Here is a 52,814-nt window from a genome sequence, read left to right as displayed (position 1 = left end):
ATGAAGTTGCAAAGCAACCTCTCCTTCAAGAATAGCAAATATAAAAATAATTATAATCAAATAATAGGATTTTAAGACAGTACCTCAAAGCTCATGGCTCATGGCTTAAAAGCTACTTCAAAATCTCTTCAATCTTGGTTAATTCTTCTTGGCTGAAATTTTTATTTTTCAAGCAATCTAAAGAATCTAATAATTGTGAAACTCTACTTGCACCAATTAACACCGAAGTAACTCTTGCATCTTTTAATAACCAAGCCAAAGCCATTTGTGCCAAAGATTGTCCACGTTCCAAAGCAATTGCGTTGAGTTTTTCTAATTTAACAATTACTTCTGGCGTCACTTGACTGGTCTGTAAAAAGCCATGTGCTTTAGAAGCTCTCGAATCACTTGGAATTCCTTTTAAATATTTGTCGGTTAAAAGTCCTTGAGCCAAAGGGGAAAAAGGAATACAACCCACGCCTTCACGACCGAGTACATCTAATAAGCCACCTTCAACCCAGCGTTCAAACATCGAATATTTAGGTTGGTGAATTAAACAAGGAGTACCTAATCTATTCAGAATGGCGATGGCTTTTTCAGCTTCTTCTGCTTGATAATTAGAAATACCAACATACAAAGCTTTTCCTTGTCTCACGATTAAGTCTAAAGCCGCCATAGTTTCTTCCAGTGGCGTATTTGGGTCTGGACGGTGATGATAAAAAATATCCACATAGTCTAAACCCATGCGTTTTAAACTTTGGTCGAGACTAGACACCAAGTATTTTTTTGAACCCCAATCGCCGTAAGGCCCAGGCCACATTAAGTAACCCGCTTTGGTAGAAATTACAAGTTCATCACGATAAGGAATGAAGTCTTTTTTCATGATTACGCCAAAATTCTCTTCGGCAGAACCTGGAGGCGGGCCATAATTATTGGCTAAATCGAAATGCGTTACGCCATTATCGAAAGCTGTTTGAAGAATAGCACGGTAGTTTTCAAAGACATCAACACCACCGAAATTATGCCATAAACCTAAAGAAATAGCAGGTAATTGTAAGCCACTATTGCCACAACGGCGAAATTCCATCGGTCGGCTACCCGTTTGGTCGTATCGAGCAGGATTTGCAAGGTAAGTCATTATAAATAAAATTCAGGGGAGTTTTGAAATCGTTTATATATTGTTGAAATAATGCTTGGTTGTTTTGTAAATCGCTTTCAAATGAAAACATAAATGAGCTGTATTCATATTATACAAATGTAATATAAATAGCCATGTACTTTGATAGGCTTTGTCATTGTTTATTTAGATTTCTAAAGGTTAAGAAATAGCGAATCATTGCTGTTACTTTCTTCTTTTTGTCTTTAAATATTAAAGTACTAAAATCAGACACTGAAATTTATTGCCTATTTTTCATTTAGCGAAATTTCGCTAAATGAAAAATAGGCAATTTAGATAAAAATATTTTCTCTGGAATCTTAAAAGTTTTGCAAAATAAAACCTAATAATTTTAACTATTTAAAGAATTATCTTTTGAAGCGAAAGGTTTATTCAGAAAATAATAATTGGTATAAGTATTTATTACTAAAATATTATTTGGTGTTTCTTTGGAATTAAGAAATTAACTCCTGTATATTTGTCAAGTAAACAAAGAAGCAATAGCGAAATTTCGCTAGAAAAAAATTCTAAGAAAAGATGTTCAGACAAATTATCAATATCGTCCTAGTGGTTATTCTACTCCCCAAACAGGTGTGAGACGGTTTGATATTTTTACTATACCAAGACCTTTCTCACACCGGAGAAAGGTCTTTTGTTTAAAAGGATTTTCATTCTTAGAAAAGTGTAAAAAAAGCGGATAAAGTACAAATCTCATTTTTGATAAAATAATTTAACCAAGTAATCATGTTACAATTTAGTGAAAACACTAAATGCTGATTCAAAACATTTCAATTCAAGATGTCACAAGAACTAAACAAATTCTCAAGAACCCTTACACAAGAAGTAACAAACCCAGCAGCAAAAGCAATGCTTTACGGCATTGGCTTAACTACTGAAGATATGCAAAAAGCTCAGATTGGTATTGCCAGTACGGGTTATGAAGGAAATACTTGTAACATGCACCTCAATGGTTTATCGGTTCATGTGAAAAAAGGAATCCAAGAAAATGGCATGGTAGGTTTGATTTTTCATACAATTGGGGTTTCTGATGGGATGACGAATGGAAACAATGGGATGTCTTATTCATTGCCTTCTCGTGATTTAATTGCTGATTCAATCGAAAACGTAGTAGGAGCACAATGGTACGATGGCGTAATTGCCGTAGTAGGTTGCGATAAAAATATGCCTGGTGCAATGATGGCAATCGCTCGCTTGAACCGCCCAGCAATGTTAGTGTATGGTGGAACAATTCGTTCTGGAGAATACAAAGGACAAAAATTAGACATTGTTTCGGCTTTTGAAGCTTTAGGAAAGAAATTCGCAGGCAATATTTCTGATGAAGATTATGAAGGCGTAATTAAAAATGCGATTCCGGGTGCTGGTGCTTGTGGCGGTATGTACACGGCTAATACAATGGCATCTTCAATGGAAGCAATGGGCTTAACTTTACCAAACTCTTCATCATATCCAGCTACTCACGAAGGCAAAAAAGCTGAGTGTTTAGCCATTGGTGCAGCGATGAAAAACTTGTTGGAGAAAAACATTTGCCCTCGTGATATTATGACTCGTAAAGCATTTGAAAATGCAATGACTGTTGTAATTGCATTGGGTGGTTCTACGAATGCAGTACTTCATTACTTGGCCATTGCTCGTGCCGCAGAAGTTGATTTTACTTTGAAAGATATTCAAGATATTTCAGACCGTACTCCACTCATCGCCGACTTGAAGCCTTCTGGAAAATATTATATGGAAGATATGTTGGCAATTGGTGGTGTTCCTGCTGTAATGAAATATTTATTACAAGAAGGTTTATTGCATGGTGATTGTATGACGATTACGGGCAAAACAATTGCTGAAAATTTAGCTGAAATTCCTGAAATTAATTTTGAAACTCAGAAGATTATCAAGCCTTTAACAGAGCCTATCAAAGCGACTGGTCACTTACAAATCTTATATGGCAATTTAGCCACTGGTGGTGCATTAGCAAAAATCACAGGAAAAGAAGGTGAAAAATTTGAAGGTGTAGCCAAAGTATGTGAAAATGAAGAAGAAGTAATTGAATACTTAAAGAAAGGTGAAATCGTAGAAGGACAAGTAGTTGTAATTCGTAACGAAGGACCAAAAGGAGGTCCAGGAATGCCAGAAATGTTGAAACCTACTTCAGCTGTAATGGGTGCAGGTTTAGGAAATAAAGTAGCGATGATTACCGATGGACGTTTCTCAGGCGGTACACATGGTTTCGTCGTTGGACACGTTACGCCAGAAGCTCAAGTAGGTGGCAATATCGGTTTAGTAAAAGACGGAGATTTGATTACGATTGATGCTGTAAATAACATTCTTCATGTACATGTTTCTGACGAAGAATTAGCAGAAAGACGTAAGCTTTGGAAACCAATCGAGTCACCATTTAAGCAAGGAGTATTGCGTAAATATGTGAAAAATGTTTCATCAGCAAGCGAAGGTTGTGTGACGGATTTGTAGGAATCTTGTTAAGCTTTAAATGAACAAAACCACAAAAGATATTTATTCATCAAAAATAAATAATGTTAACCATGGAAAACTCACAAACCATGACCGTAGAGGAAAAGAAAGCTGAACCTGCTAAGTTTTTGACAGGAGCACAAGCAATCATGCAATGCTTGGTTGAAAATAATGTAAAAACCATTTTTGGTTATCCGGGTGGTGCAATCATGCCAACGTATGATGCCCTCTACGATTATCAAGATAGAATCAAACATATTCTTGTCCGTCATGAACAAGGTGCTGGTCACGCAGCTCAAGGTTTTGCTCGTATGACGGGTCGTGCTGGGGTTGCCATGGTAACTTCTGGCCCAGGAGCAACTAACTTAATGACACCTATTGCTGATGCCTTATTAGACTCAACACCGATGGTTTGTTTAGTTGGACAAGTAAAAGCGAATTTGTTAGGAACTGATGCTTTCCAAGAATGTGATATCATCGGAATGTCGATGCCAGTAACGAAATGGAACTACCAAATTACTGACCCTAACGAAATTCCTGAGGCAATGGCGAAAGCTTTTTATATTGCTGAGTCTGGTCGTCCGGGTCCTGTTTTGTTAGACATTACTCGTACTGCACAAGCAGATTTGATGACGATTCCCTTTGAATACAAACCTTGTACTGAAATTGTAAGTTATCGTCCTCGACTTACTCCGAAACAAGAGCAAGTAGAAGCGGCAGCTAAATTGATTAATTCGGCACAAAAGCCATATATTTTTGCAGGTCACGGGATTATAATTGCAAATGCCCAGCAAGAATTTGATGATTTTGTTCGTAAAACGGATATTCCTGTAGCTACAACATTATTGGGTATGTCGGCTTTACCATCAGACCATCCGAATTATATTGGTTGGTTGGGTATGCACGGTAACTATGGAGCAAACGTGTTAACGGATGAAGCAGATTTAATCATTGCAATAGGTATGCGTTTTGATGACCGTGTTACGGGCGATTTATCAAAATTCATCAAGCAGGCAAAAGTTGTTCATATTGATATTGACCCAGCGGAAATTAATAAAAATGTCTTTGCTGATGCACCAGTAATTGGTGATGCCAAGCAAGTTTTAAAAGCGTTATTACCTTTAGTAAAAGAGCGTAAACACGAAACATGGAAAGCTGAGTTTAAGAAGTACGACGAAGCAGAATTTGAAAAGATTACAAAGCGTGACGTATTCCATGATGGTGATAAAATCAGAATGGGAGAGGCTGTTACGATGCTTTCTAATAAAACTAAAGGTGAAGCGGTAACTGTTACGGATGTTGGTCAACACCAAATGGTAACAAACCGTTATTATCAATATAATACTTGGAATTCATTGGTTACTTCAGGTGGAGCAGGCACAATGGGATTTGCTTTACCAGCAGCATTTGGTGCAAAAGTTGGTGCACCAGACCGTGAAGTAATTGCCATAATCGGTGATGGTGGTTTCCAAATGACACTTCAAGAATTAGGAACAATCGCACAAAGTGGTTTGCCTGTAAAGATTATTATCCTGAATAATAATTTCTTAGGAATGGTTCGCCAATGGCAACAATTGTTTTTTGAAAAACGCTACTCTTTCGTTGAATTACAAAATCCTGACTTTATTACCATTGCAAAAGGTTTTGGTATTGCTGGACACACCGTGAGCGATAGAGCAAATTTATCAGATTCTTTAGATATTTTGTTGGCATCAGATAAGCCTTATTTGTTGGAAATTGTTTGTGAAAAAGAAGAAAATGTTTTCCCAATGGTTCCAGCAGGAGCAAGTGTTTCGGCAATTAGACTAGAGTAAATTTATTGAGTGAATGAAAGATTTGTGATTGAGTGATTTTTAATCGGTCAATTACTTCTTTTCAGATTACTCTTATCATGTTTATTCGATTGGCTAAAATCTAAATTCAGAAGTTAAAAATGACAACATACACATTATCCGTTTTTACAACCAATACCATTGGTTTGTTGAATCGAATTACCATTATTTTTACAAGGAGAAGATTAAATATTGAATCCTTGAATGTTTGTGAAACCGAACGTAAAGGTGTTTCAAGATTTACGATTGTAATTCGCCACGAAAGCCGTGAGGCTGTTGAAAAATTGGTTCGTCAGATTCGTAAAGTAGTTGACGTATTAGCAGTTTTTGGTTATTTAGACCATGAAATTGTTTTCAACGAAATCGCCCTTTTCAAATTGGCAACGCCATTGGGTGGTTCGCCTTTGAACATCAAAGAAATCAACCTCGATTGGAATGCGAAAGTAGTTCACTGGGGACTTGACTACGTGGTGATTGAAAAGAACGGTACAGAAACAGAAATCGCAGAATTTTATCAGTACATGAAAAACTGGGAAATTTTAGAATACCTCAAATCAGGAAGAGTAGCCGTTGGTAAAACTGAAAAAGGGTTGGTAGAGTATCTCCCTGAACATGAATGGGAAATTGTTTAAAGTATTGAGTGTTTTATGATTATTTATTTTAATCTTACAGCAAAGAGCCTACCTTCAATTAAAAAGGTAGGCTCTTTGTTGTAAGATTGTTAGCAGTATTATTTCAATACTTGATACACGATAAATGCTGAAATATAAGCCAAACCAGTCATATAAAATAATTGAATGGCTGGGTATTTCCAAGATTTTGTTTCTCGATAAGTAACTGCCAGAGTACTCATACACTGCATCGCAAAAGCATAGAAAATCAATAAAGAAAACCCTAATGCAGTATCATACATTGGCTTACCAGTTGCAGGATTAATTTCTGCACGCATTCTGTTCATCACCGTCGAATTTTCATCATCCACTTCTCCGCCTAAACTATAAATAGTTGACATCGTTCCAACGAATACTTCACGGGCAGCAAAAGAAGTAATTAGAGCAATCCCGATTTTCCAATCATATCCTAAAGGTTTGATTGCAGGTTCAATTACTTTTCCAAATACACCTGCATAAGAGTTTTCTAATTTCTGGGAAGCTATCTTATTGTCTAATTCAATCCCAGAAAGTGTTGGGTTTTCTGCTTTTACTTTAATTTCTGCTTGTTCAATTGCATCTCCAGGGCCATAACTTGCTAAAACCCATAATACAATTGAAATGGCTACGATGATTTTACCTGCTTCAAACACGAATGCTTTAGTGGAATTTAAAATCGTAATGGCAACGTGTGAAAATCTTGGTCCTTTATAAGAAGGTAATTCCATGATGAAATAACTTCTTTCTTGTACTTTTAATAACAACTTCATAATCCAAGCCGAGAACAAAGCCACAAAGAAACCCAATAAATATAAAGCAAAAAGAGCTACTCCTTGTAAATTGAAGATACCAAATAATGAGCTTGTTTCTGGTACAACCAAAGCGATTAATACCGTGTAAATCGGTAAGCGTGCAGAACAAGACATCAAAGGCGTTACCATAATGGTAATCAGTCGGTCTTTCCAAGAACTGATGCTTCTGGTACTCATAATGGCTGGTACTGCACAAGCAATACTAGAAATTAAAGGCACGACAGATTTTCCACTCAAACCAAATCGACGCATCAATTTATCCATGATAAACATTACTCTTGACATATATCCTGTTTCTTCTAACAAGGAAATAAACAAGAATAAAAAGGCAATCTGAGGAATGAAAATTAATACACCGCCAATACCAGAAATCAAACCATCGGTGAGTAAATCTGTTAATTTTGAATCGGGAAGTTGTGTTTTGAGGAATTCATTCAATGAAGCTATTCCACCGTCAATCAAATCCATTGGATAAGTTGCCCAAGTGAAAATTGCTTGAAAAACGATAAACAAAATACCTAAGAAAATAAAATAACCCCAGAAACGATGTAAGAAAATTTTATCAAGTCGGTCTGTCCAAGTATTTACTGGTTCTTCTTCAACAGGCATTTCATGCAAACAATTATCCACAATTTCATTCAATTGTGCATATCTTGCCATGGTTTCTTTCGATTGTGCTTCTTGTGTTATCCAACCGTACTTTTCTTGAAGTGCATCAAAACCTACTCTTTGTTGGGTATTGAACTGTCGTAAATTGTCATGTTCCGAAAGCCAAAGTAAAGCATGATAATCGTCGGTATCGCCATATTTTTCTTTGATTTCCTCTACCAATTCTTTAGAATAAGACATCGGAAGTGAATCGTTAGAATTATAGCCAGATGCTAAAGTTTTATTGACTGCCAAACGCAAACCGTTTAATCCAATACCTTTTTTTGCATTAACCTCTGCAATTTCAACATTCAGTTCACGAGCTAGTTTCACAGAATTGATAACAACACCTTGATTTTCTGCAACATCAATCATGTTTAATGCCAATACCGTTGGAATCCCTAAGTCACGTACTTGGCTGAATAGTAGTAAGTTACGTTTTAGGTTGGAAGCGTCAGCAACAACAATGGCTAAATCTGGATAGTCGGGATGTTTTGGGTTGGCTAGAATGTTGATTACAACTTGTTCATCCATTGATTTTGGATAAATACTGTAGATGCCGGGTAAATCCAGAATTTCGGCTTCATCCCCAGTTTCTAATTTCCACTTACCAATGAGTTTGTCCATCGTTACTCCAGGGAAATTTCCTGTTTTCTGACGAAGCCCAGTTAGTGAGTTAAATAACGATGATTTCCCAGCGTTTGGATTACCGATGAGAGCTATTTTTGGAGATTTTTTCAATTTTTTAAATTAATTAACGGCAATTTCTTGAGAGCATCCTTTTTATAAAGAAGCTTTAAAATTAAGTAATTGAATAACATCAAATGTCATTTTTACTTTTTGACAAGTTGTTTTTATCAAGAAAATACAAATATCATCAAATTGTTTAATTACTTTTTAGGCAACTACAATCGTTGAGGCTTCATTTAACCTCATAGAAAGTACATAGCCCGAAACTTTTACTGCGATAGGGTCTCCGAAAGGGGCAATGTGTGTCATGGTGACTTGAGTACCCGGTAAGCAACCCATTTCAAGTAATTTCAACGATAAACCTTGGTCTGTGAAATTTACAATAACTCCTCTTTCTCCTATTTTTAAATCTGCAATGGTTTTCATGGGCTTTGTTTTCATCAGTAAAAAACTGAATAAATACTCAAATGATATAATCGGAATCGAACAGTTAGTCTTACCTCTTTAAAATTGATTTATTTAGACTTATTCTAAAACAAATGCAAATTAACAAAGAGTTCCTTCATTAGAAACAATTAATGACTAAAATCATTTTGGAATATCAAAATATTATTTTGTTTCGTGACCAAGCGTTTTGTTTGTGTCGTAACTTTGCAAAAAAATACAGAAAGTAGGCATTTGCCTATTCCCGAGAATGTTTAAAGAGATTAAGGCTTTAATAGAAAAAGAAATTACGCTTGAACTAAGACAGAAATATGCCTTAAACGGCATGTTACTCTATATTGTTAGTACAGTGTATGTTTGTTATTTATCTTTTCGAATGAAAGCCAATCAGATTGATAAAATTACGTGGAATACGCTCTTTTGGATTATTTTATTATTCACTGCAATGAATGCCATTGCTAAAAGTTTTACACAAGAGCGTTACGGAAGGCTTTTGTATTATTATACTTTGGCGAGTCCTGTCGGAATTATTCTTTCAAAAATTGTTTATAATACACTTTTGATGTTAGTGTTGGCTTTGGCAGGTTTTGGAGTATATGCAGTAGTGATGGGAAATCCAGTAGGAGATATGCCTTTGTATTTAGCAAGTATTGTGTTGGGGGCAGTTGGTTTTGCAAGTACGCTTACAATGATTGCTGGAATTGCTTCAAAAGCTGAAAATAGTGCTACTTTGATGGCAATCCTTAGTTTTCCAGTTATTCTACCAATGCTTTTAATGTTATTGAAAATATCAAAAAATGCTTTGGATGGGCTGGATAGGGCGAGTAGTTTAGATGAAGTATTCATGCTTTTGGCAATAGATGCCATCGTACTTGTTTTGAGTGTGATTCTTTTCCCTTTTTTGTGGAGAAGTTAGTTTTTGGGAGACTTTAGGATTTTGGACTTTAGGACTTTAGGACTTTAGGATTTTTAGACTTTAGGACTTTAGGACGAAAGAGGCAAGATAAAAGATTTTGGATTTTAGGATGGAAGATGTAAGATTTTAGAATTTAAGTGTTTAGAGAAATGAAGTGAGATTAAAGATTATAGTTTAGCAGTAGGAGAAGTTTTTTTACTTTGAAGATTTATACAATTGAAATTAAAAAATGGTGATTGAAGAGTTGTAGAATTATTCTTAAAATTCAATTCAATCAGAAATAAATAGTAGTAAGCTGGGTGCTAAAATAGGAGGGAATTAATATTCACTCATTCACAATTCACTCAATCACAAATAAATAATGAAACAAAACTGGTATAAAATTTTGGCCGTAGTGCTATTGGCTTATGTAGTAATTTGGGGTTTTCTGGGTAGAATACCTAGCCAACCGATACTTCACGAAACTGCTCGTAATTTGTATTTCCATGTACCGATGTGGTTTTCGATGTTTGCCATGCTAAGTGTTTCGGTATGGAATTCAATCCAATATCTTCGTAATCCACTTATTAGTTTTGATGACAAAGCTTCTGAATATGCCAATACGGGCATTGTTTTTGGAATTGTTGGGATTGCAACAGGAAGTATTTGGGCAAGATATACTTGGGGAACTTGGTGGACAAACGATGTGAAACTGAATGGTGCAGCAATTGGTTTATTAATTTATTTTGCCTACGTTATTCTTAGAGGTTCTTTTACAGATGAACAGCAAAGGGCAAGAATTTCAGCGATTTATAACATCTTTGCAGTTGCTTTGTTGATACCATTATTGATTATTTTACCAAGAATGACCGATTCGCTTCATCCAGGAAATGGTGGAAATCCAGGTTTTAAACCAATGGATACTGAACATACGATGAGAATCGTTTTTTATCCTGCCTGTATCGGTTGGATTTGTTTAGCTTTCTGGATTACCAGCCTTCGTTTAAGAATAAGAACATTGATAGCATTGAATCAAGATTAAAAATATGAAAAAGACACTTTCGTTAATCATTTGCTTACTTATTTCGGTAAGCCTTTTTGCCCAAGATAATGCCGCTGGTGAACCAGAAATGGCTGATAAATTATTTGCTGATGGTAGAATTTATGTAGTCGTAGCAGTTGTTGCAACCATTTTCGCTGGAATCATCGTTTACTTAATAAACCTTGATAGTAAGATTTCTAAATTAGAAAAACAATTAAAAAAATAAGGTGATTGGTGATTAGTAATTGGTGATTAGTGTTTTTGTAAAGCCTAAAATTTTAGAGGAAGAACAAAGTACATATTCTCCATTTTTCTAAAAAACAAATAGCTAATCACCAATCACTAATCACTAAAAAATATGAAAAAGACGCATATCATCGGACTAATTATAATTGCTATTGCTGTAGCAATTCTTGTTTCAACAGGTACTGAAGCAAGTACTTATGTTGATTTTTCTGTTGCTGAAAACATGGCAAAAACTGGCGATAAAGACCAAGTTCATGTAGTTGGTAAATTGAAAAAAGATGCAACTGGAAATATTCAAGATTTGGTTTATAATCCAACACTTGATGCCAATCACTTAGAATTTATGCTTATTGATAACAATGGGCGTGAACAAAAAGTAGTTTACAATGCTCCGAAACCACAAGATATGGGCAGAGCAGAACAAATGGTTATCATTGGTAACATGGATGGAAATGTTTTTAAGTGTGAAAAAATCTTGCTTAAATGCCCTTCAAAATATCAAGATGGTAAAGTAGAATTTAAAGAAGCAAAACCAGAAAAGCAGTCATAATCTTTATAATTTGTATAGGAAGCCATCGAATATTATGATAGCTTTTTATTAACGATTTTGGAAAGAATATTTCGGCTTTAAAAATCCGAAACCCGAAATCCGAAGTCCCCAATCCCTTTATGTTACATACAACCATCGGAAATATTGGTCACTTGTTTATTATTTTGTCGTTTGTGGCATCATTAATTTCAACATTTGGCTACTTCAAATCGGTACAAACCACTGATTTATTAGAACAAGCTTCTTGGAAACGTTTTTCTCGTTTTGCATTTTATATACACGGAGCCGCTGTTATCGGGATTATTTCAGTACTGTACACTATTATTTACAAGCATTATTTTGAATACCACTATGCTTGGTCACACTCTTCAAAAGCATTACCTGTTTATTATATTATTTCCTGTTTTTGGGAAGGGCAAGAAGGTAGTTTCTTGCTTTGGATATTCTGGCATGCCGTTTTAGGAATTGTATTAATCAATACCAATAAACATTGGGAAGCACCAGTAATGGCAATTTTTGGTGCTGTACAAGTGTTTTTGTGTTCAATGATTTTGGGAGTAGTATTGCCCGTAATTGATTTGAAAATTGGCTCATCACCATTTTTATTAATGCGTGAAGCCATGCCAGATTTGCCAGTTTGGGCAATGAAACCAGATTTCGTTCCTGAAGATGGTAATGGCTTAAATCCATTACTTCAAAACTATTGGATGGTTATACACCCACCAACCTTATTTCTAGGTTTTGCAACTACTTTAATTCCATTTGCTTATGCTATTGCAGGGCTTTGGAGAAAAGAATTTAGTTCATGGATTCGTCCAGCTTTGCCTTGGGCACTGGTTTCTGCTTTAGTATTGGGCGTTGGTATTATCATGGGGGGGTACTGGGCTTATGAAACGCTAAACTTTGGTGGATATTGGAACTGGGATCCAGTTGAAAATGCTTCATTTGTGCCTTGGTTAGTATTAGTAGCGGCAATTCACTGCATGATTATTTATAAAAATAATGAAGCAGCTTTGCGTACTTCATACATTTTAGTGATTGCTACTTTTGTATTGGTTCTTTACTCTACTTTCTTGAATAGAAGTGGAATTTTAGGGGAAGCATCTGTACACTCATTTACTGATTTAGGGCTTTCTGGTCAGTTATTGATTTACATGTTATTTTTCTTGTTTGTTGCCATTGTCTTATTGGTAATTCGTTGGAAAGATATTCCATCGGACGAAAAAGAAGTATCAACTTATAGTCGTGAATTCTGGATTTTTATGGGAGCAACCACCCTCTGCTTGTCGTCTTTCCAGATTATTGCTGCTACTTCATTGCCAGTTTATAATAAAATTGTTGAAGGACTAGGCTTTGTTTCAAAATTAGCACCACCAGCCGATGCCCCAACTTATTATTCTAAATTTCAATTATGGTTTGGTGTAGGAATCGCCATTTTCTCTGGAATTGGACAATCATTTTGGTGGAGAAAAATCAAAAAAGAAACCCTTAGCAAACATTTATTAACACCACTTTTGTTAAGCTTAATTTTAACATTTGTAGCGATTTTCTTTACAACAAAAGCACAAGTAGGTGATTTTTTCGGTACGCCAACTTATATTATTTTGTTGTTTGCTGGAATCTTCTCAATCATTACGAACGGTGCTATTTTGCTAGATATTTTTAAAGGAAATTATAAATTATCAGGCGGAGCCGTTACGCATATTGGTGTAGCAATGATGCTTCTTGGTATTTTGTTTTCTTCGGGTTATTCAAAAGTCGTTTCAATCAATAATAGTGGTTTTGCGATTTCTGAAAAAGATGAAGCTTTCACGAAAGACAACGATAAAGAGAATAAAGAAAACGTAATTCTTTGGTTGAATACACCTTCTGAAATGAGTGATTACACCCTTACTTACAAAGGAGTAAGAGTAGAAGGAAGAGAATTGCCAGAATATCTTCATCCAAAACAAGTAGAATTGATTGAAAATGATTTCCACGCAGTAGCTTTGGAAGACATCGTTCAGCAAGGAAAAAAATATTATTCAGCAGGTGATACTTTACCAGTTTTTCCAGAAAACAAATTCTATGAAATTGATTTCAGAGATAAAGAAGGAAAAATAACGACGCTTTTCCCAAGATTTCAGATTAATAAAAAAATGGGAAATGCACCATCTCCAGCGTTAAAACATACCATTGGTGGTGACCTTTATACTTATGTTGCTTTAGCACCAAATTTGGAAGAAAAGGAGTGGAGTAAAACCGAAAACTTTACGGTAGCGTTGAAAGACACTTTCTTCTTGAACGACTATGTAGCAGTTTTAGACCAAGTAAAGCGTGTTGATACTTACGAAGGAAAGCCACTAGGACCAAACGATGCTGCAGTACAAGCAACGATAAAAGTAATGGGCAAAGATTTCAGACCTTACGAAGTAAATCCAATTTTTGTGATTAAAGAAGGTTTGGTAGCCATGCCAGCGATTGAAAATGACGAAATTGGCGTAAGAGCTAAATTTACTAATATTGACCCTAAAACTGGTCAGTTTGGTTTTGCAATCAATACGACTCAAAGAGATTTTATCATCTTAAAAGCCATTCAGAAACCATTAATCAATTTACTTTGGTTAGGAACTTTGGTATTAATTGTTGGTTTTGTAATGGCAATCATCAGAAGATACAGAGAATTCAAATTGATGAGAGATAAAGGTTTTTAAGGAAAGATTATAAGCGTTTTGGTATTAAACAAAACGCTTATAATTATTTTAAAGCTTAAAATGTAAGATTATCATGAGTAAAAAAGAAATACTTCTTCTATTTGCAGCCATTGGTTTTATCATCATGTGGATTTTAGATTTACGTGCAGGTTTACCAGCTGGGCTAGAACCTACCTTTTGGAATAAGATATTTTATCATTATTCATTCCTAATGTTTGCCATGGTTTGTTTGTTTTACTTTCAATATTCTAAACAAATTCGTTTGAAAAAAGAAGAGAAAGAAGCAGAAAACAAACCTGTCGAAACAGCAAAAGACGATAAACAAGCTCAAAGAAAGGCTTTATTGAAAGGGAAAAAGTAAGTGATTTTAAAGATTTCTTTCTATATTTGAGAAAGAAACAACAATTTTGTTAGGCAAATCTCTAAGCTCCTAACCCAAAATATGGACTCCCAACAAGCACTAAGTATAATAATCGCCATTATCGCCTCGGCATTTTTTTCAGGTGTAGAAATGGCTTTTGTATCTGCCAATAAACTTTATTTTGAACTCCAAGCCAAACAAGGAGTAATTACAGGGCAGATAATTTCTAATTATCTAAAAAATCCTTCAAAATTTATCGGAACGATGCTCATCGGAAATACACTTTCCTTGGTAGCTTACGGTATTTTTATGGAAGGATATTTGCATCATGAAATAGAAGCGTATTTGCCAATTTCGGGTATTGCTGCTGGTCTAATCGCTTCTTTTATTGGTACAGTTATCATTTTAGCAACTTCTGAATTTACGCCTAAAAGTATTTTTTTATTGAATCCCGATGGCTTTTTAGAAGTATTGGCAATCCCTATTCTGATTGTTTATACTTTGATGTACCCATTAGTTTGGGCAATTGTTGGTTTGTCTAAATGGTTTATTAACAATATTTTACGATTAGAATATTCAGAAGAAAGACCTGCTTTTGGTTTGACAGATTTGAACAATTATCTTCAAAATCTTAACCGCAAAACATCTACAGAAGAAGAAGCAGAGGTTGATACTAAAATCTTCAATAATGCACTTGAATTCAAGCAAGTCCGTGTCCGTGATTGTATGATTCCAAGAACAGATATTGTGGGTGTGGATATTGAAGGTGGTATCGAGGAATTGAAAAAAGTATTTGTAGAAAGTGGTCATTCAAGAGTACTGATTTACAAAGAAACAATGGAGGACGTTTTAGGATATTGTCATTCTTTGGCTTTATTCAAAAAACCCAAAGAGATTCAGGGCATTTTAACGCCTATTCCAATTGTGCCTGAAGCAATGCCTGCGAAAGATTTATTATTCCGTTTTTCTAAAGAACATAAATCGCTTGCTTTAGTGGTTGATGAGTTTGGAAGTACCGCAGGTTTAGTAAGTATGGAAGATGTAATGGAGCAGATTTTTGGTGAAATTGAGGATGAATACGACGACAATGAAAATCTTACCGAAAAACGACTTGAAGATAAAACGTATTTACTTTCTGCAAGATTAGAAATTGATTATTTGAATGATAAATATGACTGGAACCTTCCAGAAGGTGATTATGATACTTTAGGTGGTATGATTATCAGTATTAATGAAGATATTCCAGAAATTAATGAAACGATTATTTTTCATCCATTTAATTTCCAAATTATTGAAATGACGGATGCTAGAATTGATATTGTAAAATTGATGATAATTGGTGACATCGAAAAAAAATCAGAGTCTTACACGATGAAACACTAGGCTGATTTTACAGAATTATATTGATTAAAGTCTGACTTTTCATTTCTGTTTCATACCATTCTTTTACTGGGTTAGAATCAGCAGTAATGCCACAACCTGCAAAAAAAGTAGCATGATTGCCTTGAATTTTTACCGTTCTTAGGTTTACAAATAAATAACTTTCATCTTGAACGTTTACTGGGCCTAGAAAACCGCTGTAAAACTCTCTATTGTGTAATTCTGTTTCGGCAATCAAACGCAAAGCTGCATTTTTAGGCATTCCACAAACTGCTGAAGTTGGATGCAGTAATTCAAGCATTACTGTTCCTAATTGAGGAAAATTAAGTGCTTTTGTATCAACTTTAAAGTCGGTTCGCAAGTGCATCAAATTACCTGCTTGCACTGTTTTTGGTCCACTTTCGCAGTATTCCCTCAAACGAATTTTCTTGAAACATTCAATAACGTATCTACTCACAAAAGCCTGTTCTTCAATTTCTTTATGCGACCAGCGAATACTGATTGGCGAAAGCATTTCACCATTATCGCCAATGGCAGACTGAGTACCAGCTAAAGACATCGTTTTGAAAATGCCTTGTGCATCTACACTAACCAAGGTTTCTGGTGTTGCTCCAAGCCAAATCGCTTCAAATTCTGGTAAATATACCAAAGAAACAAAAGCATTTGGATAAGCCTTGCATAGTTTCTGGAAAGCATCAATTACTTCAAAACTTTCGGGTAAAGTAACATTTTTTGTTCTTGATAAAACTACTTTTTGCATTTCACCATTTTCAATGGCAATAATGGCTTTTGAAACCATTTCTGCAAAAATCATTTCATTATATAATCCACCATCCCATTTTTCTAAAGTACTTTCTGAAATGTGAACTTGTTGGTTTTTGATATTATTTTTTGTCGGAGAATTTACTTTATCTTCTTCCGAGTAATCTAAATATTTTCGTTCAAACACTTCTGCTTCAAGAGTTTTACCTTTGATAGCATCTTCAACTTCATGATTATTCGTATCAAAACGATAGTATAAATCACCTCTAAGGAATAGTGATTCTCCCTGAAAAGGACTCATTACAAAGCCAGCAGGTAATTCATCTAAATCTATTTTTGTGCGTTGAGTACTTCCAGAAAGATCAATGATTAATTGTTTTTCAGTAGATTGTGGCAACTGCCAAAGTGCCAAAGGAAAACCCTCTGAAAAAGCAATTTGCGAGAGTCTTTCTAGTTTATGTGTTTGTTGTGAAATATGAAATTCCGAAGTCGGGGTCATATCCTGAAGTGTTTAGTAATTTATAAAGGATTATAAAATTAACATCTTGTGTATTAATGCGGTTTCAGAAAATTTTAATTTTTTTCTAAATCTTTCTAAGTCTTTGAATGTTAAAAGTTTAAGTTTTTTGAAATTTAACATTAACTATTTTTTATCAATAATTGCAGTGGTTAATCTGCTGGCACAAACCAAATCACCTTTTTCATCGGTTATTTTAATGTCCCAAACATGGATTTTTCTGCCAATTTTTAAGGGATAACATTTCGCATAAACGAAGCCTTCACGAGCTGATTTTAAGTGATTAGCATTGATTTCAATGCCTACTGCGGCTTGAGTTTCAATGTTTTCTAGCATCATCCAAGAAGCAATACTTCCCAAAGATTCAGCCAATACTACAGAGGCTCCGCCATGAAGTAAGCCCATCGGTTGCTTAGTACGTTCATCTACTGGCATTTTAGCAGCAATATAAGTATTGGTTATTTCAGTGAATTCTATTCCTAAAAGCCCAACCATATTGCCTTTGCTTCTTTCATTAAGATCTTCGAGTGTATAGGATGTTTTTATCATGTTGATGATTTGATTTATGCTCAAAAACTGTATTTTTGCGGGAAATTAGTCAAACTAAATGATTTTTTTATTGATTAACTTTACATAATTTGTAAAAAGGCAATTAACCCATTAAAAAATTGTCATAAATATAATCCTTCAAATCAATGTCTAACGAGCAATCACAAATGCCCAAAATTAAGACCGTTTATTTAATCCGTCATGGAGAAACAGATTTCAATCGTCAAGGTATTGTTCAAGGCAGTGGCGTTGATTCTGAATTGAATGAATTAGGGCATGCTCAGGCAGAAGCTTTTTTTCAAAAATATCACCATATTAATTTTGATAAAGTATATACTTCTGCTTTACAGAGAACACATCAATCAGTAAAGAAATTTCTTGAAAAAGGACTTCCTTGGGAACAACACGAAGGGCTAAACGAAATCAGTTGGGGCGTGCGTGAAGGAAGAGTACCTAATGACGTCGATAACGAGTATTATAAAATACTTATTGATAGTTGGATTAATGGTAAGGTAGATATGCCTTCAGAAGGCGGCGAAAGCCCTTTAGATGTAATTACTCGCCAAAAGCCTGTGATTGATTTAATTGTATCTCGTCCAGAAGAAGAAACTATTTTAGTCGCCATGCATGGAAGAGCCATCAGAATCATTTTAACATTATTGTTAGAACGTGAACTGCAAGAAATGGATACTTTCGAACACGCTAATCTTTGTTTATACAAACTTACTTATGATTACGAAAAAGGTAAATTTTTTGTAGAGCTAGAAAACGATCTTTCGCATCTCGACGACCTTATCGTCGAATAATCATATTCAAGGGAAATATGTAAAATTATTGCTTTCATATTTCCCTCAATTCTTCATTTCCTCTTTTATCCGTTTATCAAGCCCACTTTCCGTTTACTGAATAATTCCATTGCTTTTTAGTACATTGCCTTAATTTGTTGAAAAAAGGTAGAAGAAACGGAAGTAAATAGAAGTTTACATTTCATTTTTGAGGTGTAATATAAAAGATTAATATGTCTAGAGCTAAGTTATATTGGATTTTGCAAGTATTCGGCTGGTCGGCTTGGTTGGCAAACGAAGCTTTGATTTATTCGAATGATTTTGGTTGGTCTTTAGATTGGTTTGTTGCAGCACTGCTAAATGTTGTTGTAGCCATTGTAATTACTCATAATTTCAGAAAAATCATTAAAAAATACGGTTGGGTAGAACTGCCAATCGACAGAGTAATCCCTCGAATATTGGTTGCGGTGGGTTTTATGTCATTTTTTATGGCATTTGTCAATATTCCATTAGATTCTTACTTGTTGCGAGAAGAAGAAGAAAGAGATCTTTGGTCATTCTTTTTTGTGATGCAGTTTATTTTTAGCTGGGCAAAACCATTGATGATTTGGACGCTATTTTATTATGCTTCACATTATTTCGAAAGAAAATCTGAGGTAGAAGTAGATAAAATTCGCTTAGAATCATCAGTAAAAGAAACAGAATCAAAAGTATTAAGAGCACAAATGAATCCACATTTTATGTTCAATGCTTTGAATAGTATTCGTGCTTTGATTTTGGAAGAACCCGATAAAGCCCAAAAAGCTGTCACGCAATTATCTAATATTCTAAGAAGTTCTTTGCTTGCAGATAGAAGAAAAACGGTTTCGCTTTCTGAAGAATTAAGAACGGTGGAAGATTATCTAGCGTTGGAAAAAATCCGTTATGAAGAGCGTCTGCAAATCAGAAAAAATATTTATCCAGACACGATGCACGTACAAGTACCGCCAATGTTATTACAAACTTTGGTAGAAAATGCGATAAAACATGGTGTGTCGAAACCTGTGAAAGGTGGTTTTGTTAGTTTAGAAGCAAAATTGGTCGGAAAGAATTTATTAATCATTATTAGTAATACAGGTATTTTAGAAACCACAGATTCGGGAGGTTTTGGACTAGAAAACACCGCACATCGTTTAGAATTACTCTTTGGGCCAGAATCTAAATTTAGAATTTATCAAGCATCCAAAGATGTTGTTACGGCTGAAATTACGATACCGATTCCATCTGCTGAACCAGAAAAAGATACTCCGTTTTCAAAAATTACTAATATTGTAAAACCGAAAGTGACAATCTAAAAAGATGATTAGAAGCGAAGCTAATCAGAAACCATAAATTTTAATATGAAGGCTATCATTGTTGATGACGAACGTTTGGCAAGAAACGAATTGAAACGCTTGCTAGAGAATTTTCCTAAAATAAATATCGTTGGAGAAGCTGCCAATGCTGATGAGGCGGTTGTGATGATTGACGAGCTGCATCCTGATTTGTTATTTTTGGATATTCAAATGCCAGGCAAAACAGGTTTTGATTTATTGAGTGATTTGGAAGGATATGTGCCGGAAGTAATTTTTACAACTGCTTACGACGAATACGCTATCAAAGCCTTTGAATTTAATGCTTTGGATTATCTGCTTAAACCGATTGAATTACACAGATTAAGCGAAGCTATTCAGAAAGTAGAAGAGGAATTTGATCGTCAAAAACAACTTACAGAAACTGTAAAAGATAGTACTGTTGTTTTAACAGAAAATGACCAAGTTTTTGTGAAAGATGGTGAAAAATGTTGGTTTGTACGCTTAGGAAATGTTCGTTTGTTTGAATCGATGGGGAATTATGTGAGACTTTATTTTGATGACCAGAAACCCTTGGTTTTAAAATCATTAAATGCTTTAGAAGATAGACTCGACCCTAAAACCTTTTTCAGAGCCAATCGAAAACATATTATCAACCTTAAATATATTCAAAAAATAGAGCCTTGGTTTTCAGGGGGGTTACAAGTAACCTTGCGTGAAAGTGGAGATAAAATTGAAATTTCTCGTCGCCAAGCAATTCGTTTTAAAGAATTATTAAGTTTATAAACATCATGAATGGTTGTTGGTTATCATGTTAACTAACAACCATTTTTCTTTTTTATGAAAAAGCCAAGTATTGATGAGCTCCATAATCCAAATTATTTTTCACTTGTAGAATCATTCAAGATTGATGAAATGATGACGTTTCTAATGAAAGAATTAGGAGCTAATAAATCAAGTAATAGTAAACCCAAAACTGGTAGAAAAATTATAGGAATTGTTCTAATAGGAATGATTTGTGCCGGTTTTGGCTATTTTATTGGAAAACAAATCGTAGTACTAAAGCTTGACCCTTGGCAATTTTTAGAAGCCTTTGGGCTATTGATTTTTGTTTTATTACCGATTCATGAAGGCATTCATGGATTAGTTTTTAAAATACTTGGAGCGGAGAAAGTAGGTTTTGGTTGGACTCCCAAAACATTAATGGTTTATGCTTATGCTCAGAAATTTGTGATGAGTTTAAAAGAAAATGCCATTGTTGCAGTGATGCCTTTTATTGTCATTACTTTGGCTTTACTCATCGCTTTTTTTACTTTGCCTGCGTATAGAATTCTTATTGCTACAACTTTTATTTTACATACTTATGGCTGTTTGGGCGACTTTATTCTGATAAAATATTACTTCAAATATCGTCATAAACAAATGTTTACTTATGACGATATTGATGAGGAAGGAATGACTTATTTCTTTGAAAAAGATTGATTTAACCCCTGAGATTTGCCAATTTTTGTTCTTCAATGATGGTGATTTCGCTTCCACTTACTTCAATCAATTTGTCTGATTTAAAATCACTCAATGTACGGATGAGTGATTCTGTGGCAGTACCAACAACAGAAGCTAAATCATCTCTTGAAATTCTGATTGAAAATTTATCTTGTTTTTCGGTTTTGTATTTTTTCGATAACATCACTAAGGCATCAGCAGTACGTTTTCTTAAAGAATTGTAAGCCATTTGAGTCAACTGCTTTTCTTTTTCCTGAATATCATTTGCTAATATTTTGATGAATTTATTTGCAACAGATTGATTTCTTGTAATTAATTCTAAAAAATCGTTCTTAGGAATTCCGATTACTTCACAGTCTTCAAGTGCTTCCGCAGATTCTTGATATTCAGTTGATTCAATAATAGCAATGTGTCCAAAAAAATCTCCAGAATTATATAAACCTGTTACAAATTCTTTTCCATCTCGGTTTGACTGATACGTTTTAATTTTCCCAGATTTCAAGAAGTAAAACTTAATCGGTTCGTCGCCTTCGGTATAAATCAATTGTTTCTTCTTAATATTCGATACTTTTCTATCTTTAGAAAGCGAATTAATATCAACATATTCACGAGCTTGTTGATAGAGTTCTTCTAATGCTGATTCTGTATTTTTAAATGATTTTGAAAGATTATCAATCTTTTTTAATCTACTTTCAATGGCATTCAACAACTCAATTTCCTGAAAAGGCTTTGTCAAGTAATCATCAGCACCCATTTCCATCCCTTTCCGATGGTCAGAACGTTCAGCTTTTGCCGTCAAGAAAATGAATGGAATATTTTGTAATTCAGGGTTTTGGCTAAAAATATGTAACACACCATAGCCATCCAGAATAGGCATCATAATGTCGCAAATCACTAAGTCTGGTTTTACCTTTTGGGCGAGTTCAACTCCTACTTTTCCATTTTCGGCAGTAAGAACATTGTAGCTTGCAAGTTCTAAAATTTCAGCGGTTGTTTCTCTGATGTCGTCACTGTCTTCTATAAGGAGTATTGTTTTCATTTGTGGAGTGTTTAATGGCTTTTCTTGTTATTTAGCTTTTAGAAAGATTCTACTAAAAGTAAAAAATAATTATATTTCGAGATGATGGTTATTGTAAAATCACAAATCAAATTTAATGCTGAAAGTTGTTCCTCTATTCAGCGTACTTTCAACAAATACTTTTCCGTTCAAAAGGTCGGCATAACGAGCTACAATGTGTAAACCTAAGCCTGTTCCTTGAATATTGGTAACATTGGCACCTCTGAAAAAACGGTCAAATAAATGTTTTTGATCATCTTCAGAAATCCCAACGCCTTGGTCAGTTACCTTCAATATAAGTATATTTTCTAGTTTTTCAGTGGAAATATTGATGACAGAATTCTCACTTGAAAACTTGATGGCATTTGACCCTAAATTGATAATGATTTTTCGGAATAAAGATTTGTCTAAACAAACAGAAGTTTCACCAAAATGTTGATACACTATTTGTTGATTTTTCTTGAGCATATTTTTAAGGTCGTTGGTACTTTCTTCTACCAGTTTTGGTAATTCAAAATCAGCCAATTTTGCATTTACTTTTCCTTCTTCAAGTTTACCAACAGAAAGGAATTCTTCAAGAATATCTGTTAAATTTCCAACGGCATTCATTATTCGTTGGGTGTGTCGTTCTCTTTTTTCTTGGTCTTCAGTTTTTGTATATTTTTCAATCAAGGAAGCTGCCGAAAGGATAGCCGTAAGTGGAGTTCTGAATTCATGCGAAGCCATGGCAACAAACCTAGATTTAAGCTCGCCCAAATCTTTTTCTTTATTCAGTGCTACTTCCAGTTCTTTTTTAGATTGTTCTAGGTTTTTGAGTGTTTCCACCAATGCATTCGTTCTATTCACTACTTCTTTTTCAAGGCTATTATTAAGTTTCTGAATTTCTGTAGTTTTGATTAATAAATCGGTTTCAGCTTTTTTCTTGAAAGTAGCATCATTGATAAAGGAAATGTAATAAGGTTTATCGCCAGATTTAAAATGACTTAAACTGATTTCTACTGGAAACAGCGTACCATCTTTTTTTCGAGCTTTCAAGTCAAGACCAATCCCCATAGGTCTTGATTGTGGCTTATTAGTATAATTTGTATAGGTTTCTCGGTGCTTTTCTCTAATATTTTGTGGAATAAGTACTTCCAATTGTTTGCCTTCTAATTCACCTTGTTCGTAGCCAAACATAACATTGGCAAAACGATTAGATAAAATGATTAGCCCTTCACGGTCAACCATAATTAATCCAATGGCAGAGTGCATAAACAATGCTTCAAAGCGATTATTGTCGTCTTTTAATTGTTGCTCTGTCTTTTTTTGATATGAAATGTCGTTAATACGAACCAAGTAATACGAGACACCTTCATTCTCGAACATAGAGATTTGTAAAGTTCCCCAGAACTCAAGATGATTACTTGTCTCAAAAACCGTGTCTTCTATCCAAGTTTGGTTTTCCTGTAAATGTTGATAGATTTTACTCTGAGTTTTAAAATTGAGTTTATCTTTTCTGAAACCATGTGGGTATTTATCTGTAAAATCATCTAGGTCGGTAGCTTCAAGCATATTCAGACCAACTTTGTTAATAAAAACATAGCGGTGGGCTGAGATGTCAAAAATACCCATAAAGGCAGGAGTATCTTCTAAAATAGTTTTTAAAAGTATAGTATTGATAGGGAAGTCCATCGTGAGATTTTTTTTGATAAATAAAGGTACAAAAATGCTTGATGCTAAGAAAATAAACTTGAGATATGTCAGCTTTATATATGATTTTCATACTAGGGAGTCCTTGAAAATACGCTGAAATTTATGTTATAGAATTTATAATAAATTAAGGAGACAAACTATGGATAATGAAGAGAATGCCGTTTATGATACCCAAGTATTCAAATATGGGGTGTATCACAAAGAGAATATAAAATGGTTGCAAAACTTAACTTTTTATCGAGAAGAACTATCATATTTTGGTACATTGATAGATGATGTAAAAGCTAAGAATACGATATTAGAAGTATTGAATCAGGTTTTTATATTTGAAAACCGTTTAGAAAACCTTCGTAAAGAATCTGACGAATTGTTACAATCAATTAATCAAGAACAATGGGGTTTTGAAGATGATGCTTTGGGGAAAGAGTTTTTATTAGGTGAGGAAATTTATGCCCAACATTATTCATTACGGGAACGTTATCAAGTTTTTGAAAATGAATTTATTCGCACAAAACACGATTTTTATAAGTGCTTATCCAAAATACTTTAATCTTAGAATGTTATGAAATTTGATGTATGTCACCATGAAAACTCGAAATGGATTGAATCATTAGCATTTTATGCTGATGAGTTGAAGTATTTTCAAAAGCTTATTGAAGAAGTAAAGAGTAAAAACACAGACGAAGAGCTGTTAAAGGAAGTAAATACATTCAGCCAAAAGTTTAATAATGCTGTAGAGGTGATAGATAATTTACTTATTGGCATTCAAACTCAGGAAGAACGTTTTGCGGATTATGCTCAAGAACAAAGTTTTTTGTTTGATGAACAAATGGAATTAGTCCATGAACGACAAAGGTCAGCTTTCGAAATGCTTGAAAAAGACTTTACCTTGCACAAACATCAGTTTTATCGTTTATTGGGGAAAGTTCTTTGATAGTAAACATATAAAAAAGAGTAAAGTGTTAATCTCTTACTCTTTTTTATACCTACCAAATCTGTTCTAAATCTTTCGCTGAATACAGGTGATGCCTTTCGATATAATTACTTTTTTCAGGTTTTTTTAAGCCAAGAGTATCCTTTTTAAATAGTTTTGATAAAGTTGCTACTGGCAAAAGGAATATGAAAAAAACAATAGTCAACAACACTTTTGACATTACACCCCCTATTAATTCAGCTATTTTAAACCATATTTTTGAGACGGTGTATCCGACGATTGGGAATAATAAGAACACTAATCCCAATGATAAAACACCAAGTAAAAGGTATTGGCTTTTAGTAAAGTAAGCAATCAGACCAAAGCCTACCACTATGGATAATTGAGCTTCAAGAGATTTATTTCTATCTAGTTCCATGAATTTTTATTTGTAATTACTTGCAAAAAGAATCAAATTTTTTAGAAAGGAATGGGAGTGATTTTTTATAGATTATATCACTTACAATAGCGTTACCTTCAGAAGTAAAGTGCATAGAGTCATAAAAATAAAGACTATTTTTGGGCATTTCATGGGCTAAATCAATAACAAATGTTCCTGATTTAAGTCCAATCTTACGAACCTCATCATTATACAATTCTAGTGTTTCCCAATATAGTTTCCCATTTTGATTTTCGTTTGTTTTTACTGTACTTAAATTAACACCTGTAAGAGGGTCTTTATCTAGACCATATAAAAGTGGCTGGGTTATAAATACAGGAATAATATTATTTTTTAAGCAAATGTCTAAAATACTTTGCACTCTGCTTCTGTATGCAGGCAGATATGTATTTTTTTGCTGATTGATAGCGTCCTTACTTTGCTTTTCAGAAAGAGTTAAATGAGGCATTTTATCAAGAGGCTCTATCGCAAAGTCATGAGACAATCCTAGTTTACGTTTTGCTCTTAAAGATCTTTTCAGATTAAGAATAGTATTTGCAATTTCAGAATGTTTCAAAAACCATCCTTTTATGTTGAATGCCTGATCTGAAACTACGTTACTATCAAAATCGTTTAATTCTTCTCGACCAATATCATTAATCCCAATTAAGAAAAACAATACTTTAGGCTTTATTTTAACCAAGTATTGTTTTAAAAGTACTTGATGTCCAAAAGTTGAATGCCCATTTAAACCTGCATTATTAAGCCAAATGTTTTTACATTTTTGCTTTATTTTTTTGTCCAACAAGTAACTCCAAGTAAGTGAATCTGAATTATAGTAACATTCCGTTGTACTACCACCAACTGTTATAATACTAAGATAAGAGTCTATGTTTTTAGGCATTTCCTCCCCTCTAAACCCTAGTGAATTTTTAGTATGGATAATTTTTGACTCAAACTTTGGTTTATTACCCATATCAATTACATACTTTTCATTGACTGGAAGTATTATATCATAACCTTTAACTCTCGCAGCAAAAGGATTATAAACACGTAAGATAATCTCAAGTGCTATAACTATTACTAGAATTAAGTATAAAGGAAAAACGACAATGTTTTTTATTTTATCTTTCATTAAATATTTAATTGTTTACTAAAACAAAGTGTAAATAAATGGAGCTATGGCAGAACTTCCTCCAATAACAATAATTACACCAATAAGCAACAAAATGACTATAATTGGCATAAGCCACCATTTTTTTCTTTCCTTTAAAAATCCTAAAAGGTCTTTAATAAAATCCATTTGAAATATTGTTAAAATTTATACTTTGCTATCTTAAAATAAATCTTGAGAAAAGATTCTAGTCTAGAACGAACTCTTCTTGCCAGTTATCTTTTTCTTGCCATGCAGGTTGAAGCTTTTTACTGAAAAGGTAATTACCTACAACTAAATAATCCATTTCAGTTCTCATAAAGCAACGATACGAATCATCAGGAGTACAAACGATAGGTTCTCCACGTACGTTGAAGCTTGTATTTACAATCACACCATAACCAGTTAGTTGTTTGAATGCGTTTATTAAAGACCAATAACGTGGATTAGTTTCTTTATGAACTGTTTGAATTCTTGCAGAGAAATCAATATGAGTAATAGAAGGTAAACTTGAACGCAATTGATAAAGCTTTTCTCTTAAATCAAATCCGCTGTAATTTGCTGGTAATGGTTTCCTGATTTTTTCATTGACAGGATGTACTAGTAGCATATAAGGAGATGTACCAGAATAATCAAAATAATCAGCCACATGTTCTGCCATTACTGATGGTGCAAATGGACGGAAGGATTCTCTATATTTAATTTTTAAATTTAGTTTCTTCTGCATTTCCTCACTTCTAGGATCCCCCAAAATACTTCGAGCACCCAAGGCTCTTGGCCCGAATTCCATTCTACCTTGAACCCAGCCTACAACATTTTCATTAGAAAGTAATTCGGCAGTTACTGACGCTAATTCATCAAAAGAGTCAAATCTTTGATAAACAGCTTTATATTTTTTTGCAACAGCTTCTACTTCATGAGCTAAAATTTCAGAGCCGAGGTAAGAACCACTCATTGCATCAGTAGTATAGTCAATGACTCTTTCATTACCGTAATAAATATAAAATGCAGCTAATGCTGCACCAAGTGCCCCACCTGCATCTCCAGCTGCTGGTTGAATGAAAATGTCCTTAAAAATATTTTGTTTTTGCAATTTACCATTGGAAACGCAATTCAATGCAACACCTCCAGCCAAACAGAGATATTCTGCACCTGTGATTTTTTTAGCTTCTTGAGCCATAAGTACCACAACTTCCTCAGTTACTTGCTGGATGGCAAGTCCTAAATTACAATGTTTTGACTCGATTGGGTCTTCAGGCTTACGAGTTTTCATGTTAAAAAGCACTTCCCATTTAGCTTCATTAACCATTTTTAAACCTGTAGCATAGTCAAAGTAATCTTGGTCAAGCCAAATAGAACCATCATCCTTTATGCTAACCAACTTTGTTTTGATAATCTCTACGTATTCAACGACTTCCTTTGCTTCTGGATTTCCATAAGGAGCTAATCCCATTAGTTTATACTCTCCTGAATTCACTCTAAAGCCTAAAAAGTAAGTGAAAGCAGAATAAAGTAATCCTAATGAATGTGGGAAGTGAAGTTCTTTAAGAATGGAAATATCTTTGCCTTCGCCTAAACAAATAGAAGCAGTAGCCCACTCTCCAACACCATCAATTGTGATAATAGCAGCTTTTTCAAAAGAAGAAGGATAGAAAGCACTTGCCGCATGAGAAAGGTGATGCTCAGGAAATAAAAGTTTAGTCGAGTTTTGCCCCTTTTTGAAGCCTATTTTTACTAATTCTTCATTAATAATTCTTTTAAGAAATAGTTTTTCCTTAATCCAAACAGGCATAGAAGTAATAAACGAACGTAAACCATTAGGAACAAAAGCATAATATGTTTCTAATAATCGCTCGAATTTGAGTAAAGGCTTATCATAAAAAACGATTGCATCAAGTTGATTAATGTCAATACCTGCAAAATCTAAACAAAACTTTATAGCGTTTGTTGGAAAATTAGGATCGTGCTTCTTTCTTGTAAAGCGTTCTTCTTGAGCTGCAGCAATGATTTTTCCATCTTCAATTAAAGCAGCGGCAGAATCATGGTAAAAAGCAGAAATTCCGAGAATATACATAATGAGAGATATGTGATAAGTGCATAGCTAATGTTGTTTTTAATTTAAACAAAAGCAACAATAGTACTTATTCAGTTTCAAAATTACAAATCTTTAATGTGATAGACAAATAGTACTTAAACACTTTTTGATAACCTAAAACTATTCAAATAAAATCTAAATTTATTTTTACACAAAACTACTAAAAAACAAAGGCTAATACATTAAGTAAAAGACAAAGAACGTGAATAAGTAATAAAGAATGAATACTAAATCTTTATTTTTTTAATGACTAAAGAAAATCAATACTTCGAAATGCTTGAAAAAGACTTTACCTTGCACAAACATCAGTTTTATCGTTTATTGGGGAAAGTTCTTTGATTAAACAATCATATTTTTATTTTAAAAGAGGAGTTAGCTTTTTGTTAGCTCCTCTTTTGTTTAACAAAGCTGAACGTATAAGTATAAATAATTAAACATTTTGCGTAGTTTTTATTTGTTATGTGATTATTTTTACCCTAAATTTAATAATCTTATTTTTCTCATCTCTCCTTAGTAGGCTTCTTCGAAGTAGTTGGCACAATAATTTAAAGATTAATTCTGGTTTTGGTTTTATTAAAATTGCCAAATCTGATTTGAACTTTTTTAAACAATTTTATAAAACTCTGTATGAAAAAACTCTTTTACTTTCTAATTGCATTTGGCATAACTAGCCAAGTAACGGCACAATCCATTCCTTCATCACAAGAACCACCAATTCTGAGGGGACATCAATACGGAAAAAATTCCATAAGTATCCAATTTGGAACAATGGGTTTTGGCGGAGAAATAGCTCAAGCATTAAAGTTAGACAATTCCTTGAACCTCAGAATTGGTGTTAGTTATTTTGATGTAAGTATGTTTGTTACTCCACCCATCACTATTTCGCTTGGCGATGATGCTTCTGATATTGATGTTACTCCAAAAGTAAAATCAATACTGATAGATGCTCTAGTAGATTATCATCCATTCAAAAACAGGTCTTTCAAATTAGTAGGAGGATTAGCTTACGGAACAGGTGATTCTGAAGTAATGGCTGAACCAACCATCAAAACGGGTACTTTTAAGTTTGCTTCAGACTTTGAAATGGATGCTGAAGATTTTGGGAAAGCGAATCTTAAAGTAACTGGAAATGCGATTCGTCCTTATGTAGGTTTTGGCTTTGGTAGAGCAATTCCTAAAAGACGTGTTGGTTTTGGTTTTGAACTAGGTACTTATTATTCTGGTTCGCCTAAATTAGCGTTAGACCGTTCTGGAGTTGTTGAGACACTTATCACTGATGCGAATATCCTCAGTATTCAGAATAATGTGAAGAACTATTCATTTATTCCTAAATTATCTTTTTCAATCAGAGTTAGAATCTAATTTTAAATCAAGGTAATTACGGTTTACAATCGTTCATTGAAATTTAACTTAAAACGACATTTCAGAAGATGAAAAAATATATTAATTATGCAATTTTGATTTTTGCTGCCATCACAATAAGCTATTCCTGCACGCCACCTTTAGAGGGTGTTCAGTTTAAATTTCCAGATGCTGTTACTGGTTCAAGTATTATTGTACAATATTCTCAAGCAAATAATAATATTGGAGAAGTACCCAATACAATGAGTGTACGTATAGGAGGGAAGGATTCTTCGAAAGTAGTAGATAGTTTTAATAAAAAAGTCTATAAACCTAAAAATGGTATCATGATTTTGGCATTAAAACCGGGTACTGTTGTTAGCCCTTCGGCACCGATTAAATTTTCGATTATTACTGAGAGCGAAGGCTATTTAAAAGAAATTACTCCTGTAGAGATTACCAGTAATGATGAACAAAAAATAGTCATTAAAGTCACTAAAATTGCTACACCACCTGCTGGTATAACGGTGATTCAAAAAGCTGAAGATGCAGATAATACTGGGAAAACCACAAAAGTTATCCAAATAACTACACCAGCTTTGGCTGGAAGTAGCCATACTGCTACATTAAGTATTAATGGAGGAATTACCATAAAAGATGCTGCCGGAATTCCTGTTGCTGGAAAATTGAATGTTGTATTGATACAAGTTGACCCTAAAAAATCGAGCGTAATTGTAAATAAGCAACAAGCGGGGATGAAAGTAGTTGACAAAAATGATAATGTTATTCCAAACTTTAGTATCAACCCAATTTCAGCAGTGAGTGCTGAAATTTCTAATGAGAGTAGCCAGAAAGTAAAAACATTTTCAGCACCAATTGAAATTAAATTTCAGTTTGGAGTAGGTACCAAAAATTCAGCAGGACAGGATATTAAAGAAGGAGATGTTTTAAGTTTTGCAAGCTATGATGAAGATACTAAAACCTTGAAATATGAAGGTACAAGTACGGTTAAGAGAAATGGAAATTTGTTGGAATTTGTAGCATCGGTAAATCATTTAACAGAATTTTACTGTGGTGATTTATTATCGGAATGTTCAAGTCTTAAACTAAATGTTTTAAATGACCCTCTTTATGTCGGAGAAACAATCCATACAACTGTGGTGGATAATAGTGGAAGAGTATTGTTTAATGAATCTCATGGTTTGGGTACAACATTAAATTGTAAGCTTTTTGTGCAAGGTCAAATAGGAGGGAATACACCAACATCATCTGACATTACTGTAACAACAAAAAGTATTACAGGAAAAACACTTTTCACAAAAACACTCAATGTAAGTTGTGCAAACGTGAATGCAGTAACAAATGTTGATGTTGCTTTGGTAAGTCCTATCAATTATGTTAAAATAACAATTACTCCTAAATGTGATAATGGTTTTGCATTCAAAATTGGTGATGTTCAAGCAGCAGCAGATTTGAAAGATGGAAAAGGATATACAAGTATTGGGGTATTAAAGTCAACGGCTGATAATAAATTGGTTGCACAGACTACTCTTTTAAATAGGGGAGAAAAATACAACTTTATGTTTAATCTTGGTGGAATTTGGTATTATCAGAACGATTTATGGATTGATAACACGGCTACTTTGAACTCAACATTTAGTTTGCCATCGTTTTTGTGTAAATAAAACAAATAGAAACAAACAAAAAGGCTTCCGAATTCGGAAGCCTTTTTCATGAATATTCACCCTAAAACTAATGTAATAATTCTTCAATGACTGCTACTCTTCCTATTTTTGAATTACATTCTTTATAATATTCGTTTTCCCAATCACTTAAATTTTCGATGGTTTTATCTGCAATGTTTGTTAAAGCCTCATTGGTTAAAAATGCTTGATGACCAGTTATTAATACATTTTCTAATTGCATTAATGATAATAGAAGCTGATCTTTTTTCTCATGAGGTTTATGGTTTTTAAAGAAAATACCTCTTTCTTTTTCATAAACATCCAAACCTAAATAGGCTATTTTTCCTGTTTTTAAAGCTTCAAGTACTTCTTTGGTATTAATAATTCCTCCACGACTTGTGTTTATCAACATTACACCGTCTCTCATTTTAGCGATACTCTCTTTGTTGATTAAATACTTTGTTTGAGGAGTAAAAGGCAAATGCAAAGTAATAATATCAGCTTCTGCATAAAGTGTATCTAGCGATACATACGCAAAATGTTGGGTTAAGGCTTTGGTATAATCATGTTTGACATCATAAACCAATACTTTACAACCGAAACCATTTAAAATTTTAGCGACAATAGAACCAATTTCCCCTAAACCAATAATGCCAACCGTTTTTTGATGCATATCAAAACCAATGAGTGGAGCTAAGTCGAATTGATATTGATGAGCATTTTCGTTGGCTACAATTAACTTTCTGTTCAATGCCAACATCATTCCGATAGTGTGTTCTGCAATTGAATAGGGGGAATAGGAAGGTACGTTTCCAACCTTAATATCCATTTGTTTGGCTGCTACAAGGTCGATATGGTCTGTTCCTACCGACCGTGTAGCAATATATCTAACACCTGATTCTCGTAGCAATTGTAACACTTCTGCGGAGGCATCATCATTCGTAAAAACAGAAATTGCATCATATCCAGCAGATAAAATGGCGGTTTCGACTGCTAAACTTTGATTACTAAAATTAGTTTCGTGTTTATCCTGATTGGCGTTAATGAGGTATTGTTTTTCAAATTCCTTAACACTATAAAAAAAAGTCTTCATTTGAGTTAGATTTAGGAAAATTTTGACGAAAAAGACAAAAATACTTGTTGTCTTAACTTTATTATTGGAATAAAAAATTGATTATTTATCCGTTTTCTTGTGTCAAAATTACTTCCTCCTCTAGCCTTAAACTATGATATTTGTTAGTGTAATTGTTGATTGAATACAGTGAATTTAATTGATAAACTCCCAAGCACTTTGATAAGCATTTAGGTTTTCGGCATATTCTATAAAATCTGCATAGAATGGAAATTGAGCGAGTGTCGCACTATCGCCAATGATAACTAATTTTTTTCTAGCACGAGTCATCGCTACGTTCATTCTACGGATGTCGGACAAGAAACCAATTGCCCCTTCAGCATTACTTCTGGTCATGCTGATGTAAACGATGTCTCGTTCTTGTCCTTGAAAACTATCAATTGTATTGACCGAAATTTTATCTGTGAATATTTGCAAAGCAGGCGTATGAGCCAATTGTTCTTTTAATAAATTAATTTGCTGTTTGTAGGGTGAAATAATGGCAACAGTAGGAAACTTTTCTGGTTTGTACTCCAATGCCAGTTCATCACTGAATAAACATAGATGACGCATCAAAAGAGCCGCTTCTTCTGGATTGGTGGAACTTGTTCCTTCAATTTTTTCTTCAAATCCACAACCCGCAGTATCAATAAACAATAGTGGCGTATTATCGCTTTTAAGCGTATGATTTGCCACCGAACTATGTGCTTTGAGTTTATTCTGATAAAATACTTGTGAAGAATAACCCATAATTTGCTCGTGCATTCGGTATTGTTCAGCCAATAAAGTAACAGATTCTGGATGTAGAGCGATACATTTTTCAAATAAAGTAACGTTCAGCCCAGCTTTTGCGGCTTCACTTGATTTAATCGTTGGTGATAATTGACAGTGGTCACCAGCCAAAATTACTTTCTGGGCTTTCAGAATCGGAATCCAACAAGCAGGTTCTAAAGCTTGTCCAGCTTCGTCGATAATAACGGTATCAAACTTTAAATTTCTTATGGTATAATGCGTGGCACCAACCAACGTAGCCGTAATTACCTGTGCTTTCGCCACCAAATCGTCGATGATGTACTGCTCGGTATTGCCGACTTCTTTCATAATTTTATGGGCTTCGTCGAAAAGTAATTTGCGTTGGTCACGTTCCGATTTCCCAAAACTTCGCTTATACTTATGAGCCATATTTTTATATTCCTGAGCTTGCTTTTTGAGCTTTTTTGCCTCACGAATCATAGAATGGTCAGCCATTTTATGATCTAAAGTAAGGGCTAATTGCTTTTCGTTTACTTTGGCTGGATTTCCGACACGCAATACATTTAAACCTTCTTCGTGCAGTTTTTCGCTCAATAAATCAACAGCAGTATTACTTGGTGCAACAACAAGTATTTTCTGATTATCTTTTTGAATCAAAGCTTTTATTGCTTGAATCAAAGTAGTAGTTTTTCCAGTACCTGGCGGGCCGTGAACGATGGCTAATTCGTTGGCAGATAATATTTTATTGACCGCTTCATTTTGCCAAGTATTCAAACTGGGAATAGAAACGCTTGGTAAGTTCTCTTGAAAAGTTGGTGTTTTTTCGCCAATCAATACTTTTACTAAATTACTTTCGTATTTTTCAGCCAATATATCAGCTTGTTTAAGTGCCGACTGCATTTCATCAAAACTATTGTCGTCAAACAAAACATCAATGCCTAATTTGCCATCTCTACTCCACTCAGGCAACTCATCGGTTTTCAACGTAATTTTTAAACGATTTCCGTTTTGATGCGAAATCGTTCCTTCAATTCTATCATTCTGTGGGTCGTGATTACTAAAAAGTACAGCAGGCATTCCAAACCTAAATTGATGAGGAAGGTCTTGATGAGTAGTGCGTTCGATTTCGACCGAAAGGTAATCTCCACGACCAATTTCTGAACCTCGAATCGCAATAGGATACCAAGTAAGTCCGTTCGCACGGCGTTCGCTAACGGATGATTTTTCAGTAAGTTGGATGTACTGATTCAGACTTTCATCTCTTTCAGTTTTTAGTAAGTTGAGTAGTTTTTTGAAATAATCCATACACAAAGGTAATGGATTATTCACTTTTCAGAGAAACGACTTGTACAGAAGCTCAAGCAAATTTCTTTTTATGAAGTTTTCGGGCGTATAAATACGGAAGTAACAACAATGAAATAAAGTAAATCCCAATAGAATAATAATTGATATTTTCGGGCAAAATCAACACCAGTGTAATCGTTATTAATGCTCCGAAAACCTGAATTTTCCCCAAAAATCTTTTCGATTTTTTATTAATTTCCTCATCGTCAAAATAAACACTGACTGTTTCTTGATTAGGCTCAATATTTGCACGATAGTTACCGATAGCCATCATCCAAATTAAAACCATTACGCAAGCAATTCTTGGATTTAAGATGATTTCTTCTACATATAAATAGGACATCACAAAAAAACTGATAGCAAAAAAAAGCATAAGATACCGCCAAGTTTGGATAGCTTTATCTATGTTCAAATGTTCAGTAAGCTTGAGGTCTTTTTTAACTGTCCAAAAATGTAAGTACAGCCCAAACAATGCACCACAAGCTATACCGATGGCATAGTCAGACTCTTTATTAAGCCCATCTTTGTAATTAATTGTAATATAAATAGACCCAGCTATAAAAAGCACAATCAAGATTTCCAACAATACAGATTTAAGTTTCATGTTTTATTAAATTTAGAAATTGTTATAGAATGAATATAATTTTATTTATTTTTATAAGTAATTGGTAATTAGGTATTTGAAATGATAATCACCAATCGCTATTTACCAATCACTGCTTATTGATTTGTAAACGAATGCGTGGTTTTTCAACTTTGGGTAAAGCTATTTCTTCTTTCTTTACCGATGATTTGAACTGTACAAACCAAGCTAATACTTCGTCCATGACGGTCATATTCAGAGAGTAAGTAATAAACTGTCCTTGTTTTACAGCAACTACCAAATCGGCTTGTTTGAGCAAATCTAAATGATGCGAAATACTGGGTTTACTCATGTTGAATTTATCCGCAATATCACCTGCCGTCATATCTCCATCTTTCAGCATCTCCAAAATTTCTCGTCTGGTAGCATCATTAAAGGCTTTAAAAAGAGTATTCATTTTTTTGTTTTTTACTCGTTGGTAAATATTTAGACAAATGTCTAAATAAAAACAGATAAACAAAATTATTTTTAATAAATATTTAGATAACTATCTAAATATTTATTAAAAATAAAAGCGACCCTTTTGTGAAAGAGTCGCTCCAAAGAAAAATTTTACTTAAACCAATGCTAAAACAGGAATTTCTGAATGGTTGGCAACGTCTTCAGTTACACTTCCTGCAAAAAGTAAACTTAAACCTTTTCTACTATTAGTCGTTAAAACAATCATATCTGTTTTCATGTCTTTCGCACAAGCAATAATACCTTTGGCAATGCTGTAATAATTGTAAATCAAGAAATCTATTTCTTTGATACCCAATTCTTCACCTAGTTTGAACATTTTTTCGGTGGTGGTATGGCTATCTTCAAAACCATCAGGAGTATTGATATACACAAAAGTGATTTTAGCTTTTGTGCTGTTTAATTTTTTGATAAATTCTGTCGAAACTCTTGTTTCAAAATCTACCGCTACCATGATGCGTTTCATCTTGAACTTTTTGTCAGATTCTTTGACAATCAATACTGGGCAATGTGAATTTCTGATGACTGATTCTGCATTTGAACGACTTAATAAATCTTTCCATCCATCAGCACCAGTAGAACCCATCACGATTAAATCTACATCAGATTGTTGTGTGATGGCATCTTCAATTGGGAGATAACTATCTCCTAAAATTGGAGTAATCGTCACGCCCTCATAAATGGGTGCGTCTGCAATTTCGTGGAGTTTTTTAGTGGCATCTTCTACTTCGTATTTATATAAATCCAAATCTAAATTTGGCATCATCGTCACAGGAAATGGGTCTGCACTAACCATATAGTGCATTGGCTGTGCATGGAAAAGTAATATTTCTGCTTTTGATTGCTGAGCGATTTCTACTGCTGTATCTAAAGCAAGTAATGACAGATTAGAAAAGTCGGTTGGAACAAGTATTTTTTTCATGGCAATGTTAGTTTAATTCAGGTTTATGCTATTGAAACGCATATTAATAATAACGAGTTTCAAAAGATATAATTATAAATATTTTTGGTTAATTTTTTGTTTTTTCGTGACAAATTGGAATTTGTTGGCTAATCGGTACTTTTTCAAATTTTGGACTAATATACGGAATACCTAAATTCAAACCTCTAAAAATAAAAAAACTAGCTAATATGAATGAGTAAATCGGAAGAAATTTGTTGATTTTTTGCCGAACGTTTAAGCTCAAAAACTTAGGTAAAATACTTACTGAAAACATCAATGGTGCAGTTCCTAAACCAAAAAGTGCCATGAAAATAGCACCCTCAATCGGAGATGTGGTAGCTGTTGCACCTGCTAAAGCAAGATATACAGTGCCACATGGTAAAAGTCCGTTGAGAACGCCTAAAATTAAAAAACTAATTAGTGAGTGGGTATTTAGCAACGAGCCGACACTTTTTTTTAAAATACTTGTAATTCGATGAAATGGATTAAAATGAATTGATTTACTCGGAATCATCAACATGAGCATCAATACTCCAATTGAAATAGATAATTGTTGTTGAAAACCCGCTACAAAAAATTCTCCTCCGAAATATCCAAAAATATAACCCAGCGTTCCGTAGGTAATTATTCTTCCCAGATTGTACAAAACACGTGCAAAAGTTGCTTGAATTGTACTAAGCTTTCCGACAGGTAAGGCTAGGGCAATCGGGCCACACATACCAACACAATGAAAACTGCCAGCCAAACCCGTCATGAAAGCGATGGAAAAAAGAATGTTCATGCTTAAAATGGTGTTTCACGGAATTGAATTCCGTGTCACTGAAAGATTAAAAATGGTTAATGACTACGTCTAAAATCGATTAACGAACAATAAACTCATCTTCTAAATAATATTCTCTGATGCCGTCTGTCCAAGTAGCTTGTACTTTCCACTTACCTTTTTCTAATTTTTCGGTAGAATAATTGAAAATAGTTTGTTTTTTAACAGGGACGGTAAAGTCTAAACGTTTATCCGAAGGACGAAAGAATGTTACACTTCCATCATTTACGTTGGTCGGAAATCCGATTCTTAAAGTTTGGTTTTCAGAGGAATAAGTCATAGTATTATGGATATTGAGATTTGACGAATTCTTGCTTTTATTGATTTGTTCTTGGTAATTGATTTCGTTTTTATAATAATCTTTATTGACTAAATCTACGTTTGTAGTAGCCATTTTGTAAACCATCGTGCCGATAAAACCAGCAAAGATGATAAAACATAAAACGATTGATTTTCCCCAATTCATGATGTTAATTTTATGGTTCAAAGCTAAGGTGCAATTCGTGAAAAAAATATGAGCTTTGTTAGTCTTTTAGATGAAAAAAGTTGCTTGTGAGAAGCAAGAGGCAAGATGCAAGATGAAAGAATGAAGATTTGGAGGGTGCTGGTGAGGATGCAAAATACCCTAAAGCTGTTTTCTCACTTCTATTTTTCTTGTTTCTAAAATCTTGTCTCTTGCTTCTTCCATCACAAAATCGGCCCTAAAAACTTTGTCTTTACATGATCAATTACTTTTCCTTCAGAAATTACTTCAATTTCCACTTTCACACTTCCGTCAGTTAACGATTTATTCGGAATTTCGATAAAAAATGAAGATTCTGCCACTTCGCCTGGCTGAACGATAATTGCTTTTCCAATCATTTTAATCTGAGCATTTTGCTGATTAATTTTTAATTGAATCGGCATTGTTTGATAACTTTTATTTAAAACCTGAACATTATAAAGGTTTGAAACAGTACCGTTTTTGTTTTCTTGGTAAGTCAAACCTGGTGCACGCAAAATGGTAGTTTCAACGATATTTCTAGTCAATAATAAATAAGCCAAAACACTCAACAAAGCCACTAACACAAAAGAGTAAGAGGCAATTCTAAGATTAAATTTAAGCTTTGTTTTTTGTTCTATACCTTCTTGCGAAGCATATCGAATCAATCCACGTGGTTCACTGATTTTATCCATTACTTCGTCGCAAGCGTCAATACAAGCGGTACAGCCTATACATTCTAATTGCGTACCATTTCGGATGTCGATACCTGTCGGACATACTTGTACGCAAATTTTACAGTCGATACAAGAACCATGAACTACCGACGCTTTTTCTTTCTCTTCAGGAGTTTGTTTTTTGCCACGAGGTTCGCCACGTAAGAAATCGTAAGCGACTACGATAGATTTTTTATCTAACATTACGCCTTGCAAACGACCATAAGGACAAACGACAATACAAACCAATTCACGAAAACGAGCGAAAACAAAGTAAAAAACAGCAGTGAAAATGATAATGGCAAAAAGTCCTACTAAATGTTCAAGAGGATTATCTAAAATGATGGAAAATAGTTCTCTTTTGCCGATAATATATGCTAAGAAAGTATTCGCAATCAGAAATGAGAGTAATACAAAAATACTGTGTTTGAGGGTTTTCTTCCAGATTTTTTCAGTAGTCCAAGGCTCATTATCTAACCTTCTTTGTGCATTGTGGTCGCCTTCAATTAATACTTCTACTTTTCTGAAAAGCATTTCCATAAAAATGGTTTGTGGACAAGCCCAACCGCACCAAATTCTTCCGAAAATAACTGTAAATAGAATAACAAATACAATAAAAGTAAGCAAACCAATGGCAACTAAGTGGAAATCTTGCGGAAAAAAAGTTACTCCCCAAAAGATAAATTTTCTTTCAATGACATTAAAAAGAAACACAGGGTGACCATCTACTTCAAGCAATGGAAGTCCGAAGAGTAAGCCCAACAATAACCAAGAGAAATAAGTACGAAGCTTATAAAAATTTCCGATGACGATACGAGGATAAATCCAGATTCTTTTACCTGTTTCTGTGACGTTCGAGAGGTGATCTCGATAATTACTCGTATCTATTTTTGCTTGTTTCATAATTCTTGTAGATAATTATCGTAATACGATTTTATCTTGTTTAATGTTAGAAAGCAAATCCCCAAAGAGTAAAAACGCTTTGGGGATTTAAGATGATTATTTCAACGAAATAGCACTTGTGGTTTTGTTAGCAGTTGAATCTGTAGAAGCCTCAGAAGATTCATACTTTTCTCCTTGTGGTTCTTTTGGATTTGGTGGATTAGTGCCTTTCAAAGAAACAATGTAACTCATTACTTGTTGAATTTGAATTGGGTTTAATGTTTTTTTCCAAGAAATCATCCCTTTTTCAGGTACTCCTTCAGTAAGAGTATGAAAAATATTTTTATCAGAACCACCATGAAGCCAGAATTCATCAGTAAGGTTTGGCCCAACTTTTCCTTCCCCTTTTTCACCGTGGCAAGCTATGCAGTTTTGTGAATAAAGTTTCGCTCCACTTTCTAATGCTTTGGCATCGGTCAAAGCTTTTACGTTGTCTTCATTTACTGTATTCGCAAATTTCTTCATGTAGTCTTCTCTAGCTTTTTCAGCAATTGAAACCTCCTCAGCGTATTCATTGGTCATGATTTTTCCATTGCCAATAATGTGGAAACCAATTAAATACACTACTGAAAATACGATAGTTGCATAGAAAAGATACATAAACCAAGGCGGCGTAGGGTTATCTAACTCGGCAATGTCATCGTACTTATGCTCCATTTCCAAGTCTTTCTCCATCGACAAAGGTTTCAAACTTGCGATTTTTTGCCAGAAAGTACGGTTTTTCATGGCTTGTTCATACGCATCGTCGGTTTGTTTTGATGGATTCAAAATAGCTTTTACTTTTTGCTGTAAGCTATATGCCAAGAAACAAATAGCGATGCAAGTAATGATTAAAATGCCCAATAACGAAACCATAAGCAGGTCTTCAATCGTTTTGACACCACCGAAAAAGTACTCTTTTTGTGGAGTATCGGCTGCAAATATTTGATGCGAGCCTAATAGCAATGAGAATATAAATATCTTTTTCATCTGATTTTCTTAATTATTTTCCTCCAATGGTAAATTACTCATGTATTGGACGTGCTTTTTATCAATGATGAACAGATAAACTCCTACCATCAAGAAAAACACAAAGAATATGAGAAGAGAAGTAATCATCGGAACGTCCGCTCCTTGAACTTTATCTAATAATTGTCTGAACATCGTTTTATGTGTTTAGATTTTAACTGGTTTGGCTTAAAGTATTATTAGCAATAGACTCATATACTTTAAACTCATAAACTTTTACAATAAGCCAAACCAATAAAACTATTGTTGTCCTTTTTTAATATCAGTACCGATTCTTTGTAAATAAGCAATCAAAGCGATAATTTCTTTATCTGGTGCTACTTTGATTCCCTCCTTTGCTAAATTATCTGCAATACCTTTTGCTTGAATTTTCAAATCTTCTTCACCATGTGCTATTGCATAATCATCATAAGGAACACCTAAAGTTTTCATCGCTTTTAGCTTATTCTTTGTGTCAGCGATATTCAATTTTTGTGATAGTAACCAATCATAAGCTGGCATAATAGAGCCTGGCGACATTGAACTTGGTTCTCTCATGTGGTGATAGTGCCAAGAATCTGGATACTTGCCACCTTCACGATGCAAATCTGGACCAGTTCTTTTTGAACCCCATAAAAATGGGTGATCATACACAAATTCACCTGCTTTAGAGTATTCACCATAACGTTCGGTTTCAGAGCGGAATGGACGAATCATCTGACTATGGCAAGAAACACAGCCTTCACGAATGTATAAATCTCTACCTTCTAATTCCAAAGGCGTATAAGGCATTACTGACGCAATGGTTGGTACGTTAGATTTTACCATTAAAGTCGGCATTAATTCTATCATTGAGCCAATTGCAACCACCACTAAAGCACCTACTAATAATGGCATTGGTTTACGTTCCAACCATCTGTGCCAGTAAGTATCAGAACCTTGTGCTACGAATACTTTTTCTAAAGCTGGAGCTTGTGCTGCTTCGTTGGCAATTAATTTACCTACCAACATTGTTTTGAAAATATTATAAGCACCAATCAATGCACCAGACAAGTACAACAAACCACCAAAAGCACGCATCATATACATTGGAATAATTTGTAGCGTAGTTTCCAAGAAGCTACCGTACTTCAAATTACCTTCTGCAGTAAACTCTTTCCACATCATTCCTTGTGTAAATCCTGCGATATACATTGGAACTGCCCAGAATAAAATCCCTAAAGTACCTAACCAGAAGTGTGCATTCATCAATTTTTTAGAGAACATTTCATTGCCGTAGATTTTTGGAATCATATAATACATGATGGCAAAAGAAAGGAAACCATTCCAACCCAAAGCACCTACGTGTACGTGTGCAGGAATCCAGTCGGTATAGTGGGCAATGGCATTGATGTTTTTCAAAGAAAGCATTGGACCTTCAAAAGTAGCCATACCATAAGCGGTAATACCAACTACCATCATTTTTAATCTTGGGTCTTCTCTTACTGAATCCCAAGCACCACGAAGTGTAAGCAAACCGTTAATCATACCACCCCAAGACGGAGCAATCAGCATGATTGAGAATACTGTTCCTAATGATTGTGCCCAGTCTGGCAAACTTGTATAAAGTAAATGGTGAGGTCCCGCCCAGATATACAAGAAAATTAATGACCAAAAGTGAAGAATTGATAATTTATAAGAATATACTGGGCGATTAGCCATTTTAGGTAAGTAATAATACATCAAACCTAAGAATGGAGTAGTCAAGAAGAAAGCCACAGCGTTGTGTCCGTACCACCATTGTACCAAAGCATCTTGTACACCTGCATAAATCGAATAACTTTTTGTCCAAGATACTGGAATGGCTAATGAATTAATGATGTGTAATAAAGCAATCGTAACGAAAGTAGCAATGTAAAACCAAATGGCTACATACAAATGACGTTCACGGCGTTTTAAAATAGTACCGAACATATTAATTCCGAATACTACCCAAATCAAAGCAATGGCAATATCAATTGGCCATTCTAGTTCGGCGTATTCTTTCGAAGTACTCATTCCCAAAGGAAGTGTAATCGCTGCTGACAAGATAATTAATTGCCAACCCCAAAAGTGAATCTTCGACAATAAATCGCTAAACAAACGAGCTTTGCAAAGGCGTTGTAAAGAGTAATAAACTCCTGCGAAAATAGCATTTCCTACAAAAGCGAAAATTACGGCATTAGTGTGTAATGCACGAATACGCCCGAAAGTAAAGTACTGCGTAATGTTGGCAGAAGGCATAAAAAGTTGAGTAGCAATAAGTACTCCGACAAGCAAGCCCACTATCGCAAAAATGATAGAGGCTAGTGCAAAATTTCGGACTATTTTATTATCGTACTCAAAATGTTCTACATTGGTATTGATCGCTGACATAATATTATTTATTTCTGGTTAATTAGCTCAAAGTCAATTTCTTTTAGTGCTTTGCAACGTTTGCAGTCTTTGTCGCAAGTACATTTTTTGTGCTCTTGACTGTTCGTGGTTTGTGTGTTGTTTTTCATGGTGGGATGGTTTTATTCTTTGTCTTCAAACAAAATCCGCATAGCGGGTGTGTGCAAATCATCGTTTTGTCCTTTAGACATCGACCAGAAGAAAGCTCCCAGAAAACCCAGTGCCATCAATAAACTCACGCCAATCATAAAGAAGATAACTTGCATTTTTTGAAGATTTTAGAAATGTTTGATGCCTCAAAATTCGGCTAAAAGGCTCGTTCCACCCATGAGATAAGTCAGAGTAGGGGCAAGGATTTATCAGTATCTAAACTGATAAAAATCATAAGAGGAGCTTAGTACTTGCAAGTAATTTTGAACTATGAACACATTGATTAATAAATACAACGTTCCAGGGCCACGCTATACTAGCTATCCAACAGTTCCTTTTTGGCAAAATGAAGGTTTTGGCGAAAAGGCTTGGCTTTCGTCTTTAACTGATACTTTCAGAAGTACTAATACGGCAACTGGTATTAGCTTATATATTCATTTACCTTATTGCGAAAGTCTTTGTACTTTTTGTGGATGTAATAAACGAATTACCAAGAATCATCAAGTAGAGAAACCATATATTGAAGCTGTTTTGAAGGAATGGGAAATGTATTTAAAGTATTTTTCAGAAAAACCACAAATCACAGAAATTCATTTGGGCGGCGGAACGCCAAGTTTCTTTGCTCCTGAAATGCTAGATTTATTAATCAATGGAATTGTAAAACACGCCAATATTAGTACAGATTATGAATTCAGTTTTGAAGGACATCCAAATAATACTTCTTATCAACATCTAAAAACATTATATGAGGTAGGTTTCAAACGAGTAAGTTTTGGTGTACAAGACTATGACCCCATCGTTCAGAAAGCCATTCATCGCATTCAACCTTTTGAAAATGTAAAACAAGTAACAGAATGGAGCAGAGCGATTGGTTATGAATCTATCAGTCATGACTTAGTGTTTGGTTTACCTTTTCAACAAATTTCATCTATTCAAGATACCATCTCTAAAACCATTGAGTTACAGCCCGACAGACTGGCTTTTTACTCGTATGCACATGTACCGTGGATTAAAGGAAACGGTCAGCGTGGTTTTAGGGATGAAGATTTGCCTTCAGCAGCGCTCAAGCGTCAATTATACGAAACAGGGAGAACACTTTTTGAGGAAAATGGCTATGCAGAAATAGGCATGGATCATTTTGCCTTGCCAAACGATTCTATGTACAAAGCCATGCAAAACGGCACATTGAACCGTAATTTTATGGGTTATACTACTACTCAAACCAAAGTATTATTAGGTTTAGGGGTATCATCCATTAGTGATTCATGGGCTGCTTTCTCTCAGAATGTTAAAGATATTGATGAGTACCAAACGATGATTGAAAACGACCAGTTGCCAATTTTGAAAGGACATATCTTAACGGATGAAGACCTCACGGTGCGTCAGCAAATATTGGATATTATGTGTCAATTTGCTACTTCTTGGCAAGACGATGAATTTAGTTTTGAAGAAAAACAAGTCCTTTTTGAGAAACTAGAAGGTTTTAAACAAGATGGATTGTTGACTTATGATGAGAATTCATTACAAGTAAATCCAGCAGGTCGCCCATTTATTCGTAATATCTGTATGGCTTTTGACAAACGAATGCTTCAAGAAAATACAGAGAGAAAACTGTTTTCACAGACGGTGTAAAGAGGATTTTATGTTTTTTAAATTACTTTGATTGATGTTTTTTGAGGATAAATTAACGCCATTTTTTTGAGCGCTTCATTTGTTAGGGATTGTTTTTAGCTATAAATTTGTAACCATTGTGTAAGGTTAAACAATTTGGTTATGAATGAATATTTGACATTAACAGAAGCTTCTGAATTAATAGGTAAAAGTAAAGAAACATTAAGAAGGTGGGACAGAGAAGGTAAATTGTCAGCAGTTCGTGAGCCTATGAGTAATTATAGGGTTTATAAAAGACAAGAAGTAGAGTCTCTTTTTGCTATTTTTTTCGCTAATGATACGAAAGAAACAATCTCTAATTTTGTTCAGCCTGAAAATGAATATAAAGTATTAGAATTGTTCGCTGGTGCTGGTGGTTTGGCTGTAGGGATGGAGAAAGCTGGACTTAAATGTGTGGCACTCAATGAAATTGACAAATGGGCTTGCCAAACATTACGTAAAAACCGACCAAATTGGGAAGTGCTAGAAGGGGATGTAAAAGATTTCGATTTTTCAAAATATCACAATCAAGTGGATGTTGTAACGGGTGGTTTTCCTTGTCAGGCTTTTAGTTATGCAGGTAAAAAACTAGGTTTAGCGGATGCTCGTGGAACGCTATTTTATGAATTTGCAAGGGTTGTTAGTGAAGTAAATCCACCAATTTGTATTGGTGAAAATGTTCGAGGTTTATTAAGTCATGATAATGGAAAGACTTTGCAAGGAATGATTTCTATTTTAGATGAAATTGGGTATAATGTAGTTCCTGTACAAGTATTAAAAGCTATTAATTATAAAGTGCCTCAAAAAAGAGAACGATTGATTTTAGTAGGAATTAGAAAAGATATTAATCTAAACTATGAATATCCGAAGCCTTATAAGAAAATCTATAATCTCAGTGAAGCATTAAAAAAAGGAGAACTATTTGAAAGCGATGTGCCAAAATCTGAAGGGGCAAAATATCCTAAAAGTAAAATAGAAGTACTTGATTTAGTACCTCAAAAAGGATATTGGCGTGATTTACCTTTAGATATTCAGAAGAAATTTATGGGTGGAAGTTTCTTTTTAGGAGGAGGAAAAACAGGTATTGCTCGTAGAATTGGTTGGGACGAACCTTGTCTTACGCTTACTTGTAGTCCTGCACAAAAACAAACAGAACGTTGTCATCCAGATGAAACACGCCCTTTTACCGTTCGGGAGTATGCCAGAATCCAGACCTTTCCAGATGAATGGCAGTTCGAGGGTTCTATCGCACAGCAGTATAAACAAATAGGAAATGCTGTTCCTGTAAATTTAGGGCGTGAAGTGGGTTATTCTATTATCAACTTTTTGAATCGATATTACAGTTTATCGAAACCGAAATAATATCCGTAGTTTTCAACAGTTATTTGGTCTAAAATACTTCTTTCAGAAACAATCGTTTCAGACTTGATTTCATCCAAAGCCGAATTCTTTGTTGATGCTACCTGCTGATTTAATGAACTAAGATAGTTTTCAATGGCAAGAGGAAGTACTTTGTATAATTGATAAAGTGCATCTTCTTGTCCAGTAAGTAAAGCATAAAATTGGTCTCCAGAAATTTTAAAAACTCTGCTATGACTGTATTCTTTGCCATTTATTTCACCTGTCCAACGTTCATTAAAACTTCCTTTTGCCAAAATCTGTACCCAATAGCACTTTGCCTGTTTATAGTTGTCGGCATATCGTGCTAATTTTTGAAATAGACTTTCAGCAGAGCTACTATTCATTGTATTATGCTTGTTTTTTATATCAGCGAAAAGCGTATCGTCTGCTGCTTTAACATCAAAACCACTTAAATTACCTATTTCAAAGCCATCAATTCCACCTAAAATTTGCTCGTGAAAAGTACCAATTGAATTATTGAAAGATTTATCAATTTGCCTTAAAATTTCCGCTTGAATAAGGTTCTCCTCATCAATATCATTAAACTTTGCATCGAAAGTAAGCTTTATTGTGTCAACTTTATTCGAATAAAAATTCTTTTTGGTAACATTACTTCTTGCTTTCAGATAAGCCGAATGAAGATTACTAATACAGTAAAGCAGATGCTCGTCTGTGATAAAGGTTAAGTACTTATTGTCGTTCATCAAATGGTAGTTTTAAGGTTGCGTTAACTAAATAGTATCAGTATTAGTAGGATAAAATTAATGAGTGTGTAAAATTATCAAATTTGTTGAGAACATTTATTCTGATATAAATACTTTCAATGAGGTTAGCATAATTTTTTGTTGTAATGGATAGACATAAAGAAAATATTGAACTATCGTATTTTTTAATAAAAGTATAATACTTAGGACATAGCTATTTTCATATAAAAGCTAATATTTAAAATTAGAAATAAAGATAGATTTCAAAAGAATTTCATATTAAACCAACAAAACCATGAAAAACATTTTAGTTGCAACAGATTTCTCCGAGAATTCTCACAAAGCTTTGGAATATGCTTCGCTCATCGCAAAGGTTTATGAGGCTAAAGTTTATTTAATACATACTTATTTGCCATATTTTGTAGAGCCTGGTGTTTATGCGGATTCGTTGATGATGCAAGAGGCAATGAATGAACAGCATGAAAGTATGAAAGCTAAATTTGTCCCTTTAGTAAAACAGCTTGAGGAGGCTGGAATCGAACACGAAACCTTGCTTGAACTCAATGATGTTTCTTCTGGGGTTTTTGATGCCATTGCTGAACATGAAATTGATTTATTAATCATTGGTAGAACTGGCTCTGGTGGATTTTTTAATAAATTAATCGGAAGTAATGCGGCACATATTACCGCTAAGGCTTCTATCCCAGTATTAGCAATTCCGCAACAATTAGAAAATGTAGGCATCAAACAAATTTTGTATGCTACTCAACTAGAATATGAAGAATGCGATGTTTTGGCAGAAGTATTTGCATTGGCTAAGAAGCTTGGTGCTAAAGTGAATCTAGTAAAAGTGGAAGCTTCTTTTGAACCTGATATTCAATCTGACCAACAATTTATAGACCAGATTAAGGGTACTTTTGTGAAAGAAGACTTTGAGATTACAAAGGTTACTGCCGAAAATGTAACAGATGGTATTTTGAAAACAGCCAAAGCCCAAAGTGCTGATTTAATTGTCTTGGCTGCACATCACCGTAACTTTTTAAGTCAGATTATTGACCCAAGTAAATCTAAGCAAGTAATCATTAGTTCTCCTTTACCTGTGTTGACTTATCAATTAAAAGGAGATTTGTAGGAGTTAAGAGTTGTGAGTGATGAGTTGTGAGTTTAAAATTTTGGTACATAGTATTTCAATTCACCTATTAAATTGTTTATTTAGATAGACTACTTGTAGCCAAGAAAACGGATTGTTTATTATAGTTAATAATTGTTTGACAAAAATAATAAGCAATGCAACTTTGAATATAAGAACAATACGAGTTAAAAACCTTAGCATCAGAGCTTTTGGCTTGGATGCTAAGGTTTTTTAATTAATCCCTAATCCAGAAAGCCCTTAATATGCGCCCGCATCTTATCGCCTTCGCAAGAAGTAGCCATGTGTCCGCAGTCACCTGTTAGTTCTACAATCGGGGCTTTTAATAATTTTCCAAAACGTATTGCCGCTTGCGGATTCACCATGTGGTCTTGCGTAGCAACTACTATCATTACTTTTGCTTTTACCTTTGCAAAGGCTTCTTCGGGCTTCTGCCCTTGAAAGATGTCATGATTAATCATTGCTCTTAACTGTGTTGCCCAGTCATAAGCATTTAATTTCAGTGCATCATCTTCAATCTTTTTGATATAACTAGCATATTCTTCCGTATTAGTATGAGCTTCTCTGTAGCTTGGTGTCCAGAGGTTTAATTGATGTAGTGCATTGATTGTTTTCATAGCTTCGGCAGAATATTGCCCACGCTCAATACTATTCAATTGTAAATTCCAATACAATTTATCATAAGTACTTTGCTTGGGGCTACCAATTATTGGAATTACTTTATCCATAAAATCTGGGTAGCTCATCATCCATTGAAAAGACTGCATTCCACCCATAGAAATACCAGTTACCGCATACAAATGGTTAATCTTTAAAACTTCTTTTACCAATTTGTATTGAGTAGCCACCATATCACGAATACTCACAACAGGAAAAAGTTTATCTTTCTGACTAACACTATTAGAAGGAGAGGAGGAAACTCCGTTACCCAGTGCATCTACTATAATCACAAAGTATTTGGTGCTATCAGCTATATCACTTGGATTGGCTATAAAGGATTTTTGTTGACTAGTACCTGTAAACCAAGTGGGTACTAATACTGCATTTGATTTTCCAGCATTTAACTTTCCGAAGGTGCGGTATCCGATTTTACAATCCTTTAGTACTTGTCCGTTTTCTAGTTGAAAATCTCCAATTTGATAATAACGCTGTTGTGCGTATGCCGATTGAACTAACAATAATAATGTGATGATAAAAAGTTTTTTCATGTAAATAAGGTTATAATATAATGAGTCGGTAAATATACAAAATCAGGGAATTGAAAGCCCTTTATTATGATTGAAATACAAAGGAATATAGAAATAGATACTTGTTTTAGAAAAATCAAATAAGGACTAAATCTTTATAACATATATCCTACGATTTGCTGAATATACCAAATTTGTGTTTATCTACATCCTACAATTTGCGGATATATAAAATTTTGGTTTTAGGTATATCCTATGATTTGCGGATATACCAAATTTTTGTTAAACATATATTCCCATTTTTGAGATGTCATCAAATTTTTGTTAAACATATATTCCCATTTTTGAGATGTCATCAAATTTTTGTTAAATATATATTCCTGATTTCGTGATAGTATCAAATTTTTGTTAAACATATATTCCAGTTTTGGGGATGCCATCAAATTTTTGTTAAACATATATTCCTGATTTCGTGATAGTATCAAATTTTTGTTAAACATATATTCCTGTTTTTAGGATATTATCAAATTCTGATTTTAGATATGTTCCTGTTTTCGTGACACTATCAAATTCTACTTTTAGATATACTCCTGTTTTCAGGATGTTATTAAATTCTGATTTTAGATATGTTCCTGTTTTCAGGATGTTATCAAATTTTGGTTTTAGATATATTCCTGTTTTCGGGATGCTATTAAATTTTGGTTTTTGATTTATCTTTTGAGTTTTGAATATTTAAAATTTCTAAATAATTGCCTAATTATTGCCAATATGGTAACTTTCTTGATAATCCTAAGTAACATTTAATTGGGTTTAATTTATACTGAAGCATTGAAATGATTGTGTTGAGAAAGTACATGTTAGAAACTTTTCAATACGCAGGCTTGTTGAAAGATTATGCAAGACTGCATAAAGTTTTATAAACAAACAAAGAACCATCAACATGTTAAATTTCGATTTTCAGAACCCCACAAAAATTATTTTTGGTAAGGGACAAATCGCTACGATAGCCAAAGAAATTCCTGCCGAAGCAACGATATTAATGACTTATGGCGGAGGAAGTATCAAGACCAATGGCGTTTATGAACAAGTAACCAAAGCTTTAGAAGGCAGAAAAGTAATAGAATTTGCAGGCATCGAACCGAATCCAAGTTATGAAACTTTGATGAAAGCTGTAGAAATTATGCGTACAGAAAAGGTTGATTTTGTATTGGCTGTTGGTGGAGGTTCAGTGATTGATGGAACGAAATTTTTGGTGGCAGCCGTAGATTATGATGGCGACCCTTGGGAGATTTTAACCAAACCAGTACGTACTACAAAGGCAATGCCTTTCGGAACAGTACTTACTTTGCCAGCAACAGGTACAGAAATGAATTCTGGAGCAGTAATTACTCGTAAATCAACCCATGAAAAATTAGGAATGGGTGGACCAGGATTATTTCCAAAGTTCTCGGTACTCGACCCAGAGGTAATCAAAAGTATTCCTCAAACACAATTGGTAAATGGTATTGTAGATGCTTATACGCACGTATTGGAACAGTATTTGACCTATCCAGCAGGAGCTTTATTACAAGACCGTTTTGCTGAGAGTATTTTACAAACTTTGCTAGAAGTAGCTCCAAAAATCATTGCAGACCCAAGTGATTATCAGGCAGCGGCTAATTTTATGTGGAGTTGTACGATGGCTTTGAATGGTTTGATACAAAAAGGAGTGCCGACCGACTGGGCAACTCATGCCATTGGTCACGAATTGACAGCCTTGTATAATATCGACCATGCAAGAACCTTAGCGATAATTTTCCCGAATCTGTACAAAGTACGTTTCGAGAACAAAAAAGAAAAGTTGGCACAATACGGACAAAGAATTTGGAACATCACCGAAGGAACTTTAGACGAAAGAGCCAATGCTGCTATCGACCGCACAGTAGCCTTTTTACATGAATTAGGCGTAAAAACTCGCTTATCAGAATATACAGATGACTATGCAAAATCAGCAGACTTTATTGAAAAACGTTTTACAGAAAGAGGTTGGAATGCACTCGGCGAGCGTAAAGACATCACCCCAGCGATAGTAAAAGAAATTGTGGAGTTGAGTTATTGATAGTGGAGGGCTTTGAGATTTTTCATTAAAATCTCAAAGCTTTTCTATTTCTTCTTTCCTTAACTTAGTTGTCAAAATAATAAGCTCCATAGGAACACCATTTGTTTTTAGCGTTTTAGCGATTTCTAATTTAGCTTTAAGTTCTCCTTCTTTAATGCCCTCTGCGATGCCTTCGTTGTAGGCTGTTTCTTTGGCATAGTCGAATGTTGCTTTATTGTCTCTAAATACTTTTAGGCTACTTTCGTAGTCATCCAATTCAACTTGGTTGTATTTAGCAATTTCAGCTTTCTCGAAAGCTTGTGAAAACACTTCTTCTTTGAAGATGACAGGTATTGATTGGAAATCTTCTAAATTCTGGATAAAATAAAGCCATTTATCTAAGCGAGTGTCAAGTTCTGCTTCACTTTTCTTGAAATTTGGCATTTCCAAATAGATATAAGTAAGTTTATCATAAAAGACTTTTCCTTTTTGGTCTTTTAGTTTAATGAAATGAACTACTTCATGCTTTTCGGGCTCTGCTTCATAATCATCAAAAGTGAAATCTAAGATGCCAATACAGTAAACAGCTTTTAAATTATAATTCCAATTTCCCTTTTCAGCTTGCTCTCGGATGGGAAATGTAGAGTAATAAATGGTTCTTTCTCTAAAGTAATTTTGTTTGGCTTTTTGAAGCTCAACGATGAATTTTTCTCCTGATTCATTCTCGCAATAAATATCATAAATCGCTTTTCTATCGGCTTCGGTAATACCTAATTGCTCGGCATTTTTGAAAGATAAATCAACAATTTTATTGGCTTGAGGCAATAGGGCATTCAGGAAGTCAAGTAATTGAGGTTTACTTGCTTCTTCGCCAAAGATTTTCTTGAATCCAAAATCTGTAAATGGGTTGATGTATTTTGCTCTCATGGTGTTGACAGTTAATGAACAAATTTACAAAAATGGCTGTGATAGTTCAAGTTAATAGGATGATTTTCAGTCTATTTGTTGGTTTTTCTTAACTCTTAATAATCCTACCATCTTCCATTTCAATAATCCGATTCGTTCTACTGGCGAAACTTGGGTCGTGGGTTACGATTAATAGAGCTTGGTGGTACTCGGTTGCTAATTGTTGAAAAATTTCAAAAACTACTTCTGTATTCTTTTTGTCTAAATTGCCTGTAGGTTCATCGCCCATAATGATTA

General features: G+C 34.3%; 49 protein-coding genes (1 of these 49 only partly in view). 22 read left to right on the top strand and 27 right to left on the bottom strand.

Annotated elements, in window-relative coordinates; translation table 11 throughout:
- Positions 1-112 precede the first annotated feature (112 nt).
- Positions 113-1,117, bottom strand: a complete 1,005-nt coding sequence (gene mgrA, locus HNP25_RS13575) for an L-glyceraldehyde 3-phosphate reductase (RefSeq protein ID WP_184134932.1) — start codon at positions 1,115-1,117, stop codon at positions 113-115.
- Positions 1,118-1,933: 816 nt separating this feature from the next.
- On the opposite strand from mgrA, the gene ilvD reads away from it, so the two are divergent.
- The 3 genes from ilvD (at position 1,934) to ilvN (ending at position 6,080) form a co-directional block, all read left to right on the top strand.
- The gene (ilvD, locus tag HNP25_RS13570; protein WP_184134931.1) at positions 1,934-3,616 is read left to right on the top strand and encodes a dihydroxy-acid dehydratase; all 1,683 of its coding nucleotides are present in this window, start codon (positions 1,934-1,936) and stop codon (positions 3,614-3,616) included.
- A gap of 71 nt (positions 3,617-3,687) precedes the next feature.
- A complete protein-coding gene (gene ilvB, locus HNP25_RS13565) occupies positions 3,688-5,430 on the top strand; it encodes a biosynthetic-type acetolactate synthase large subunit (protein ID WP_184134929.1) in 1,743 nt (580 codons plus the stop codon).
- A 119-nt stretch (positions 5,431-5,549) separates the two neighbouring features.
- A complete protein-coding gene (gene ilvN / locus HNP25_RS13560) occupies positions 5,550-6,080 on the top strand; it encodes an acetolactate synthase small subunit (RefSeq protein ID WP_184134927.1) in 531 nt (176 codons plus the stop codon).
- Positions 6,081-6,178: 98 nt separating this feature from the next.
- Here the strand turns inward: ilvN and feoB are convergent, their stop codons facing one another.
- Together feoB and HNP25_RS13550 are read right to left on the bottom strand one after the other, a co-directional pair.
- Positions 6,179-8,299 carry a ferrous iron transport protein B gene (gene feoB, locus HNP25_RS13555; protein ID WP_184134926.1) on the bottom strand — a complete coding sequence of 707 codons (2,121 nt, stop codon included), beginning with the start codon at positions 8,297-8,299 and terminating at the stop codon, positions 6,179-6,181.
- 156 nt (positions 8,300-8,455) lie between these two features.
- Complete coding sequence (locus tag HNP25_RS13550) at positions 8,456-8,674, bottom strand: FeoA family protein (protein ID WP_184134924.1); 219 nt, start codon at positions 8,672-8,674, stop codon at positions 8,456-8,458.
- A gap of 268 nt (positions 8,675-8,942) precedes the next feature.
- Here HNP25_RS13550 and HNP25_RS13545 point away from each other — a divergent pair, with 268 nt between their 5' ends.
- The 7 genes from HNP25_RS13545 to HNP25_RS13515 all read left to right on the top strand — a co-directional run bounded on the left by HNP25_RS13545 (position 8,943) and on the right by HNP25_RS13515 (position 15,862).
- The gene (locus HNP25_RS13545; RefSeq protein WP_184134922.1) at positions 8,943-9,608 is read left to right on the top strand and encodes a heme exporter protein CcmB; all 666 of its coding nucleotides are present in this window, start codon (positions 8,943-8,945) and stop codon (positions 9,606-9,608) included.
- 361 nt (positions 9,609-9,969) lie between these two features.
- Positions 9,970-10,629, top strand: coding sequence for a cytochrome c biogenesis protein (gene ccsA, locus HNP25_RS13540; protein ID WP_184134921.1), 660 nt, complete (start codon positions 9,970-9,972; stop codon positions 10,627-10,629).
- Positions 10,630-10,633: 4 nt separating this feature from the next.
- Positions 10,634-10,855, top strand: coding sequence for a CcmD family protein (locus HNP25_RS13535; protein ID WP_184134915.1), 222 nt, complete (start codon positions 10,634-10,636; stop codon positions 10,853-10,855).
- Positions 10,856-10,987: 132 nt separating this feature from the next.
- Complete coding sequence (locus HNP25_RS13530) at positions 10,988-11,425, top strand: cytochrome c maturation protein CcmE domain-containing protein (protein ID WP_184134914.1); 438 nt, start codon at positions 10,988-10,990, stop codon at positions 11,423-11,425.
- A gap of 119 nt (positions 11,426-11,544) precedes the next feature.
- Positions 11,545-14,118 carry a cytochrome c biogenesis protein CcsA gene (gene ccsA, locus HNP25_RS13525; protein WP_184134912.1) on the top strand — a complete coding sequence of 858 codons (2,574 nt, stop codon included), beginning with the start codon at positions 11,545-11,547 and terminating at the stop codon, positions 14,116-14,118.
- Positions 14,119-14,191: 73 nt separating this feature from the next.
- Entirely contained in the window at positions 14,192-14,479 is a 288-nt protein-coding gene (locus HNP25_RS13520; RefSeq protein ID WP_184134906.1) for a hypothetical protein, read from the top strand.
- Between the two features lie 81 nt (positions 14,480-14,560).
- Positions 14,561-15,862: a hemolysin family protein gene (locus HNP25_RS13515; RefSeq protein ID WP_184134905.1), complete on the top strand. Its 1,302-nt coding sequence runs from the start codon at positions 14,561-14,563 to the stop codon at positions 15,860-15,862.
- 7 nt (positions 15,863-15,869) lie between these two features.
- Here the strand turns inward: HNP25_RS13515 and HNP25_RS13510 are convergent, their stop codons facing one another.
- Positions 15,870-17,120, bottom strand: coding sequence for a chorismate-binding protein (locus HNP25_RS13510; RefSeq protein ID WP_184134903.1), 1,251 nt, complete (start codon positions 17,118-17,120; stop codon positions 15,870-15,872).
- Between the two features lie 144 nt (positions 17,121-17,264).
- Complete coding sequence (locus HNP25_RS13505; protein WP_184134902.1) at positions 17,265-17,687, bottom strand: hotdog fold thioesterase; 423 nt, start codon at positions 17,685-17,687, stop codon at positions 17,265-17,267.
- A gap of 146 nt (positions 17,688-17,833) precedes the next feature.
- Between HNP25_RS13505 and HNP25_RS13500 the strand changes: the two genes are divergently transcribed.
- The 4 genes from HNP25_RS13500 to HNP25_RS13485 all read left to right on the top strand — a co-directional run bounded on the left by HNP25_RS13500 (position 17,834) and on the right by HNP25_RS13485 (position 21,285).
- The gene (locus HNP25_RS13500) at positions 17,834-18,493 is read left to right on the top strand and encodes a histidine phosphatase family protein (protein ID WP_229202864.1); all 660 of its coding nucleotides are present in this window, start codon (positions 17,834-17,836) and stop codon (positions 18,491-18,493) included.
- A 212-nt stretch (positions 18,494-18,705) separates the two neighbouring features.
- Positions 18,706-19,806 carry a sensor histidine kinase gene (locus tag HNP25_RS13495; protein WP_184134901.1) on the top strand — a complete coding sequence of 367 codons (1,101 nt, stop codon included), beginning with the start codon at positions 18,706-18,708 and terminating at the stop codon, positions 19,804-19,806.
- A 45-nt stretch (positions 19,807-19,851) separates the two neighbouring features.
- Positions 19,852-20,589 (top strand): LytR/AlgR family response regulator transcription factor, encoded by a 738-nt coding sequence (locus HNP25_RS13490; protein WP_184134900.1) that lies wholly within the window; start codon positions 19,852-19,854, stop codon positions 20,587-20,589.
- 54 nt (positions 20,590-20,643) lie between these two features.
- A complete protein-coding gene (locus HNP25_RS13485) occupies positions 20,644-21,285 on the top strand; it encodes a DUF3267 domain-containing protein (RefSeq protein ID WP_184134899.1) in 642 nt (213 codons plus the stop codon).
- Position 21,286: 1 nt separating this feature from the next.
- Here the strand turns inward: HNP25_RS13485 and HNP25_RS13480 are convergent, their stop codons facing one another.
- The gene (locus tag HNP25_RS13480; RefSeq protein WP_184134898.1) at positions 21,287-22,345 is read right to left on the bottom strand and encodes a response regulator; all 1,059 of its coding nucleotides are present in this window, start codon (positions 22,343-22,345) and stop codon (positions 21,287-21,289) included.
- Positions 22,346-22,444: 99 nt separating this feature from the next.
- On the bottom strand, positions 22,445-24,034 hold the full coding sequence (locus tag HNP25_RS13475; RefSeq protein ID WP_229202863.1) for a sensor histidine kinase: 1,590 nt from the start codon (positions 24,032-24,034) through the stop codon (positions 22,445-22,447).
- A 160-nt stretch (positions 24,035-24,194) separates the two neighbouring features.
- On the opposite strand from HNP25_RS13475, the gene HNP25_RS13470 reads away from it, so the two are divergent.
- Both HNP25_RS13470 and HNP25_RS13465 read left to right on the top strand, forming a co-directional pair.
- Positions 24,195-24,605, top strand: coding sequence for a hypothetical protein (locus tag HNP25_RS13470; protein ID WP_184134897.1), 411 nt, complete (start codon positions 24,195-24,197; stop codon positions 24,603-24,605).
- A 12-nt stretch (positions 24,606-24,617) separates the two neighbouring features.
- A complete protein-coding gene (locus HNP25_RS13465) occupies positions 24,618-24,989 on the top strand; it encodes a hypothetical protein (protein WP_184134895.1) in 372 nt (123 codons plus the stop codon).
- 52 nt (positions 24,990-25,041) lie between these two features.
- Here the strand turns inward: HNP25_RS13465 and HNP25_RS13460 are convergent, their stop codons facing one another.
- Genes HNP25_RS13460 through HNP25_RS13445 form a run of 4 tightly spaced genes read right to left on the bottom strand, consistent with a single transcriptional unit; the run spans position 25,042 to position 28,634 of the window.
- Positions 25,042-25,407, bottom strand: coding sequence for a hypothetical protein (locus HNP25_RS13460; RefSeq protein WP_184134894.1), 366 nt, complete (start codon positions 25,405-25,407; stop codon positions 25,042-25,044).
- A 16-nt stretch (positions 25,408-25,423) separates the two neighbouring features.
- Entirely contained in the window at positions 25,424-26,542 is a 1,119-nt protein-coding gene (locus HNP25_RS13455; protein ID WP_184134892.1) for an SGNH/GDSL hydrolase family protein, read from the bottom strand.
- Positions 26,543-26,560: 18 nt separating this feature from the next.
- On the bottom strand, positions 26,561-26,710 hold the full coding sequence (locus tag HNP25_RS13450) for a DUF5989 family protein (RefSeq protein ID WP_184134891.1): 150 nt from the start codon (positions 26,708-26,710) through the stop codon (positions 26,561-26,563).
- Between the two features lie 58 nt (positions 26,711-26,768).
- Positions 26,769-28,634: a carbamoyltransferase family protein gene (locus HNP25_RS13445; RefSeq protein WP_184134889.1), complete on the bottom strand. Its 1,866-nt coding sequence runs from the start codon at positions 28,632-28,634 to the stop codon at positions 26,769-26,771.
- 648 nt (positions 28,635-29,282) lie between these two features.
- Here HNP25_RS13445 and HNP25_RS13440 point away from each other — a divergent pair.
- Together HNP25_RS13440 and HNP25_RS13435 are read left to right on the top strand one after the other, a co-directional pair.
- Positions 29,283-30,017, top strand: a complete 735-nt coding sequence (locus HNP25_RS13440) for a hypothetical protein (protein WP_184134887.1) — start codon at positions 29,283-29,285, stop codon at positions 30,015-30,017.
- Between the two features lie 68 nt (positions 30,018-30,085).
- Positions 30,086-31,681: a hypothetical protein gene (locus tag HNP25_RS13435; protein WP_184134886.1), complete on the top strand. Its 1,596-nt coding sequence runs from the start codon at positions 30,086-30,088 to the stop codon at positions 31,679-31,681.
- 67 nt (positions 31,682-31,748) lie between these two features.
- Here HNP25_RS13435 and HNP25_RS13430 read toward each other — a convergent pair whose 3' ends face one another.
- The 12 genes from HNP25_RS13430 to ccoS form a co-directional block, all read right to left on the bottom strand.
- Entirely contained in the window at positions 31,749-32,774 is a 1,026-nt protein-coding gene (locus HNP25_RS13430; RefSeq protein WP_184134884.1) for a 2-hydroxyacid dehydrogenase, read from the bottom strand.
- A gap of 174 nt (positions 32,775-32,948) precedes the next feature.
- The gene (locus tag HNP25_RS13425) at positions 32,949-34,850 is read right to left on the bottom strand and encodes an AAA domain-containing protein (RefSeq protein WP_184134883.1); all 1,902 of its coding nucleotides are present in this window, start codon (positions 34,848-34,850) and stop codon (positions 32,949-32,951) included.
- Positions 34,851-34,902: 52 nt separating this feature from the next.
- Positions 34,903-35,493, bottom strand: coding sequence for a hypothetical protein (locus HNP25_RS13420; RefSeq protein WP_184134881.1), 591 nt, complete (start codon positions 35,491-35,493; stop codon positions 34,903-34,905).
- A gap of 109 nt (positions 35,494-35,602) precedes the next feature.
- Positions 35,603-35,929 (bottom strand): autorepressor SdpR family transcription factor, encoded by a 327-nt coding sequence (locus tag HNP25_RS13415; RefSeq protein WP_184134879.1) that lies wholly within the window; start codon positions 35,927-35,929, stop codon positions 35,603-35,605.
- Between the two features lie 159 nt (positions 35,930-36,088).
- Positions 36,089-36,913 (bottom strand): universal stress protein, encoded by an 825-nt coding sequence (locus HNP25_RS13410; RefSeq protein WP_184134878.1) that lies wholly within the window; start codon positions 36,911-36,913, stop codon positions 36,089-36,091.
- An 88-nt stretch (positions 36,914-37,001) separates the two neighbouring features.
- Entirely contained in the window at positions 37,002-37,715 is a 714-nt protein-coding gene (locus HNP25_RS13405) for a sulfite exporter TauE/SafE family protein (RefSeq protein WP_229202862.1), read from the bottom strand.
- 79 nt (positions 37,716-37,794) lie between these two features.
- Positions 37,795-38,220, bottom strand: a complete 426-nt coding sequence (locus HNP25_RS13400) for a FixH family protein (protein ID WP_184134876.1) — start codon at positions 38,218-38,220, stop codon at positions 37,795-37,797.
- Positions 38,221-38,441: 221 nt separating this feature from the next.
- The gene (gene ccoG / locus HNP25_RS13395) at positions 38,442-39,854 is read right to left on the bottom strand and encodes a cytochrome c oxidase accessory protein CcoG (protein ID WP_184134875.1); all 1,413 of its coding nucleotides are present in this window, start codon (positions 39,852-39,854) and stop codon (positions 38,442-38,444) included.
- 96 nt (positions 39,855-39,950) lie between these two features.
- A complete protein-coding gene (locus HNP25_RS13390) occupies positions 39,951-40,862 on the bottom strand; it encodes a cbb3-type cytochrome c oxidase N-terminal domain-containing protein (RefSeq protein WP_184134873.1) in 912 nt (303 codons plus the stop codon).
- 9 nt (positions 40,863-40,871) lie between these two features.
- Positions 40,872-41,036, bottom strand: a complete 165-nt coding sequence (locus tag HNP25_RS13385; RefSeq protein ID WP_184134872.1) for a hypothetical protein — start codon at positions 41,034-41,036, stop codon at positions 40,872-40,874.
- Positions 41,037-41,141: 105 nt separating this feature from the next.
- Positions 41,142-43,274 (bottom strand): cytochrome-c oxidase, cbb3-type subunit I, encoded by a 2,133-nt coding sequence (gene ccoN, locus HNP25_RS13380; RefSeq protein WP_184134870.1) that lies wholly within the window; start codon positions 43,272-43,274, stop codon positions 41,142-41,144.
- 140 nt (positions 43,275-43,414) lie between these two features.
- On the bottom strand, positions 43,415-43,558 hold the full coding sequence (gene ccoS / locus HNP25_RS13375; RefSeq protein ID WP_184134869.1) for a cbb3-type cytochrome oxidase assembly protein CcoS: 144 nt from the start codon (positions 43,556-43,558) through the stop codon (positions 43,415-43,417).
- A gap of 154 nt (positions 43,559-43,712) precedes the next feature.
- On the opposite strand from ccoS, the gene hemN reads away from it, so the two are divergent.
- Both hemN and dcm read left to right on the top strand, forming a co-directional pair.
- A complete protein-coding gene (gene hemN / locus HNP25_RS13370; protein ID WP_184134867.1) occupies positions 43,713-45,074 on the top strand; it encodes an oxygen-independent coproporphyrinogen III oxidase in 1,362 nt (453 codons plus the stop codon).
- A 141-nt stretch (positions 45,075-45,215) separates the two neighbouring features.
- Entirely contained in the window at positions 45,216-46,454 is a 1,239-nt protein-coding gene (gene dcm, locus HNP25_RS13365; protein WP_184134865.1) for a DNA (cytosine-5-)-methyltransferase, read from the top strand.
- On the opposite strand, the gene HNP25_RS13360 is transcribed toward dcm, so the two are convergent.
- A complete protein-coding gene (locus HNP25_RS13360; protein ID WP_184134863.1) occupies positions 46,430-47,197 on the bottom strand; it encodes an Eco47II family restriction endonuclease in 768 nt (255 codons plus the stop codon). The genes dcm and HNP25_RS13360 overlap by 25 nt on opposite strands.
- A gap of 295 nt (positions 47,198-47,492) precedes the next feature.
- Between HNP25_RS13360 and HNP25_RS13355 the strand changes: the two genes are divergently transcribed.
- Positions 47,493-48,329, top strand: a complete 837-nt coding sequence (locus HNP25_RS13355; RefSeq protein WP_184134861.1) for a universal stress protein — start codon at positions 47,493-47,495, stop codon at positions 48,327-48,329.
- Between the two features lie 242 nt (positions 48,330-48,571).
- Here the strand turns inward: HNP25_RS13355 and HNP25_RS13350 are convergent, their stop codons facing one another.
- Complete coding sequence (locus HNP25_RS13350) at positions 48,572-49,555, bottom strand: alpha/beta hydrolase (RefSeq protein WP_184134859.1); 984 nt, start codon at positions 49,553-49,555, stop codon at positions 48,572-48,574.
- Positions 49,556-50,474: 919 nt separating this feature from the next.
- Here HNP25_RS13350 and HNP25_RS13345 point away from each other — a divergent pair.
- A complete protein-coding gene (locus tag HNP25_RS13345; protein ID WP_184134857.1) occupies positions 50,475-51,632 on the top strand; it encodes an iron-containing alcohol dehydrogenase in 1,158 nt (385 codons plus the stop codon).
- A 33-nt stretch (positions 51,633-51,665) separates the two neighbouring features.
- On the opposite strand, the gene HNP25_RS13340 is transcribed toward HNP25_RS13345, so the two are convergent.
- Both HNP25_RS13340 and HNP25_RS13335 read right to left on the bottom strand, forming a co-directional pair.
- A complete protein-coding gene (locus tag HNP25_RS13340) occupies positions 51,666-52,538 on the bottom strand; it encodes an Rpn family recombination-promoting nuclease/putative transposase (RefSeq protein ID WP_184134855.1) in 873 nt (290 codons plus the stop codon).
- An 88-nt stretch (positions 52,539-52,626) separates the two neighbouring features.
- A protein-coding gene (locus HNP25_RS13335) for an ABC transporter ATP-binding protein (protein ID WP_184134853.1) crosses the window boundary here: on the bottom strand, positions 52,627-52,814 show its 3' end. The gene runs 496 nt beyond the window's last position; the window shows 188 of its 684 coding nt (coding positions 497-684); its start codon lies beyond the right edge, outside the window; its stop codon occupies positions 52,627-52,629.

Origin of the sequence: Arcicella rosea (assembly GCF_014204325.1) — a bacterium.
Lineage (GTDB): Bacteria > Bacteroidota > Bacteroidia > Cytophagales > Spirosomataceae > Arcicella > Arcicella rosea_A.
The sequence above is the reverse complement of the archived record's forward strand: the minus strand, read 5'-3'. Positions and strand labels throughout refer to the sequence as shown.

Coding starts and splice junctions, on each gene's coding strand:
- mgrA (WP_184134932.1), bottom strand. CDS start 1,117: ATGACTTACCTTGCAAATCCTGCTCGATACGACCAAACGGGTAGCCGA.
- ilvD (WP_184134931.1), top strand. CDS start 1,934: ATGTCACAAGAACTAAACAAATTCTCAAGAACCCTTACACAAGAAGTA.
- ilvB (WP_184134929.1), top strand. CDS start 3,688: ATGGAAAACTCACAAACCATGACCGTAGAGGAAAAGAAAGCTGAACCT.
- ilvN (WP_184134927.1), top strand. CDS start 5,550: ATGACAACATACACATTATCCGTTTTTACAACCAATACCATTGGTTTG.
- HNP25_RS13550 (WP_184134924.1), bottom strand. CDS start 8,674: ATGAAAACCATTGCAGATTTAAAAATAGGAGAAAGAGGAGTTATTGTA.
- HNP25_RS13545 (WP_184134922.1), top strand. CDS start 8,943: ATGTTTAAAGAGATTAAGGCTTTAATAGAAAAAGAAATTACGCTTGAA.
- ccsA (WP_184134921.1), top strand. CDS start 9,970: ATGAAACAAAACTGGTATAAAATTTTGGCCGTAGTGCTATTGGCTTAT.
- HNP25_RS13535 (WP_184134915.1), top strand. CDS start 10,634: ATGAAAAAGACACTTTCGTTAATCATTTGCTTACTTATTTCGGTAAGC.
- HNP25_RS13530 (WP_184134914.1), top strand. CDS start 10,988: ATGAAAAAGACGCATATCATCGGACTAATTATAATTGCTATTGCTGTA.
- ccsA (WP_184134912.1), top strand. CDS start 11,545: ATGTTACATACAACCATCGGAAATATTGGTCACTTGTTTATTATTTTG.
- HNP25_RS13520 (WP_184134906.1), top strand. CDS start 14,192: ATGAGTAAAAAAGAAATACTTCTTCTATTTGCAGCCATTGGTTTTATC.
- HNP25_RS13515 (WP_184134905.1), top strand. CDS start 14,561: ATGGACTCCCAACAAGCACTAAGTATAATAATCGCCATTATCGCCTCG.
- HNP25_RS13510 (WP_184134903.1), bottom strand. CDS start 17,120: ATGACCCCGACTTCGGAATTTCATATTTCACAACAAACACATAAACTA.
- HNP25_RS13505 (WP_184134902.1), bottom strand. CDS start 17,687: ATGATAAAAACATCCTATACACTCGAAGATCTTAATGAAAGAAGCAAA.
- HNP25_RS13500 (WP_229202864.1), top strand. CDS start 17,834: ATGTCTAACGAGCAATCACAAATGCCCAAAATTAAGACCGTTTATTTA.
- HNP25_RS13495 (WP_184134901.1), top strand. CDS start 18,706: ATGTCTAGAGCTAAGTTATATTGGATTTTGCAAGTATTCGGCTGGTCG.
- HNP25_RS13490 (WP_184134900.1), top strand. CDS start 19,852: ATGAAGGCTATCATTGTTGATGACGAACGTTTGGCAAGAAACGAATTG.
- HNP25_RS13485 (WP_184134899.1), top strand. CDS start 20,644: ATGAAAAAGCCAAGTATTGATGAGCTCCATAATCCAAATTATTTTTCA.
- HNP25_RS13480 (WP_184134898.1), bottom strand. CDS start 22,345: ATGAAAACAATACTCCTTATAGAAGACAGTGACGACATCAGAGAAACA.
- HNP25_RS13475 (WP_229202863.1), bottom strand. CDS start 24,034: ATGGACTTCCCTATCAATACTATACTTTTAAAAACTATTTTAGAAGAT.
- HNP25_RS13470 (WP_184134897.1), top strand. CDS start 24,195: ATGGATAATGAAGAGAATGCCGTTTATGATACCCAAGTATTCAAATAT.
- HNP25_RS13465 (WP_184134895.1), top strand. CDS start 24,618: ATGAAATTTGATGTATGTCACCATGAAAACTCGAAATGGATTGAATCA.
- HNP25_RS13460 (WP_184134894.1), bottom strand. CDS start 25,407: ATGGAACTAGATAGAAATAAATCTCTTGAAGCTCAATTATCCATAGTG.
- HNP25_RS13455 (WP_184134892.1), bottom strand. CDS start 26,542: ATGAAAGATAAAATAAAAAACATTGTCGTTTTTCCTTTATACTTAATT.
- HNP25_RS13450 (WP_184134891.1), bottom strand. CDS start 26,710: ATGGATTTTATTAAAGACCTTTTAGGATTTTTAAAGGAAAGAAAAAAA.
- HNP25_RS13445 (WP_184134889.1), bottom strand. CDS start 28,634: ATGTATATTCTCGGAATTTCTGCTTTTTACCATGATTCTGCCGCTGCT.
- HNP25_RS13440 (WP_184134887.1), top strand. CDS start 29,283: ATGAAAAAACTCTTTTACTTTCTAATTGCATTTGGCATAACTAGCCAA.
- HNP25_RS13435 (WP_184134886.1), top strand. CDS start 30,086: ATGAAAAAATATATTAATTATGCAATTTTGATTTTTGCTGCCATCACA.
- HNP25_RS13430 (WP_184134884.1), bottom strand. CDS start 32,774: ATGAAGACTTTTTTTTATAGTGTTAAGGAATTTGAAAAACAATACCTC.
- HNP25_RS13425 (WP_184134883.1), bottom strand. CDS start 34,850: ATGGATTATTTCAAAAAACTACTCAACTTACTAAAAACTGAAAGAGAT.
- HNP25_RS13420 (WP_184134881.1), bottom strand. CDS start 35,493: ATGAAACTTAAATCTGTATTGTTGGAAATCTTGATTGTGCTTTTTATA.
- HNP25_RS13415 (WP_184134879.1), bottom strand. CDS start 35,929: ATGAATACTCTTTTTAAAGCCTTTAATGATGCTACCAGACGAGAAATT.
- HNP25_RS13410 (WP_184134878.1), bottom strand. CDS start 36,913: ATGAAAAAAATACTTGTTCCAACCGACTTTTCTAATCTGTCATTACTT.
- HNP25_RS13405 (WP_229202862.1), bottom strand. CDS start 37,715: ATGAACATTCTTTTTTCCATCGCTTTCATGACGGGTTTGGCTGGCAGT.
- HNP25_RS13400 (WP_184134876.1), bottom strand. CDS start 38,220: ATGAATTGGGGAAAATCAATCGTTTTATGTTTTATCATCTTTGCTGGT.
- ccoG (WP_184134875.1), bottom strand. CDS start 39,854: ATGAAACAAGCAAAAATAGATACGAGTAATTATCGAGATCACCTCTCG.
- HNP25_RS13390 (WP_184134873.1), bottom strand. CDS start 40,862: ATGAAAAAGATATTTATATTCTCATTGCTATTAGGCTCGCATCAAATA.
- HNP25_RS13385 (WP_184134872.1), bottom strand. CDS start 41,036: ATGTTCAGACAATTATTAGATAAAGTTCAAGGAGCGGACGTTCCGATG.
- ccoN (WP_184134870.1), bottom strand. CDS start 43,274: ATGTCAGCGATCAATACCAATGTAGAACATTTTGAGTACGATAATAAA.
- ccoS (WP_184134869.1), bottom strand. CDS start 43,558: ATGCAAGTTATCTTCTTTATGATTGGCGTGAGTTTATTGATGGCACTG.
- hemN (WP_184134867.1), top strand. CDS start 43,713: ATGAACACATTGATTAATAAATACAACGTTCCAGGGCCACGCTATACT.
- dcm (WP_184134865.1), top strand. CDS start 45,216: ATGAATGAATATTTGACATTAACAGAAGCTTCTGAATTAATAGGTAAA.
- HNP25_RS13360 (WP_184134863.1), bottom strand. CDS start 47,197: ATGAACGACAATAAGTACTTAACCTTTATCACAGACGAGCATCTGCTT.
- HNP25_RS13355 (WP_184134861.1), top strand. CDS start 47,493: ATGAAAAACATTTTAGTTGCAACAGATTTCTCCGAGAATTCTCACAAA.
- HNP25_RS13350 (WP_184134859.1), bottom strand. CDS start 49,555: ATGAAAAAACTTTTTATCATCACATTATTATTGTTAGTTCAATCGGCA.
- HNP25_RS13345 (WP_184134857.1), top strand. CDS start 50,475: ATGTTAAATTTCGATTTTCAGAACCCCACAAAAATTATTTTTGGTAAG.
- HNP25_RS13340 (WP_184134855.1), bottom strand. CDS start 52,538: ATGAGAGCAAAATACATCAACCCATTTACAGATTTTGGATTCAAGAAA.